Genomic DNA, 49569 nt, shown 5'->3' on the forward strand with positions numbered 1-49569 from the left:
GAGAATAATTTCAGGAAAGTTTTTGCTTCCCACAATTGCGGCTCAGCTGAACGCCAGCCCGCCGCGTGATCTGCCGCGCCTAGACCCGCCCCAACAGGTCGATGTCCTCGAGGAAGTCTTGGTGCACTTCTTCGCTGACGGTGGTCCGGGTCTCCCCGATAGCGTCGAGGTAGTCCTGCGTGGAGGGCCCCTTCCGGACCGCCTCGCGGACTGAAACGCTGCCTCCGGAAGCCGCCCCACCGTCGTCGTACACTGCCTTTTCCAGTGCACGCTGGGACGCGCTGCGGGCGGCGTACTCGATGTCCGCGGGGGAGAAGCCCTCGGTGCGCTCCACGAGGAGTTCCACATCGACGTCGTCCACCACGGCAGCCGGGATGAAGCGCTGCCACATGGCTTCACGGGCCTGGCGGTCCGGGAGGCCGATGGGGATGACATAGTCGAACCGGCCGTGCCTCAAGAAGGCGCTGTCCAGGGACTTGATGAAGTTCGTGGCGCAGACCAGCAGGCGGCCGGGCTGCTCGCGGAACGCAGGGATGATCTTCAGCAGCTCGTTGGTGACGCCCTGCAGCGGCGACGGCGGTTCGCCGGACCGCTGGGAGGCGATCTCCTCCACCTCGTCGATGAAGACCACACAGTGCTCCAGCTCGGCAATCTCCAGGAATGTCTCGCGCAGGGCACCGGCGAGTCCCTTGGGATCGGAGGCGAGCCGCGACGGGAATACCTCCACAAACGGCCACTCCAGCCGGGAGGCAATGGCTTTGGCGAACGTGGTTTTGCCGGTGCCGGGAGGTCCGAACAGCACTACGGCGCGCGGCGGCACCACGCCGTATTCATCGGCGAGGTCGGCCTCCGCCAATGGCAGGACCAGGCGCCGCTCCAGGAGCTCCTTCTCCTTGCGCATGCCGGCGACGTTTTCCCACAGGTCCCGGGCCAGAATCCGGCCGCCGAGCTGCCCGAGCGCACCGAGTTCCTGGCGCTGCACGGGGATGGTCCGCTCGAAGTACCGGAGGTTCTTCTTGAGCGCGAAGCCGCGGCTGAGGAACGCCTCCACCCGGGTTTCGGCTTCGGGCATTAAAGCGGAGAGTTTGTTCAGGCCATGAGGGGCCATCCGGTTTTCGACGGCGGCGAGCAGCGACGTGCCGATCCCCCGGCCGCGGTACTCCGGCAGCGTGGCAAGGAAAACAATCCAGCCCTGGTCGTGTGCCGCGCGTCCGACGGCGGCGCCCACCACCATGTCGCCCTGCACCGCCACCACGGCATGGTCCTTCTCGCAGGACGCCAAGACCTCGGAGAGGGCATAGACGGGCTCCACGTCAGAGGCCTTGAGGGTCTCCCACAGGTGCAGGATCCCGTCCAGGTCCGCTGAGTGGAAATCCCTGATGCGCCAGTTGGTCATGCCGTGTCTCCCGGGTGGTTCGTCGTTGAACTGCAGGTCGTAAAGTGCACAGTGCAGCGCGGTGAAGCGCTCTGCTGAGCATAGGCGATCTGCCCGCGACGGTGGGTTGCGGGAGCGTTGCATTACAAGAGGGGGCGCGGAAGTTCAGGCCGACGGCTTGATGTTCTGGTTGACGTGGAAGAGGTTATCCGGATCGTATTTCGCCTTGATGCTGGCCAGACGCTCGTAGTTACCGGCGTAGTTGTCCTTGATTCGGGACTGGTCATCGGCGTCCATGAAGTTGATGTAGGCCCCGCCTGCACTGTGTTCGTGCAGTGCGTTGCTGTACTCGCGCACCCAGCGCACGTTCGCTTCGTTGTGCGCAGGATTCTCCCACATACCGGCGATCACGGCGGCGATGTCGGCATCCCGGTATGGGAAGGCCGTGGCATCCTTTGGCACCCTCTGGACTGCACCGTTGATGGCATAGAAGTGGTTGGCCGTCTGCTGGCTGGGCACCCCTTCGCCGAAGTGCTTGGCCACCTTGATCACCTCGTCGCTCATGGTGGGCAGGAATTCAGCCTTCCAGTGCGCCTGAAGCCCCTTTGGTAAGGACTCGTCGAACAGCGTGTTGAGGACCGGGTAGGGGAGCGGACCCACAAACGAGCCCGCCACGGGCGCGACGTCCAGGAACGGCTGCCACTGCCGCGGTCCCTCGTCCTGCGGGCCTGTCCAGCCGCCCACGATGACCACTACGGGACGTCCGTGGTACTCCGCCTGCAGGAAGGGGACTTCGGGGCCCTGATGGACGCCGAGGAAAATACCGAGGTCCTCCGGTGCCGAAGCGAGTGTCTCCCGGTACAGCTGTCCCACGGCCTCGATGTGTTCGAGCAGATAGATGACGACTCCGCCGTACACGATATCCACCGGGTGCAGGTTGAATTCAAGGGAGGTGACAACACCAAAATTTCCGGTTCCGCCGCGGAGTGCCCAGAAAAGGTCCTCGTTTTCGGTGGCACTGGCTACCAGGAATTTTCCGTCTGCTGTGACCACGTCGGCGGATTTGAGGTTGTCACAGGACAGCCCGTATTTCCTCGAAAGGTAACCGATCCCGCCGCCCAGGGTCAGGCCGGCTACTCCGGTGGAGCCGATGATGCCCCCCGTGGTGGCAAGGCCGAACGCTTGGGTGGCGTGATTGAAATCGGCCCAGGTAGTGCCTGCTTCGGCGCGGGCAGTGGCCGAGGCCGGGTCCACGCGCACTCCCCGGCGATTAACGAAATCAATAACCAGTCCGTCGTCCCACGTGCCGAAGCCAGGGGCGCTATGGCCGCCACCGCGCACCGCGATGTCCATTCCCGCATCGCGGGCGAAGTTAACGGCCGAGATCACATCCGCTACCTGGGAAACCGGGAGTATGGCAGCGGGACGTTTATTGATCATGCCGTTGTATACGGCCCGGGCTGTGTCGTAGTCCGTGTGATCCGCGGTGATCAGGGTTCCGCGGACTTTTTCCTGTAATGACTGCAGGGAGCTGCTGTTCATGGTGAACTCCGAAGCTGTGTGGATGCTCAGGTGTTCAGGCACCACGCCCCGCCAGCTGGCCGTACCCGATGTGGAGTTGTGAGACCGATGCACCGCAGCAAATCGGTGCGGCCTGGCCGCACGCTCTGCCGAGGCGTGCTTTGTTACTGCGCGGCTGCGGAATGCAGCCAGGAGCCGGACCCTGCGATGGGTCCGGCTCTTCGTAAAGTACGCCCGCGGCAGGGCGCGGTCAATGCCTTTTACGTACGACGGCGGCACCTGGGTTCCGTGGAAACAGAACCCGGGTGCCGCCGTCGGGCGTTACCGGCGCCTTACTTTCTGAACGTGTCTGCAGGCGGGTTGGCAACCACCGGTGCCGTGCCGGTGAAGCCGTCGCGGGCTTCGGCGATTTCGCGGATGCGGGTTCGGCAGGCGTACCAGCCGAACACCATCAGGACGGAGGCGATGGCGGTGACGAGCATGGTGAGGGGGGATTCGATGAAGACCATGACGAGGACGCTGAGGAGGAAGAGGAGGGAGAGGTAGCCGGTGTAGGGGGCGCCGAACATGCGGAAGGAGGGGCGTTTGAGCCAGCCTTTGTCTGCCCAGCGTTTGAGTTGGATCTGGCAGAGCACGATGGTTGCCCAGGTCATGATGATGCCTACGGAGGCGACGTTGAGGACGATTTCGAAGGCTTGGGCGGGGACGAGGTAGTTCAGCGGGACGCCGAGGAGGGATACGCCGGCGGTGATGGCGATGCCGCCGTAGGGGACGCCTGCTTTGTTCATCCGGCCCGCGAACTTGGGGGCGGAGCCGTTTACGGACATGGAGCGCAGGATGCGGCCGGTGGAGTAGAGGCCGGCGTTGAGGGAGGAGAGTGCGGCGGTGAGGACCACGAGGTTCATGATGACGTCCACGCCCTGGATGCCGATGGAGCCGAAGAAGGTCACGAAGGGGCTGACGCCTTTTTCGTAGGAGGTGTAGGGCAGGAGGAGGGCGAGCAGGATGACGGAGCCGACGTAGAACACGGCGATGCGGAAGACCACGGAGTTGATGGCCTTGGGCATGATTTTTTCCGGGTTTTCGGTTTCGCCGGCGGCGGTGCCGACGAGTTCGATGGAGGCGTAGGCGAACAGGACGCCCTGCATCAGGATGATCATGGGGAGCAGGCCGTTGGGGAAGACGCCGCCGTTGTCCGAGAGGAGGCTCAGGCCCACCTGCTGGCCGTCCACGGGGGTGCCGAAGATGACGAAGTAGGTGCCCACGACGAGGAAGATGACGAGGGCGGCGACCTTGATCAGGGCGAACCAGAATTCCATCTCGCCGAAGACCTTGACGGAGACGAGGTTCAGGGCGAGGACCACCACGAGGGCGATCAGGGCCCAGGCCCACTGCGGGACGGCGGCCATCCAGGGGATGTAGTTGCCGAAGAAGTTCATGTAGAGGGCGGCGGCGGTGATGTCCACGATGGTGGTGGTGGCCCAGTTGATCCAGTAGAACCAGCCGGAGACGAACGCGGCTTTCTCGCCGAAGAATTCGCGGGCGTAGGAGACGAACGAGCCTGACGAGGGCCGGTGCAGGACCAGTTCGCCCAGGGCCCGGAGGATGAGGAAGGCGAAGAAGCCGCAGACTGCGTAGGCGATGACCAGCGAGGGTCCTGCGGCGTTGAGGCGGCCGCCGGCGCCGAGGAACAGGCCGGTGCCGATTGCGCCGCCGATGGCGATCATCTGGATCTGCCGGGGCTTGAGGTTCTTGTGGTAGCCCTTGTCCTCCGCGTGCAGGGCGGACTCGGTGGCGTGCGCCTGGGGCGGGACCGTGTGGTCCGTGATGGGGGAATTAGTCATGGGGATGTCCTTTGGGGAAGGTCCTGTGTGGTCAGCGGTTGGGGTTATTTGCTGAGGTTGGCGAGGCGTTCGGGGCTGAGGAGGTCCTGAAGCTGGCCGGCGGTGAGCAGGCCGTGCTCGAGGACGAGTTCCGCGACGCCCTTGCCGGTGGCGAGTGCTTCCTGGGCGATGGCCGTGGCGGTGGCGTAGCCCAGGTGGGGGTTCAGGGCGGTAACCAGGCCGATCGACTGCTCGACGGTGAGGCGGAGGTGCTCGGTGTTGGCGGTGATGCCCCGGACGCAGCGGGCCGTGAGGGTGCGGCAGGCGGCTTCCAGGTGGGAGATGCTCTTGTGGAGGCTGTGGACGATGATCGGTTCAAAGGCGTTGAGCTGGAGTTGCCCGGCCTCGGCGGCCATGGTGATGGTGACGTCGTTGCCGATGACCTCGTAGGCCACCTGGCTGACCACTTCCGGGATCACCGGGTTGATCTTGCCGGGCATGATGGAGGAGCCGGACTGGACGGCCGGGAGGTTGATCTCGCCGAAGCCCGCCCGCGGGCCGGAGGAGAGCAGGCGGAGGTCGTTGCAGATCTTGGAGAGCTTCACGGCCACCCGCTTGAGCACGCCGGACAGGTGCACAAAGGCGCCCACGTCCTGGGTGGCTTCGATGAGGTCGACGGCGGTGACCAGGGGAAGGCCGGTGACTTCGGCCAGGTGCCGGCAGGCGGTCTCGGCGTAGCCGGCGGGGGCGTTCAGCCCCGTCCCGATGGCCGTAGCGCCGAGGTTGATTTCGTGGATAAGCAGTTCGGCCTCTGCCAGGCGCAGGCGGTCCTCGCCGATGGTGATGGCGTAGGTGCCGAATTCCTGCCCCAGGGTCATGGGGACGGCGTCCTGGAGTTGGGTGCGTCCCATCTTCACCACGGTGCGGAATTCCAAGGCCTTGGACGCGAAGGCCTCTTCGAGTTCGGCCAGTGCGTCCAGCAGTTCCCTGCCGGCGAAGATGGTGCCCAGTTTCACGGCGGTGGGGTAGACGTCGTTGGTGGACTGGCTGAGGTTCACATGGTCGTTGGGGTGCAGGCGGGCGTAATCGCCTTTGGGGTGGCCGAGGATTTCGAGGGCGCGGTTCGCGATGACCTCGTTCGCGTTCATGTTCGACGACGTCCCGGCGCCGCCCTGGATCACGTCCACCACAAACTGGTCGCTGAGCTGGCCGTTCATCACGTCGGTGCACGCCTGCTCGATCGCCTGGCCGCGTTCGGCGTCAAGCAGTCCCAGTTCGCGGTTGGTGCGGGCGGCGGCAAGCTTCACGGCGGCCAGTCCCCGGACCAGGTGCATGTTGGAGGACAGCGGCTGTCCGGTGATGGGGAAATTTTCCACAGCGCGCAGGGTATGGACGCCCCAGTATGCGTTGAAGGGGACGTCCCGGTCGCCCAGGAGATCGTGCTCGGACCGGGTTTCCGGTGCGACATCAGTGGCAGAAATGGTGGTCAGGTTGGTCATGTGGTCCTCACGGGGCTTCGTTGACGGGTTTGGACAGGGTTTTCGCAGGCAGGAAATCCAGGGATTGCAGCAGGCCGACTTCGTGGCCGCCGCCCAGGACGGTGGCGGTGCCGATGCCGGCCAGGGGTGCAGTGTTCACGCCGAGCGACTCAAGCACATGGACGGTGGCGGGCATCCGGGCGCGGTCGCCGCCGTCAGAAATCTTGACGGCCACGGCGCGGCCGTCGGGCAGGCCCACGAGCTGCACACCCTCAAAACCATCCTTCGCCACGGCGCCGGGGAGCAGCCGCATCAGCTCGGTGACGTCCCGGCGCTCACCGGCCACCATGTCCGGGTGCTGCTGCATGGCAAGCCCGACGGCGGCTTCCGCGGCCAGCGGGGCGGTCCCGCCGTCGTCGGAGGTACTGGTGGAGGCTGCGGCGGCCGCGATGGTGCCGAACGCGCGGGCCATGCCGCGGAGGGTGAGGGCGAAGAGCGGGGTGCCGCAGCCATCCGTGCTGCGGGCCAGCGGCTCCTCGCCGGTCAGGTCGGCGACGGTGGCCGCGACGACCTGCTGCAGCGGGTGCGACGGGTCCAGGTAGCCCTTGACCGTCCAGCCGTTGATGACGCAGGTCGCGGCCATGGCGGCGTGCTTGCCGGAGCAGTTCTGCGTCACCTGGGTGGCATGGAGTCCCGACCGCAGCCAACTTTCGCGCTCGTTGGTGCCGTAGGGGAGGTCCGTGCTGTTCTCAAGGTCGCTGGCCGCGAGGCCGTGCATGGCGAGGATGCGCTGGGTGCCGCCGCGGTGCTCGGCTCCGCCGGAGTGGCTCGCGGCGGCCAGGGCGAGGAGGCCAGCGGGCAGTTCCAGCCCGGCGCGGAGCATCGCCACGGCCTGCAACGGCTTGAGCGAGGAGCGCGGGTAGAAGGGCGCTAAGGGGTCGCCGGCCGACGCCAGAATGCAACCGTCCGCGGCGGTGGCGATGGCGGAACCGTAGTGGATGCTTTCCACGAGGCCGCCGCGGGTGGCCACCACAAGGGGTGCGTGCTGCGGGAGGTCTCCGGCGTCGATTCCGGGCCGGAATCCGCGTGCGGCCGTGCTGGATGCAACGGCGCCGGAGGCAGCGGTTTGGGCGGCAGGAATGGCAGGGGAAGGCATGGAGTCCTAGGGGTCTGGTTCAGGGATTAGTTGTTGAGGATGGAATCGAGGGCAACGCCCACGGCCCGCAGATGTTCGGCCATCGCGCTGCTGGCTTGGTCCGCTGAGCCGGCTTCGATGGCTTCGAGGATCCGCTGGTGTTCGGTGTCCGAGGCGTGCTGGCGGTCGGCCACCATGTTCAGCGTCTCGGACTGGAAGGCCAGTGCGCCCCGGATATCCGCGACCACGCTGGCGAACACCTTGTTGCCGCTGGCCCGGGCGATGGCGGCGTGGAAGCTGGAGTCCAGGGCTACCCACGATTCGGGGTCGGTTTCCGTGGTCATCGCGGCGACGATGTGCCGCATCGTCTCAAGTTCTTCGTTGGTCCGGCGCTGGGCGGCCAGCCCGGCTGCCGGGACCTCGATGTGGGGCCGGGCTTCGGTGAGGTCCCGGGCGGAGTACTGCCCCAGCGTGAGGTCGTTCGCTACTTTGTCGGCCACCACAAAGGTGCCCTTTCCGGTCTTCGTGACGGTCAGGCCCAACGCCGTGCAGGAACGCAGGGCTTCGCGGATGACCGAGCGGCTGACACCGTACTGCTGCGAGAGGGAAGCCTCGGAACTGAGCTTCCCGCCCACTGCCACCTTGCCGGACTCGATGTCCGCGCGGACCGCATTGAAAACCGCTTCGGCGGCGCTGAGCCGGACGAGGGGCTGGGCTTCGGGGCTCGGGCCGAGGGTCGTAGCAGGCTGTCCTGCTGTCCGGCTGTCTGACAGGTTCACGCTTCAAATATGGCACGGGTCACAGGGTGTGTCAATGTCGGAGCCCCGCAAGGCCTTGACCGGCGACCCCAGGGATCAGGACCGCGAAGCCCTGCGGCGCTGGGCCTTCAGCAGCCGCAACCCGCTGGACAGCACACCCACGTGGCTGAAGGCTTGCGGGAAGTTGCCGAGGAACTCCCCGGTGTCCGGATGGATCTGTTCGGGGAGCAGGCCCAAGGGGTGTGGGCGCCGTTGGGGAACCTGCTCAGCTCACGCGGGCACTGTCCTCAATAGTCCGGAGGATGCGGAACAGTTTCACTACGCTCGTCGCCGAAGAGAATGTCCGGGCCCGATGTTCGACCGGTCCTGGGGGCAGCTTGATCAGGCGTAGCTTTCGACGGTTGAAGCGACCAGTTCGCGAACCGCAGGGCGTTCATGAAATGTCGGCAGGCCTTCCACTGCGCCATCTCCGATAAATCTCAAGACCTCGTCAGCTGTAAAAAGACCGACGCCGCGCGGAGACCATCTCTCGGGTCCTATGGAAGCGGTTCCGGAAACAACGGCAATGATGGGGACAACATTTACGCCGCGGCCCAGAGCTGCGCGGTAGCGGTCTGCGGCATCCGCGATTTTGGTATGACGGTGACCATCGTCGCCCTTGGAAGAGGCCGCCAGCCCTTTCCTGTTCGGGTGCCAGCCGTATTTGGTGGGTAGGTCCAGCCATGAGTCGATCAAATAGACACTGTTTCCGTGAGTTACAACATGCTCCACATCGATCCTCTTGGCTCCGGGCGACTTCAGCCCATGGAATACGTAGATACCGGGAATCCTGACGAGTCTATTCAAAAGCAGACCCATCACCCATATGCCGCTGCGACTGGAATCACCGGAACCTCGACCCCATTCTGACGGTTGTGAACCGTAAACGTACTGGCCGGGGGTAACTGCAATTTCATTCCGTCTAAAGAGCGGCGCTCCGTACCAAGCCAGCGCAAATGCGGCAGCGAGGGCGAAGAGCCCAATCACGCCCTCAGCGTTGGTGCCGGTGCCGGCGCCGACCAGCCGCGACAGTGAGCCAATCGCAAACAGACCCGATACCGCTGCCCCGAGGATGACGGATGTCCTTCTCCTGCTCCAGACCATGAGCGCCGCTATCAGCATCACAAGGCAGCGCAACACGTTGATATAAACGTCATCATCAACCAGTAGGTTGGAAAGGAGAATCGGTACCAGGAACACAAATGCCACGAACGCTGCAAGAAAGCTGATTGCTTTGCCGGACATAGGAGTCTTTTTAGTCACGGCGTTTCCCGCGGCTGATCTGGATGATGCGCCTTCATATCCGCTGAAGTCGGTGCTTAGCCATGTCCCCTGCGTGATTCTGATGCCCCGTTTATGAAGTTCCGACTCCGCTTCCGTCTGCGCGTCTTCCACGAGTTATTCCACCTAGGGTTCGTTGAGTGCCTTTCTACTTTGTATCACTCAACGGAGGATCCACCTCGGTGGCAGCGCTCCGGATGCTGGTTGTCCAACGGGCTCCGGCACGATCGTGCCGGTTGGCGCCTGTTCGTGTGTCCTTATCCGGCGTAGACTCCCCAATAAAAGGAAAACGGCACGATCGTACCTATTGGAGCGCCATGACCGAACCCATCACCACCGTGTTGGCAGCTGAGGTGCGCTCCCGCCGGGGAGATCTGGGCCTCACCCAGCAGGACCTTGCCGACATGGCAGGGGTCTCCGAGCGTTTTGTCCGTTTCGTTGAGCAGGGCAAGCCGAGTGTGCAGCTGGATTCTCTGACCGCCGTGCTGGAAACCTTGGGTCTCGAACTCCGCATCGCTACCCGGACCAGCGAAGCCGCCCGCACTCTCGGCAGTCCGGCGGGTGCACCTCCCAGCACTCGGGACATCAAGCCATGAAGCACCGCATCGCCGACATCTACAAGGCGGGCATTCTGGCCGCACGGCTTGAACGGCACGACGGCGGCACCCGGTTCAGCTACCTGCCGGCCTACCTCACGTCCGGGGGACCCGCCGTCGCCAGTTCCCTTCCGCTCACCAGCGAGCCGGTGCTTTCAGCGGCCGGGGCGGCGCCACCGTATTTCACCGGGCTGCTGCCGGAGGGCCGCCGGCTCAACGCGCTGCGGCGCTCCATCAAAACCAGCGCCGATGACGACCTGTCCCTGCTCATCGCCGCCGGCGGGAACCCGGTGGGCGACGTCCAGATCGTGGGCCACGGCGAGCCGCTGGACCCGGACGAGCACGCCGTCGAGCTGGACCCCAAGCTGCCCATGGATTTCGACCAGTTGCTGGGAGACCCGGACCTGATCGACCCCGTGGCCCTCGCGGGTGTGCAGGACAAGTTGTCCGCCGGGATGATCTCCCTCCCCGTCGCCAGTGCCGGCAAGCGATACATCCTCAAACTCAACGCGCCGGAGTTTCCGCACGTGGTCGAGAACGAGCTGGTGATGTTCAGTTACGCTGCCAAACTGCGCATTCCCGTGAGCCCGGTGCAGCTGATCCGGGACGTCGCGGGCCGGCCGGGCCTGCTCGTGGAGCGGTTCGACCGGATCCCCGTTCCCGGCGGCGGGCCCAACGAGGTCCAGCGGTTGGCAGTGGAGGACGGCGCCCAGGTGCTGAGACTGTACCCTGCGGACAAATACAACGTGAGCTTCGGGACGGTGTGCCATGCGCTGGCGGACTACTGCTCGGCGCCGCTGCCGGCCCTGCGCAACCTCGCTATCCAGGGTGCCTTTGCCTGGCTGAGCGGCAACGGGGACCTGCACGCCAAGAACGTCTCCATGGTCAAGCAGCCGCATGGCGAGTGGACCATCGCGCCCGTCTACGACATCCCCTCCACAGTGGTCTACGGCGACAAGACCCTGGCCCTGACCCTCAGCGGGAAGCGGAGCGGCATCTCGCGGCGGCACTTCCTGGGCTGGGCCAAGGACCTTGGACTAACCGACCGAACTGCCACCCAGGTGGTTGAGTTGGCCCTGAAGGCATCAGGTCCGCTGATCGCCGACCTGGAAGCCGGCGCGGCGTTCGCCGTTGTGAATAGTCCGGGCAGGAACGACGACGGCGGCTCGCCATTTCCGGACATGGTCACCCGGGCATGGGTCAAGGAGCTGAAGCACCGGCGGAGGCTGCTGGAAGGCTAAGCAGGGTGGAGTTCAAGACTTCACGAACCGTCGAACCACTTGATGACGCGCAGGGCACGGAGGGTGTTCCACCGGCTTGGTTGCCCGTCGCCGTCTTCCAGGGCGAAGTGGACCTTACCCGGGTGGGTGTTCTCCAGCAGCCAGGTGCCGTCGGACTGCTGCTTGGACCGCACCACCTCCGCTGCTTCCCGCATGTGTTCGTCCGGACTGCAGCCGGTGGCGCGGAAGTAGTCCAGGCCGCGGAGTACGTCGTAGAACCATCGGGTGGGGTAGGAGAACCTGAGCCAGTCCGGGCTGATCACTTCGCCGGAGGACTTTCGCCGCAGCAAGGCGCGTTCCAGGAGGTATTCCTCTCCCCGCTCCCGCGCCTGCCTCGATTGGGAGGTCCCGCCGGTGGAACGCTCGTGCTCGAGGAGACCCTCAAGGACGCAGATGGTGGTGTGGAAAGAGGAGTGCGTTGAGCCACTTTCTGCCTCGCAGTTCCAGCCGCCGTCGGCGAGCCGCTCCCGGCCCAGCCTCTCCACCACGGAGTCCACCTTTTCGCCGAAGTACGCCCCGAGTGCCACGGTCATGCCGTTGATGCAGGGTTCGGTTTCACCCTCGAAGAAAAGCTGGTTGCCTTCCTCCCAACGGCTGTTGTCCCGCACCAGGGTGATCGCATGCCGGGCCTCCCGGCTGGCTGGGTCCAGCCCGAAGTCGCGGAGCAGCAGCAAGCTGTAGGTGGTGGCCGTCCAGGGCTGGCTGTCCGGATCGTCGTCATGCGCCGGCCAATAGGTGCCGCCGTCCCATTGCCCGCCGGCGCCCTGGAGTTGAAGCAGCCGGGCGCCCCAGCCGTGGGTGGCAACGAGGTTCCGCTCGGCCTGAACCGCGTCAGCTGGAGTGCCGATGAGGTCTCTCATAACCTGCCAGCGGATGGCGGGATCGGAGTCGAGAAGCCAGTCGAGCACGTCCATTCGCCCAACCTAGCACCGCGGCGGGCGGCGCCACAGAGGGGAGTCCCGCCGTCGTGCGGTCCAGTGAGGTTACAGGTGCTGGATGCCCGCCCGCTGCATGGCGTCCTTGTAGACCTCCACGCTCTTGGCCAGGAGGTCCTCCTGCTTGGCTTCGGAAACAGCAAAGGCCCGCCCGCCGAGCGCGCTGGCCTTGTAGATCTTGATGCCGCTGTTCTTCAGCGAAGAGTGGTAGGTCTTCTCGAAGAGGGTGAGGAAGGTGGACGCATCCGTGCCGTGGGCGATGACTGCGGAGACGCGGCGGTTGATCTTCAGGAACTGCCGGAACGGCCGCAGTCCATCGGTCTTTTCCTGGACGTTCAGGGCCGACGGCAGTTCCGGATCCCGGACCCACGGGTAGGCGTTCCACGGCATCACGTAACGCGGCTCGAGTTCCGCGAGCTCGTAGATTTGGGTGGCGCGGCGGGCAGCTTCGTCATCGTTGAAATGGGAGACGAACCCCGATTCAGTGCCCTTGCCGGGGCTCACGTGGAGGCTGACGATCCGGCATTCGTCCTCGTCATGCACGGGGTCGATGTACGGGACGACAGACCCTGGCTTCTTTTCCATCAGTTCATCGCAGAGCTGCGTTACAGCTGCGATGTTTGGTTCCTGTAGCAGGGCCTTTTTTTCGTCCCAGTCAATCGTCACGATCTCTCCCTCAGCAGCACGGCGTCCAGAATCAGGCGTCTTATGCCACTCTACGCTTTTGGAGGTTTGGGTGCGCAGTGCTGATTCGCGCACCGGACCAGCGCCGGGCCGGGTAACGTCGTCAGGATGAACAGGAAAACGCTCAAGTCTGACGGCTTTGTTGGCTTCAGGCCGTTCGACAGCCTGGAGATCATCAGGGTTCCGCAGGGCCCCGGCTTGTTCGCCGTCCTGCGGCCTAACGAGTTCGAACCCCACTTCCTGAAAAGAAGCACCGCCGGCGTTTTCAAAAAGAAGATCCCTACCCTGCCGGCGGACGCCATCTGGGCGGAGTGGGTGGACGGGGCCGACATTCTCTACATCGGCAAGGCAGGGTCCGGGAGCAAGGGCAATCGCGGCCTCCGCATCCAGATCAAGGAGTTCCTGGACTTCGGGAGGGGCCTGCCGCCAGGCCACTGGGACAGCCGGCTGATCTGGCAGCTGACCCACACAGACGAACTGATCCTGTCGTGGAGAGAGCTTCCTGCGGAGGAAGTGAGCCAGGCTGAGGCTTCGTATCACGCAGCCTTCCTCGCGGACCACGGCAAGCTGCCGTTCGCCAACGTCGTGCAGGCCAAACCAAAAAACTAGCCTGAACTACGAGCCCTTAAGCCGTTCCATTTCCCGCCGGTCCTTCTTGGTGGGCCGACCCGCACCACGGTCCCGCTGGGGGAGCCCCAGCGCCGGCGCGACGGGCCGGGGCGGAGTGTGGTCGGTAAAGCAGTGTGACGCCGCCTCCGCACCAACGCGTTTGGCGATCAGGCGGCGGACTTCAAGGATGCGTTCGAAGCCGGACATGCGAATAGTCACTGTCTCGCCGGTGACGAGCGTGGCCGAAGCCTTGGCAGGGCTGCCGTTAAGCCGCACGTGGCCGGCCCGGCACGCGGCAGTAGCGGCGGAGCGGGTTTTGTAGGCGCGGATCGCCCACAGCCACGCATCGAGGCGGACGCTGGCGGGGGAGGAGGGAAGGCTGGTCATGGCTGGCACCGAGTATACGGCGTCGGGCTTTGGCTGGGCGGCGACTAAGGCCCGCCCGCCTACGCCACGAGGTTCGCCGCAGCGGTGTCCATGTGCTCCCGGATGGTGTTCCGGGCCAATGTGGCATCGCCGGTCTCGATCGCGGCGACGATGTCGTAGTGGCGGTCCACGCTCATGTTCATCACGCCCTTGTCCTGGCCGGCGAACATGATGGACATCCGGATGGATCCCTCCAGCGATTCCCACGAGTGCAGCAGGGTTTCGTTGCCGGTGAGCCGGCACAGGGTCCGGTGGAATTCCAGGTCCGACTCGACCCGGTCCTGCAGGCTGGCCTTCTCGGCGGCGGCCATGGCTTCAATGGCGGACTTCAGCGAGCTGATGACGTGCTGGCGGTCGGGGAGTTCGCAGAGGGTGCGGGCGGCCAGCGATTCCAGCGCCGCCCGCACGGAGTAGATGTCGCGGATTTCCTTGGCATCCAGGTGCCGGACGGAGAGGCGGCCGCGGGGTCCGGCGGAAAGCAGGCCTTCCTGTTCCAGCTGGCGCAGGGCTTCCCGGAGGGTGCCGCGGCTGATCTGGAGCATGTCGGACAGTTCGGTTTCCACCAGATGCCTGCCTGGTTCCAGTTCCCCGCTGGTGATGGCGGCGCGCAATGCGGCAAGTGCCTGCTCGCGCAGGCTCTTCTTCTGCAGTCCCAGCAGCGGTGCTGTTGCTCCGGCCATCGTGATACTTCCTCAATGTCAGTGGTCGACTGTTTACAGTCGATCTGTTAACAGTCGATGGTACGGCAGAAGCGCGGCGCCGGGTGGTTTCGGCGCCGCGCTTCTGACCGGATCGGTCCTACTTCAGTTCGGCGAGCACCTTCGCCATGATCTTCTGGACGGTGAGTCCGTAGCGGTCGTGGAGGGTGGGGAGTGCGCCGGCGTCGAGGAACTGGTCCGGCAGGGCTACGGGCACTACGCGTTTGCCGAGTCCGGCCGTGACGACGGCGGAGGCGACGGTTTCGAAGAGGCCGCCGATCACGCTGTGGTTTTCCAGGGTGACCGCGAGCCGGTCGGTGTTGATTTCGGCCAGGACCGTGGCGGCGTCGAACGGTTTGATGGTGGGGGTGTGGACGACGGCGACGTCCACGTTGTGTTCGGCGAGGGCCTTGGCTGCCTGGAGGGCCCGCATGGTCATGAGCCCGGAGGAGATGAAGACAACGTCGTTGCCGCCGCGCAGGACCTTGGCTTTGCCGAGTTCGAAGGTGTAGCCGTACTCGTCCAGGACGGTGGGCACGTTGCCGCGGAGCAGCCGGAGGTAGGTGGGGCCCTCGGAGGCTGCCAGCTGCGGGACGGCCTGTTCGATGTCGATCGAGTCGCAGGGGTCCACGATGGTCAGGTTGGGCATGCCGCGGAAGATCGCCATGTCCTCGGTGGCCTGGTGGCTGGGGCCGTAGCCGGTGGTCAGGCCGGGCAGCCCGCCCACGATGTTCACGTTCAGGTTCGGTTCGGCCGAATCGAGGCAGAGGAAGTCGTAGGCGCGGCGGGCGGCGAACACGGAGTAGGTGGACGCGAACGGGATGAGCCCGGTTTCGGCCAGGCCGGCGGCGGCGCCGAAGAGGAGCTGTTCGGCCATGCCCATCTGGAAGAACCGCTCCGGGAAGGCCTGGGCGAAGATGTGCATATCGGTGTACTTGCCCAGGTCCGCGGTGAGCCCAACGATTTTGTCGTTCTCCTGGGCGGCCTTGACCAGGGCGTGGCCGAACGGTGCGGGCGCCGTTTTCTGGCCGGGGTCCGCGAAGGAAGCGATCATGGCCGAGGTCTTCAGCTTGGGCTTGGGAACCGCCGCTGTTGCTGTGGTGCTCATGCTGAAGCCTTTCCTTCGTATCCTGCGGTGAGTTGTTCGCGGCAGGTCTGCCATTCGTGTTCTTCGATGCGCATGAAGTGCGCCTTCTCGCGCTCCTCCAGCAGCGTCACGCCGCGGCCCACCTTCGTGTCGCAGAGGATCACGGAGGGACGTCCGACGGCGGCGGCCTGGGCGGCTGCGTTGTCGAACGCTGCGAGCAGCGCGCCGACGTCGTTCCCGTCCACGCGCTGGGTGTACCAGCCGAAGGATTCCCATTTTTCGGTGACGGGTTCGGTGCGGAGCACGGTGTCGGTTTTGCCGTCGGCCTGCAGGGCATTGATGTCCACCATGGCGGTGAGGTTGCCGAGCTGGTGGTGGTGGGCGCCCATGGCCGCTTCCCAAGTGGAGCCTTCGTCGAGTTCGCCGTCGGAGAGGAAGTTGTAGATCCTCGCGTCGGAGCCCTGGTAGCGCAGGCCCAAGGCCATGCCCACGGCGATGGTGAGGCCGTGGCCCAGGGAGCCGCCGGAGATTTCCATGCCGGGGGTGTAGGTGGACATGCCGGACATCGGGAGGCGGGAGTCATCCGAGCCGTACGTCTCGAGCTCGGAGATGGGGACGATGCCGGCTTCGGCGAGGGCGGCGTAGTGGCCGATGGCGTAGTGGCCGGTGGAGAGCAGGAACCGGTCCCGGGCCTCCCACTCAGGGTCCTCGGCACGGTAGTTGAGCTGATCGGAGTACACGGTGGCCAGCATGTCAGCAGCACCGAGGGCCTGGCCCACGTAGCCCTGGCCCTGCACCTCGCCCATGTTCAGGGCGTGGTGCCGGATCCGGTACGCCGCGGCTGAAACACTGCCGACGCGTTCGTTTGTGGGAGCGGAAGGGGTTTCCAGGGTGGCAGTCAATTGGGCTTCTTTTGTGGTGGTCATCAGACGTTCACCGACTGGGGGGTGCTTTTGGTGGCCTCATCGGCCAGCTGGCGTTCGCGCTTGCCCCAGGTTTCCCGGGTGACGAGGGCGGCCCAGAGGCCGATCGCTGCGTAGAAGCTGAAGAGGAGGGCGGGGCCCATCCAGCCGAGGGCTACGAACAGCAGGGTGGTGATGAAGGGAGTGAAGCCGGAGACCATGGCGGAGATCTGGTAGGCCAGTGAGGCTCCGGAGGAGCGGGTCTTGGCCTGGAACAGTTCGGGGAACCATGGACCCTGGGCGCCGGCCAGCGAGTTCTGGCACACGGCGTAGGAGATGACGATGGTGGCGATGACGAAGATGAACATTCCGGTGTTCACCAGCAGGAACATGGGGATGCCGAAGAGCAGGGCGAAGGCTGTGGACCAGATGTACAGCGGCCGGCGGCCGATCCTGTCCGTGAGCCGGGCCCAGGCCATGGTGGCGAAGATGCCGATTGCTGAGGCGATGCAGAGGGCCACGAGGGTCTGGGTCTTGTCCGCGAGCTGCTGGGTGTGCAGGTAGGAAATCATGTAGGTGATGGAGACGGCGTAGCCGGCGGTCTCGGCGATGCGCAGGCCGATGCCGCGGACGATGCTGCGCCAGTCGGTCTTGATGACCTCCATGATGGGGTTCTTGACGATCGAGCCGCTGTCCTTGACCTCGTCGAATACAGGGGACTCCGGGACCTTCGAGCGGATGATCAGGCCGACGGCCACCAGCACGATGCTGGCGAGGAACGGGACGCGCCAGGCGAGTTCGCCGCCGAGGTTCACGCTGACCAGGAAGACGAGGTTGGCCAGGAGCAGGCCTACGGGGAAGCCGGCCTGGACGATGCCGGTGTACTTGCCCTTGGACTTCCAGGGTGCGTGCTCGTAGCTCATCAGGATGGCGCCGCCCCATTCAGCGCCGAACGCCAGGCCCTGGACCACGCGGACGAAGACCAGCAGCGCGGGAGCCAGCAGGCCAACCTGCTCGTAGGTGGGCAGGAGGCCAATAAGGAACGTGGCCACACCCATGAGGATCAAAGAAGCTACCAGGACGGGCTTGCGGCCCACCTTGTCGCCAAGGTGGCCACCGATGATGCCGCCGATGGGGCGGGCGGCGAAGCCGACGCCGAGGGTGGCGAAGGCGGCGAGCGTGCCCGTCACCGGATCGCCGGTGGGGAAGAAGGCCGTGCCGAAGTACAGGGCCGCGGCGGTGCCGAATCCGATGAAGTCGTACGTCTCGATGACGGCGCCAACACCGGAACCGATCGCGACTCGTTTTGCGTCCTTGGTGCCATGCACGTGGCCGCGCATTTTCAGAGCTTCATTGCTCATAGCTGTTTCCCTTTCGAAGAGCGAGGAACGCTTCCGCACCGCCGCTGTCGACTGTTAACAAATGATATGCCCAAGTGTGACCCGCATCATTATCCAATGTCAACAGTCAATGTTTGAGGTTGACTGTCAACAATGAATTGACCTACAGTGATTCACATCACCACCCGCTCATCCAGAGGATCAACGACGATGTTCAATTCCCGACTCGGCTGCTCATCCATCAGCTTCAGGCATCAGGACCTGCCAGCCGCCCTGCGGACCATCAGCGGCCTGGGCTTCGAAGAAATCGATCTCGGCGCCCTCCCGGGAGTGTGCGACCACGTTCCGTATAACCTGGATGCAGCTGCCGTCACCGCGGTGACAGCGGAGGTTGCTGCTTCCGGTCTGCGGGTCCGTTCAGTTAACGGGGACATCGGCGATCTCAACGCAGTGCTCGACGCCGGGCAGCAGGCGGCCCGCGAACGGCACCTCGAGGCGCTGCTCACGCTTGCCGCCAATACCGGGGCGAAGGCGCTGGTCCTTCCGTGCGGGGCGCTCAGCCACGAACCGGTAAGGAGCCTCGAGGAGGACCTGGACCTGATTGCCGCCCAGCTCACCCACGCCGGGCAGCGGGCGGCGGAGTTCGGCGTCGGGCTCTGGACCGAGTCCCTGCACTTCCTCCGTTTCTGCTGGAACCTCGAGCGCGCGGAACTGCTGGCGCAGCGGCTGGCGGGTACCGGCGTCGGAATTGTTATGGACTTCAGCCATATTGTCGCCGCCGGCGAAGAGCCGCTGGAGTACCTCAAACGCCATCAGGGCCGGATCTCCCACGTCCACCTCCGCGATGCTGTGCCGGGGAACATCAACCTCAGCATCGGCAACGGCCAGGCAGACTTCGCCGCCGGACTCAGCGGCCTCGCGGCGGGCGGCTACACCGGCCACTTCTCCCTCGAACTCGAAACCCGGGACGTTACCCACCAAGAGCGCCCGGCCGCCGCAGCCAAAGCGGCAAGCTTCATCACCGACCTTCTCTGACCATCGATTGCTCCGTAATTGTCCTTTTGACCCCTCAAAACGGCACTTGTGGAGCAATCGATTCCAAAAAGACACCACAAGTAACCCAAGGAGCATCATGACCACCATCCAGCGCACCGCCGTCCTCACCGGAGCCACCTCGGACCGGGGCATCGGCATCACCACCGCCCGCCGCTACGCCAGCCAGGGCTGGGGTGTGGTGATCCTGGACCTCGACGGCGAGAAGTCCGCCAAGGTCGCCGCCGAAATCGGCAACGAGTTCAACGTGCCGGCGTTCGGCCACGAGATCGACGTCGCCAACGAAAGCTCCGTTAACACCGCCTACGCAGCCGTCAAGAAGGAAATCGACGCGGGCATCCTGCCGGCGGTGGGTGCCCTGGCCAACATCGCCGGCATCACTTCCCCCGTCCCGTTCCTGGAAACCACCCTGGACCTCTGGCACAAGGTGATGGACGTCAACGCCACTGGCACCTACCTGGTCACCAAGGCGTTCCTGCCGGACATGATCGAGAACGGCTGGGGCCGGATCGTGAACATGTCCTCGGTCTCCGCCCAGCGCGGCGGCGGCGTGTTCGGCAAGGTCCCCTACTCCGCAGCCAAGGCCGCGATCCTCGGCCTGACCAAGGCGCTGGCCCGCGAAATCGGAGCCACCGGCGTCACGGTCAATGCCATCACCCCCGGCGCCGTGGACACCAACATCCGCGTGGGCAGCACCGAGGAGCAGGAAGCGGCCATCAACGCCGGCATCCCGCTGGGCCGCAACGCCACCACCGAAGAAATCGCCGCCGTCATCACGTTCCTGTCCTCCGAGGAATCCGCGTACCTCACCGGAACCACCATCGACATCAACGGCGGAAGCCACATCCACTAACAGCCCGCCCCGAAGACCACGTCCACGTCAGAGAGCCCATCATGACCAAGATTTTCAACGATCCGTCCGAGTTCGCGGAAGAAGCCCTTGCCGGATTCTGCGACATCCATTCCGGGCTGGTGCGCCAGGTCCCCGGCGGCGCCGTGCGGCGCCACCGTCCGGCCAAACCCAAAGTGGCGGTCCTGGCCGGCGGCGGGTCCGGGCACTACCCGGCTTTCGCCGGGCTGATCGGCACCGGACTGGCCGACGGCGCCGTGGTGGGAAACATCTTCACCTCGCCCTCTGCGCAGCAGGCCTACGCCGTGGCCAAGGCCGCGGATTCGGGCGCCGGCGTGGTGTTCACCTACGGCAACTACGCCGGTGACGTGATGAACTTCGGCATGGCCAGCGAACGCCTCGCTGCCGAAGGGATCGAGGTTGAAAAGGTCCTGGTAACAGACGACATCGCCAGCGCGCCGCCGTCGGAAGCTGAAAAGCGCCGCGGCATCGCGGGTGACTTCACAGTCTTCAAGATCATGGGCGCGGCCGCCGAAGCGGGCGCTGACCTGGCCGACGTGGTCCGTCTGGGCCGGAAGGCCAACAGCCTGACGAGGACCATCGGCAGCGCGTTCCACGGCTGCACGTTCCCCGGCGCGGACGCCCCGCTGTTCGCGCTCAAGGACAAACAGATGGGACTCGGACTGGGAATCCACGGTGAACCCGGCCTGTTCGACACCGATCTGCCGTCCGCCAAGGAACTCGGCCAGGAGTTCGTCACCCGGCTGCTGGCGGAAACGCCGCCCGGGGCCGGTGACAGGCTCGCTGTGATCCTGAACGGCCTCGGCTCCACCAAGCACGAGGAACTCTTTGTCCTGTGGCTGACTGTGGCCCCGCTGCTCAGGGACGCCGGCTACACGCTGGTTATGCCCGAGGTTGGCGAGCTGGTCACCAGCCTGGACATGTCCGGGGTTTCCCTCACCATCACCTGGCTGGACGACGAACTGGAACCGCTGTGGACGGCGCCGGCGGAGACGCCTGCCTACCGCCGGGGAATCGCCGCCGTCCAGTCGGGCGCCGTGTCCGGCGAGGAAACGTCCGACGGCGCCGCCGCGCCTGCCGCTTTTGAGGCAACCCAGGACTCGCGCGAGTACGCCGCCAACTGCGTGGCGGCCCTGGACGCCGCCCGTGACTGCCTGCACACGGCAGAATCCCGGCTAGGGGACATGGACGCCATTGCCGGGGACGGCGACCACGGCCGCGGAATGGTCCGCGGGATCGACGCCGCAACTTCCGCCGCTGCTGCCGCGGCCGGCCAGGGTGCCGGGGCAGGTTCGGTCCTGATCGCCGCGGGTGATGCCTGGGCGGACAAAGCCGGCGGCACCTCCGGCGTCCTCTGGGGCGCAGGATTGCGGGCATTCGGCGAGTCGCTGGGGGACCAGGGGAGCCCTGACGCCGAGGAACTGGCCGCCGGGGTGCGCGCATTTTCGGACAGAATCGCCGGGCTCGGCAAAGCAGAGCCGGGCGATAAGACCATGGTGGATGCCCTGGTGCCCTTCACGGAAACCTTCACCCGACTGGCAGTGGAAGGCGCAGAGCCGCGCCAGGCATGGGAAGCATCGGCGCTTCAAGCAACGTCGGCGGCCGAGGCCACTGCGTCGCTGCGCCCGTTGAAGGGACGGGCACGGCCCCTCGCCGAAAAGAGCGTGGGCACACCGGATCCAGGGGCCACGTCCCTGGCCATGCTCTTCACCGTGATGGGCCCGTTCCTGGCCGGGTCCGGCCAGCAAGCGCCTGTGACCGCCAACGACAGCCAGCCGGCAGGAGCACTCTCATGACCACGGAACCAGCAACCACCATGCCGGGAAGCACCAAACCGGGAAGCCCGGGGCTACGCCTGGTGCTTGGCGCCGATGAAGCCGGCGTCGACTACAAAAACCGCATCCTGGCCGACCTGCAGGCTGATCCCCGGATCAGCGAAATCATCGACATCGGGGTCAACCGGAGCGACGCCCCGGAGGACTTCGTCAGGCCCTACCCCTACGTTGGCATCGCCGCCGGTGAGCTGATCCGCGACGGGCTTGCCGACCGCGCCATCCTGTTCTGCGGCACCGGCATCGGGGTGGCGATCGCCGCCAACAAGGTGGACGGCATCCGCGCCACCACGGCCCACGATTCCTTCTCCGTTGAGCGCTCGGTCTTGTCCAACGACTGCCAGGTGCTCACGATGGGACAGCGGGTTATCGGCGTGGAACTGGCCAGCAGGCTGGCCAGGGAATGGATCGGCTACACCTTTGATCCCACATCGGCCTCGGCGGACAAGGTCAAGGTGCTCACCACCTTCGAAGGCTGCTGACGCCGTGACTTCGAGGCAGGGAGGCTACTCCACTGTGACGCTGACCCGCTGAGCCACGTTGTTGCCCATCCCCTGGTAGTTCCAGTTCTGGGCCAGGGGCTGGGTGGCTCCGGTGCTGTCGGTGGCACGGCAGGAGAGTTCGTGTTCGCCCGGATCCGCCACCCACGGCAGCGTCCATTTGCACCAGGCGAACGGCCCGGCCGGTTTTTCCAGGTGCGCCGTAACCCACTGGCCGTCGATCCCCACCTCAACTGCGGTCACCGCGCCCTCACCGGACCAGGCCCTGCCCTGCAGCATCACCGGCCCGTGCGGCAGCACCCGCTTGCGGTAGAAGAAGTCCGGGATGCCCGGCGGGACCATCAGCGAACGGATCCGGATCCGCGAAACCGGCACACCGGCGTCGTCCGCGTTGTCCTGGTATTTGTACGCCACCTTCTGCTGGAACCCTTCAAAGGGAACTGTCACCACGTCGATGGACTGCAGCCACTTGACGCTGGCCATGCCGTACCAGCCCGGAACCACCAGCCGGAGCGGATAGCCATGCTGCGGGGGCAGGTCGCTGCCGTTCATCTTGTAGGCAAGCACGACGTCGGGACGCAGCGCCTCGCGGATAGGCAGGCTGCGGGCATACTGTTGCCGGACGCCGCCCTGGATCCCGGCGTCGGCCCCGGTGAAGACCACTTCCACGGCCCCGGGCAGCACCCGCGCCTTCGCCAGCAAATAGGCCAGCGGCACACCGGTCCATTCCGCGGTCCCCACCCCTTCGAGAACCCACGGCTGGCTCAGCGGCCGGGGCTTGAGCAGGGAACGGCCGTTGCCCGCACACTCAAGGGTGACCGGCACCGTGATGGCCGGGTCCCGCTTCAGCGCGGCGAGATTGAGCTCCAGAGACCGCTCCACCGCGCCCTTGACTTGAAGATGCCAAGGCGCCGCGTCGGTGTCCGGGATGTCGAAGTGCGTGAGCACGTAGTGCAGTCCAGGGGGAGTGAGGTCCCGGCGGAGTGCCTCGAGCGGCATTGAGTGGTTGCGGACCGCCAACTGCAGTTCCTCCGCGGTCAGCGGACCCGTGGTGGGTTCGCCGGGATGCGGTGCCAGGCGGGCGGACTGTCGGTGCTTGTAGATCTGCTTCATGGCGGGTGCGATTCTGCTCGATGCGGCCAGGCGTTCCCCCTCTTCACAGGTTTACGCCCGGCCACCCGCCGGGTCAACGGCCGGGACGCATCCCGGCCGTTGAACCTCCGCCCGCTACAGCTGCGGCTGCTGCAGGAACGCCGCAAAGCTGAGCGGCTCGTGGCCGGTCAGCGTCCGCACATCCGGTGACAGCCCGGCCAGTTCGCCCGCGGCGATCGCCGTATAGGTGCTCACCCACGCGTCCAGCTGCCACTGCGGTGCGCCGTACGATGCCCGGGACGCATACGCTTCCTCAACGGTTTCCGGGTGGTACGTGATGCTCCGACCGGTTTCCACCGTGAGGATGTCCGCGGCGGCCGGCAGGGTCAGCTCCTCCGGTCCGGTGAGGTTGTAGGTGGTCCCCACATGGAGTGCGGGATCCCGCAGTACTGTCACGGCTGAGCGGGCAACGTCCTCGCGGGAAACGGCGGAGACCACGCCATCCCCTGCGGGTCCGCGGATCACCCCGTCCTCACCCGCCAGGAGCGGCAGGAAGTCCAGGTAGAAGTTGTCCCGAAGGAACGTGAAATCCATCCCGGACGCCCTGATCCTCGCCTCGGTGGCGTAGTGGTCCCTTGCCAGCGTGAACGTGGCGTCCGGGGCCGCTCCGTAGAACGACGTATACACCACGTGCTGCACGCCGGCAGCAGCAGCGATATCGATGAAGGCGTAATGCTGCTGCAGCCGGTCCTCGGCTTCCGCCGCGGACACCATAAACAGGACCTTGACCCCCTCCAGAGCCTGACCCGCCAGGGCAGTGTCCGCATAGCTGAACACCAGCGGGACCGCGTCTTCGAGTTCCGGGGCGCGCCCGGCGTCGCGGACCAGCAGCCGCTGGGCGGTTCCGGCGTCGGCGAGTTGCCGGGCCACCATTCCGCCCAGGCCTCCGGTGGAGCCGGTGATGGCCAGGTCTGGAAGGGAAGTCAAGGAAACTCCTAGCCGTCGCGGGTGGCGGGGGACTTGGTTTGGGCCGGATCGCGTTCCGCCAGCGAACCGATGGCGTCGTCGATCTTCTTCATCGTCTCGGGCTCAAGCGTCACACCCGCGGCCGCCACGGTGTCCGCGAGCTGCTCCGGACGGGAGGCGCCCACGATGGCCGAGGCGATGTTCGGGTTCTGCAGCACCCAGGCTATGGCCAGCTGCGGCATGGAGAGCCCGGCTTCCGCGGCTACCGGCTTGAGGTCCTGGACGCCGGCGAGGACATCGTCACGCATCCAGCGCTCGATCATCTTCGCGCCGCCCTTGTCATCGGTGGCCCGGCTGCCTGCGGGGGCGGGCTGGCCGGGCAGGTACTTTCCGCTCAGCACACCCTGCGCCATGGGCGACCAGACGATCTGGGACACGCCCAGTTCCTCCGACGCCGGCACAACCTCGGCTTCGATGACCCGCCACAGCATGGAGTACTGCGGCTGGTTGGAGACCAGCTGGAAGCCCAGCTCCTTGGAGAGGGCATGGCCGGCCTTGATCTGCTCCGCTGTCCACTCACTTACGCCGATGTACAGCGCCTTACCCTGCCGGACGATGTCCGCAAACGCCTGCATGGTCTCTTCCAGCGGCGTTTCGTAGTCGTAGCGGTGGGCCTGGTAGAGGTCCACATAATCCGTCTGAAGCCGGCTGAGGGAGCCGTTGATCGACTCCATGATGTGCTTGCGGGACAGGCCACGATCGTTCTTGCCCCGCGGGCCGGTAGGCCAGTAAACCTTGGTGAAAATCTCCAGGGACTCGCGGCGTTCGCCTTTCAGCGCCTCGCCGAGGACTGTTTCCGCGGCCGTGTTGGCGTAGACGTCCGCCGTGTCAAAGGTGCTGATGCCGGCGTCGAGCGCTGCCCGCACGCACTGGGCGGCGACGTCGTTCTCCACCTGTGAGCCGTGCGTCAGCCAGTTGCCGAACGTGATTTCCGAGACTTTGAGGCCGCTGTTTCCGAGATATCTAAATTCCATGGGTTCCACGCTAACGGAGATGGTTGCTCAGGGTAAGGGCTTGGCCGGGTGCGGGTTTGGGAACGTACGTCGGCGTTGTGCCGGGTTCCGCGCTTAACGGCGGCGGAGCTCCGCGTACTCCAGGGACGGCACCACGGCGCCGGCATCGCGTTCCACGAAATTAGTCCCGGGCGGCACGAGTTCATCGATCGCATCCAGCACCGGCTCGCTCAGCAGCGTGTCCGCCGCCTTGAGGTAGGCCTGGAGGTGGGCTTCGGTGCGGGGGCCGATAATCACGCTGCTCACTGCAGGGTGGTTCAGGGCGAATCCGATCGAGAGCTCCACCAGGGAGATCTCCAGCTTGTCGGCCAGCCGGGCCAGCGAATCCGCGGCCAGGAGCTTCCGTTCGCTGGTAGGCCCGGAGATGTCGTACCGCCCCGGCAGTGAATGAACGCGGGTTGGCGGCTTGCCGGCGTCCAGGACAAACTCGCCGGACAGCCAGCCTCCCGCCAACGGACCGTAGGCCAGCACGCCCAGGCCGTACTGCTGGGCAATGGGAAGGACGTCGCGCTCGTTGCCGCGCACAAGCATCGAATAGGGCACCTGGTTGGCCACGGGCGGGATCAGGTGGTTGGTGGTGGCAAGCCACTGGGCCTCCACCAGTTGGGCGGGCGTGAAAACGGACGTGCCGTAGTAGAGGATCTTGCCCTGCCGGATGAGATCGTTCAGGGCGGTGATGGTCTCCAGCACGTCCGTGTTGTAGTCCGGACGGTGTGCCTGGTAAAGGTCGATGCGGTCCGTCTGCAGCCGGCGGAGGCTGCCCTCGACGGCCTGCATGATCCAGCGCCGGGAGTTGCCGGCGTGGGCCGGGTTCGGGCTCATCTGCCCGTGGAATTTGGTGGCCAGGAAGACGTCGTCGCGGCGGCCGCGGAGCGCCCGGCCCACCACCTGTTCGGACTCGCCCTGCGAGTAGACGTCGGCTGTGTCCACTGCGGTGATGCCGGCGTCCAGCGCCGACTGGATGATGCGGATGCTTTCGTCGGCGCCGGTGGGCGCGCCGCCTGCGGCGCCGCCGGGGCCTTCGCCGAAGTTCATGGTGCCCATGGTGAGCGGGCTGATGGGCGTGCCCGACCGGCCGAATACCCGAAGTTCGCTGAGGCTCATCCCCGGCTCCTCACGATCGATTCCCCACGCGGATTGCTGTGGATCGTCATGACGCTACACAAATTCGGCGCAGCGGAAACGATTCGCGCCTTAGTACTTCGCTTTTCGTAGCGGGGCGTAACCCGGCCGGGGGCCATGACGATTTGTGAAGGTTGCGGGCGCCGGTGCCATCAGTTGCGGTCTGCAGGCAGCTTGGCTTTGAGAGCCTTCGCATGTCCGGAAAGCGACACCAGGGAGCCGGTGTCCAACAGCGACATTGGCGTGGGGGCTGGTGGCTTCGTAAAGGACCGGGCCGCCCCGCCGCCATCACGCCCAGGATTGGCGTGCTCAGGAATATCCCGGTGCAGGGCCGACTCCACCAGCGGAGCCACCGCCTCCACCTTTGCCGCGGGGACGGAAGGTGCGGGAAGCTCGCGGACTGACACCTTGATCTCCGGGGTGGAGGCACGGGCGCGCGCCACGGCACGGGCGTCGGCTTCCGCGACGGCGGCTGCCCAGTCTTCGGCGAGCACCGGCGGCTCACGGCGGGCTGCGGTGAGCAGGGGGTGGTGCTCCACGGCTTCGTGGAACCGTGGCCGGAGTTCGGATGGTTTCAGGAGGCTCCGGCCGTTGGCCAGGGCTGCGCGGGTCTTGGTCCGGAGCGCGCTGCCTTTCGCACGGAGCACCCCGGCGCGGGGCGGTTTGGCGGGGGAGTGGGCGGCAGCGGCGCCGTCGTGCGTTGCAACGTACGGCGGCGTCCCCGCCTCCCCGGAAAGGCTGACCAAGGGGAGGGTTTCGTTCTTGGGGAGGCGCCCAAAAAGGGCCAGTACGGTCAGCACCAGGAGCCGTCCAACGCCGGCGAGCACCAGGGTGAGGACCACCAGCAGGAACAGGCCCAGGAACATCAGGAATGCGAGGCCGAGCGTGCCGAAAAACGTCAGGTTGAGAGCGATTGTCGTTGAATCTCCCACGTCATCTCTCCAATCTGCCAGCGGCGGTGCCCGTACCGGAACCCATCACCACGGGCGCCAAGCCCCTCCACTACCTTACGGACTATTTTTTGGCCCTGCCCCCGCCCGCGGGGGTGAATCCGAGGTTGTTTCGAAGCTGTTACCGGAAATGACAAACCGCCGTGCCGCCTATAGTCGGTAGAGACCATCAGGCCGCCGTGGGGCGGTCCGAACACCCCCAAAGGAGCACCATTGCCCGAGAACCCCGGCGCAGCTGCCAACTGCGTTTGCCTCTCCGGTGAGGCCTATGCGGACTGCTGCGGGCGGTTCCACAGCGGCGGCGCCGACGCCGCCACGGCGGAGCAGCTCATGCGCTCCCGCTACAGCGCCTTCGTGCTGCTGAACGCCGAATATCTCCGGAAAACCTGGCATCCGGACACCGTGCCGGCGGACCTGGAACTTGACCCGGCCATGGAATGGCGCCGCCTGGACATCCTCTCCACGAACCGGGGCGGACCGCTGGATACGGAAGGGACCGTGGAATTCAAGGCGCACTACCGGCACGACGGCGAACGCGGAGTCCACCACGAAACGAGCCGCTTCGTGCGCGAACACCGGCGCTGGTACTACGTGGATGCCGTGCGGCTCGCCTAGCCTTCGCTGTAGGTTTCGTCCGGGGTAAAACCGGCCCGGTCCACCTTGCGGTGGAAGCGCATGCCCGCCAGGCCGCCGAGCACTGCCCCCACCAGCGCAACCAGAGCCACCACTACGGCGGCAATGATGCTGGTGGTGGTCAGTTCGCCTTCGTTGAGGGGAATCCGCGGGAAGCTGTTGAGATTGGCCAGGACGTTGAACTGCTGCCCGGCGATGAGGCCCAGCAGTGCCACCACAACGGCGGCGATCAGGGCCCAGGCCCACACCATCATTCCCTGCCGGGCACCGTTGAACCGCGCCATCCGGCCGGCCACGTAACCGCCGGAATAGTAGGAGACGAAGAGGATCACCAGCAGCACGACGATGCCCACCACACCCACCGTGCCGTTGTTCGTCACCTGGTTCACGGCCTCATTGACGTCCGTGTCGCTGGCCAGCCCCACCGCGGTGCCCGCCGCGGCCACGAAAGCAGTCAGGAGGACCGCCATGCCGGTGGCGGCCAGCCACCCGAAGAACGCGGAACCCACTTTGACGCCGCCGAACTGTTCCTTTTCACGGGCGACGGCGGTCTGCCTGTCGGTAAGGCGAGGGTCCGTCAGGCTCGGGTCAATCGCCGGTGCCGGTTCTACAGCGTACTGCTCCGTCGGCGCTGGTTCAGCGGCGTACGGTTCCGCCGGGTAGGCCCGCTCAGCGTACGGCTGCCCGACGTTGGGCTGTGCATCGCCAGGCGGCAGGGGCTGATCGAGGGCGCGGGTTGGCTCACCACCGGCGAAGGCCGCGTCACGAGCAGTTTCGCTCCGCAGATTGTCATTCCGGGCCCGCCGCGGAAGTCCGTCCCCTGGTTCCATTTGGTTGCTCATGGGTCAACTCAACCACTGGTGGACAGTGATAACAAGGATGCTTACTATCTGCTAGCGGTAGTCCCGGTGCAGGTTTTGCTTCGTGGAGGCACCCGGCGTCGCGTCCGCGATCCACGGCCCTGTCCCCTCCGACTGGTCCAGCACGCCGGCCTCCAGCCAGGTGTAGTCCCCGGCCAAAACCTTTCGTGACAGTTCCTGGTCGCCGTCGTCCGTGTTGCGCCAGAGCTGGTCGAAGTACTCGTCCACCCGGACCCTGGCCTGCTCGCAGAATGCCTCCGCCAATTCATAGGCGCTGGCGGCATGTTCCGGCGCCGTCCGCAGGATCATCTCTGCGCGTGAACAGCACGCGGCCATGGCAAAGAGCTCGGCGCCGATGTCCACCACCCGGCCCAGGAAGGCCTGCTTGTACGCCAGGTTGGCCTGCCAGCGGCCCATGCCATAGAAGGTCTGGCGGGCAAGCCGCCGCGAAGACCTCTCCACAAAGCGCAGCTGCTTGGCCAGCCTTCCGAACTCACCGTAAGAGCGCGGGTCCATGCCGGCGCCGGCCACCAGCTTGGGCAGCCACTTCGCATAAAAACCGGAAGCCCCGACGGCGGCCTTCGCCTTGTCCTGCAGGCTCGCCGTGACGGATGCGAGATCGCCCGCCGCGGCCAGGTGGGCATCCACCGCTTCGCGAGCGATGAGTAGTTTCATGATCTCCGAGGATCCCTCGAAGATCCGGTTAATCCGGAGGTCGCGCAGCTGCTGCTCGGCCGGGACGGCCCGCTCGCCCCGGGCTTCCAGGGAATCGGCGGTCTCAAACCCGCGGCCGCCGCGGATCTGCACCAGTTCATCAGCGATGCGGTAGCTGATCTCGGTGGACCACAGCTTGGCCAGGGCTGCCTCGATCCGCACGTCCTTCTGCCCGGCGTCGGCCATTTCGGCGCACAGCTCGAACACAGCGTCGAGGGCGAACGCCGTAGCTGCGATGAAGGCGATCTTCTTGCTGACGGCTTCATGCATGCCCACCGGCTGCCCCCACTGGACGCGGGCGCCTGACCATTCGCGGGCGATCTTCAGGCTCCAGCGGCCGGAGGCAACGCACAGGGCCGGAATGGAAAGCCGTCCGGTGTTCAGCGTGCTCAAGGCAATCTTCAGGCCCTGGCCCTCACGTCCCAGCCTGTTTGCCGCCGGCACGCGCACCTGATGGAACCGGGTCACGCCGTTTTCGATGCCGCGCAGCCCCATAAAGGCATTGCGGTTCTCCACGGTGATGCCGGGGGAGTCCATCTCCACCACAAAAGCGCTGATGCCGCCCTTGTGGGCGGTGCCGTCCGCATCGGTGTGCGCCGGCACCACCGCCATCACCACGACCAGTTCGGCGATCACACCGTTGGTGGTCCAAAGTTTCACGCCGTCCAGAATGTAAGCCTCGCCGTCGTCCGTGGGCACTGCCGTGCTGCCCATCCGCGCCGGATCGCTGCCCACGTCAGGTTCGGTCAGGAGGTAGGCGGTGATTGCTCCGGCGGCGCACCGCGGCAGGTATTCACGTTTCTGATCCTCAGTGCCGAAAACCTTGACCGGTTCGGGGACTCCGATGGACTGGTGCGCGGAAAGCAGGGCGCCGATGCTGGGGTGGACGCTGCCCAGGAGCGCCAGGGCGCGTCCGTAGTAGACCAGGGACAGGCCCAGGCCGCCGTACTCCTGGGGGATCTTCATGCCAAACGCGCCAAGTTCTGCCAGGCCACGGAGGTATTCGTCCGGGATTTTGGCGTCACGTTCGATCACCCGTCCGGACATGGTGCGGGCGTAAGCGGTGAGCCGCTCCATAAACGCCTCGCCGCGTTCCACGTCATCAGCCTTCGCCTTCGGCCAGGGATGGACGAGGCCCAGGTCGAAGTTCCCCAGGTACAGTCCCTTGGCAAAGCTGGGCCGGTCCCAGCCAGTTTCGCGGGATGCCTCCGCAAGCGCTCGGGCGTCCTCGGCGGTGACCTCGGGGCCGAGGTTGTCCGCAGCGATGGGGACGTCTGAGGCCGGGGCATCCTTGGGCGGAACTTTGGTGCCAGCTTTGGTTGCGGAACTGTCAGTGGCGGAGCTCATGGGGTATCTCCTCTGCCCGGGATGGCCGGTTCAAGCCATGGATCCGCCGGGTTGGAGAACCCTTCAGCTGTCTCTCAACATTACCCGCGGGTAGCTTCCGGTGCTAGGGGAGGGCTGCCCTTGAAAGTCGCCGGGGATTTCCACTGTTGCGGCGTGGCGCACCAGCCGGTCCCAGCCCTGGTTGATGCCATGCACAACTGCCAGCAGCGACGTGGACGCGAGGACCCAGGCCAGCTTGCCGACGCCCACCAGAATCAGGGCAAGGAACCCCGCGGTCAGGACGAAGGCCACAAGGACCAGGGCAAACACCAGTGTTCCGATGAACACCATGGTGGCCGTTTCCACTGCACTTAAGTCGAACTGCATTGTTCCCCCTGCTGCGCCATTGCCTCGGTTGAATCAGTAGGACCGAGCGTAGGGGCTGCCGGCCGTCCCCAACCAGACGCGCCGCGCCCGGAGGGCGGGTTGATATGGGATCGCAATGCTACCCGGAGGTAGGTCACGGGGCGGTCGCGGAACGCTCACACACTCCCACCCAACGCGGGGTCACTTCGCGCCCAATGTTGCTCCCGGATCGGGCACTAAGTGACCCCGCGTTGGCTGGAAGGGGCTCTGCGTTAACCTTGTAGTTGGCAGTTTTCTGCCCAACCATCCCCCCAACAGCTGAAGGAGAGTGCGTGCCCCGCTCCGCCAGGTCATCCGCTGACGTGATCAGCGCCCGGCTCCGGGACCTCGAACTCCTCACCAAAGGACCGGCATGGGCGCTCACGCGCTCCGCACCGTGGGTCATCGCCGTGCTGCAGGCATCCTTTACCCGCACCCGTCCGCAGCTTCCGCTCGAGGAGTTCCATGCCGACGTCGACTCCTTCCTTGAGCAGCTCCGGCGCCAGGAGCCGGGGATAGGCGGCGCCGCGCACGGCACGTCCTCCGGCAGGAACTACGCGGATGAGTGGACACGCAAGAACTTCCTGACCCGCCGCAACCAGTCGGGGCAGATCGTGTACGAAGTCACCGAGCCTGCTGCCCGTGTGCTCGCGTTCCTGGACAGCCTTTCCAGCGAGCGGTCCACGCTGAACGGTTCCCGGCTGGGAACGCTCCTGGGCGACGTGGAGAAGCTGGCCAACGAGACCAACCCGGACCAGAGCGCCCGGCTGGAATCCCTCGGCGAGGAGATCGAGGAGAGGCGGCAGCTGATCCAGGACATCAGCTCCGGCGACTTCGATGGCCTGCTGGATGACGACGAAGCCGTGGAGGCTGCCGGCAACATCCTGGACCTGGCCGCGAGCCTGCCCGCCGACTACAAGAAGATGCGCGACCGCATCGAGGAACTGGTGGGCGCGCTGCGCAACCAGATCATCGAAGAGTCGCTGAGCAAGGGTGCCACCATGGCCCAGGTGCTGGAGGCTGACAAGCGGCTCCGGCAGAGCCCCGAAGGCAGGACTTTCCGTTCCTTCACTGCGTTCCTGGAGGACCCGCAACAGCAGCTGCGGTTCCGGTCGGCGATCGGCGAGGTCCTGAGCCGGCAGTTCGCCGATGACCTCTCGCCGGAGGACCGCGAGACCCTGAAGAACCTGGTGGCCGAGCTTCGCCACCAGCATGGCCAGATCCAGCGCATTTACGGCAAGCTCAGCGAAAGCCTGAACACCTACGTCCAAAGCGACGACTTCCGGCAGTCCGTCCGGCTCCGGCAGGTCCTGCGCGAGGCCGAGCAGGCCATCAGATCGCTGCCCTATGAACGGGAGCGGTCCGGCCTGGTCCGTGGCCCGGTACTGTTCAACGCCGGCTTCGAATCGCTGGCCATGGTCAAGCTCTACGACCCGGACGAGTTCGCCGTCCCGCCCAAGCTTGCAGATCCCATAGCCTTCAGCGACTCTGACCGCGTGCGCTCGCCGAGGACAGGCAAGGCGAGCCCCGACGCCATCCGTGCGGCTGTTGCGGGCGCTTCCACCCTGGCCGAAGCCTGGGAACAGCTGCCGGCCGAGGACCAGCACATCAACTCCATCCGGGCCCTCCTCGCCCACGCCCTCCAGGAAGGCGCGGCCTTCGACCGCGCAACCTGGGACGGGCTGGACTTCGAACAAATAGACGGCACCACCCGCAAGGCGTACCTGCCCGTGGTCACGCTCAAAAGGATTCATGATGACTGAAGAAACAACGACGGCGGCAGCCCCGGTGGGGAGCGAGACCCAGAACGCTCCGGTGGTGGAGCTTGTCGAGGCCCAGGAGATTTCGACAAGCTCAATCAGCAGAGGCGCCGGGGTTACGCCCCGCGACACCTTCGTGGACGGCGCGGCCTTGTTCCCCGGTGACACAGGCGTGCTCTCGATGAAGGTTCGCCAGGCGCTGGTGAAGTTGCTGAAGGGCCCGTATGTCGACGGCGGCCGGGACGAGAAGCTGTGGACCACGCTGCTGGACAACCAGCTGATCCTGCGCAGCCGCCTGTCCGAAGTCTTCCTGACGTTGCAGCTGGACCACGAGCGCAAGGTTGCGGTCCTGCGCCCGGTGGACCCGGAGGCCATCGGCGGCAGCACCCGTTCCAGCATCCTGCGCCAGCAGCGCGCCCTGAGCCGGGTCGAAACCATCGTGCTGCTCCGCCTGCGCCTGCTGCTGGATCGCCACGTCACGGCCCAGACTGATCCCACCATCGCCCGCGAAGAAATCGCGGACCTCGTGGCCCACTACCAGCCAGCCGGCCAGCAGGATGCCCTGCGCGATTCGGACGTAGTCAACCGCGCCATCACCAAGCTCCTGGCCCGCCAACTGCTCCTCCCCACCGGCCTGGACGACGTCTACACCATCTCCAACGCCCTCCCCCTGGCACTCCCGTTCGAAAACATCGGCGACATCCCAGCCCAAATCGAAGCCCTGGTAGCAGCCACAACAGACCCCGCCGGCACCGAACCCCTGCTGGAGCTCGACGCGGACTCAGGTGCGGAGGACGCTGGGGACGACGACGGCGACGCCGATGGCGCCCCCGCCCCTCCGCCGGGCGGCTCTGCTGCAAGCACCGAGCCACCCGGCTCCGATAGGCCCGATGCCACTCCCTGGGCGGCAACGGCGTCGTCGTCCGTGGGTGCACACGGAACCATCGAGGGGGCAGAAGCATGAGCATCGCATCCATGCTGCCGATGGGCGAACTCACGAACCCAGGCCAGATGCGCCTGGCGTTGGTGCAGGTGGTCAACTGGGGCACGTTCCACGGTGCGCACACGATGCACGTGGACCGCAACGGAACGCTCCTGACAGGCAACTCGGGCGTGGGCAAGTCCACGCTGTTTGATGCCATGCTCCGGGTGTTCGACGCCCGGCCGCGTTCCAATGAAGCCGCGGCCCAGCGCTCCGGCGGGGCGGTGGAGGATAAGAGGACCACATTCACGTACATGCGCGGCAAGGTGGGCGACAAGGCGGTGGGTGAAGGCTCGGCCAGCGCGTTCCAGCGCCCGGGGGCCACGTGGTCCGCCGTCGCGCTGACATACGATAACGCCGCGGGCACCCGCATTACCGTGTCGGCATTGTTCGATGTGCCCAAGAACGGCACGGAATCCAGTGTTGGGCGTTTCTACCTGATCGACAGCAAGCCGCTGGACCTCCCGGCCATCGAGGATATCGCGGAGAAGCGCTTCACCAAGGCCGCGCTGGAGACGATCTTCCCGGACGCCCAGGTTTTCGACGTCCACAAAGCCTTCGCCGAGCGCTTCCGCCGGCTGCTGGGCATCAGCTCGGACCAGGCGCTGCCGCTGCTCCGCGTGATCCAGGCCGGCAAAGGCCTGGGCGGCAGCGTCAACACCTTCTTCCGCGACCAGGTGCTGGACGCCCCGGCCACACTCGCCGCGGCCGATGACGTGGTCGAGGAATTCAGCAACCTGATGTCCATCCGGCAGCGGCTGGAGGATGTGCGTCAGCAGCGGGACCAGCTGGCACCCGTGCCCGGCCTGAACAAGGAGTACGCGCAGTCCCTGCTGGACGCGAACCGGCTCCGGGAGCTGGCGGGTGAGGAATTTGAGGCCTATAAGCAGCAGCTCGCCGTCACGGTGCACCAGAAAACCCTGGCCCGGTTCAAGGAGAGGGCTCAGGCCAAGGCCAAGGAACTCGGCGCCGAGCGAGGCATCCGTGACGGGCTGGCGAAGGAATTGCGCCAGCTCGAGACTGACTACAACAACCAGGGCGGCAACGCGATTTCCGCGATCGAACAGTCGCTGGAAAACGCGCGTGTGGGGCTGAGGCTCCGCGAGCAGGTGGAGGAGGCGGCCCGCAAGGCCTTGACCGACGCCGGCCTGCAGCTCGAATGGACCGCCGAGGGCTGGGAACAGGCCCACGAGCAGGCCGCCGCCAGGTCTGCCGAGCTGAAGGACGATTCCCAGGCCCTGCAGGAACTCCGCTTCGAAGCTTTCGATGGCCACGCCACGAAAAAACGCGAGCTCGCGGCTGCCCAGCAGGAGCTTGTCTCGCTGCAGACGCGCAAGTCCCTGCTGCCGCCGTCGAGCATTGAAAACCGTGCGGCCATCGCCGCGGCAACTGGTGTTCCCGAGGACCGGATGCCGTTCGGGGGCGAGCTGATGGACCTCGCCGAGGGCGAAGAGCAATGGCGGCCGGCCGCGGAGCGTGCGCTCCGTAATCTGGCCACCACCCTGCTGGTTCCCGGCGAACACTTCGCCGCGGTGACCCGTTACCTGAACGACCACAAGGTGCGCGGAGCCCTGCGCGCCGTGGACGTGTCCAAGCCGCTCGCGGGCGCCGCCCTCGCCGTGGAGGACGTGCGCGACGGCGATTTGCTGACCAAGCTGGACATCCTTGCCAGCGGCGCGGTGACTGACGCCGGGGAATGGATCCGCGAGCGGATCGCCCTCGATTTCGCCTTTCCGTGTGTGGAGCACCCGGACGAGCTGGCGAAGCTGGACAAGGGCCTGAGCCTGGGCGGTGTGGTCAAGCGCAACCGCCACACGGTGGAGAAGGACGACCGTTTCACCAGCCGCCAGGACTACGTGCTGGGGTTCGACAACGCCGCCAAGCTGGAGCTCGTCGCTGCCCAGGTGGAGGACCTGCAGCAGGAACTGTCGAAGGCAGCTGAGCTGGCCCAGAGCCGCGAAGAGTCCCACCAGGGCATGAGCAGGCAGCTCGACGCGCTCCGGCGCATCGCCGAGGACCACCGTTCCTGGGAGCAGGTATCGGCTGCGGTAGCCGCCGAGGAACTCACCAGGATTGAACAGCGGCTCAGGGATGCCCTCGCGGCCCAGGCGGACCTGGAACCGCTGCGGGCCAGCATCGAAGCGGCGCGGCAGAAACACCAGGCCAGTACCGAGGCCGCGGCCGTCCTGCAAAGCGAATACAAGGCACTCGACCGGCAGCTGAGCGCCGCCGATTCATTGCTGGAAGGCGCACGTGCCCGCCTGACTGAGGCGCCGCCGTCGGACGTTACCGTCACCGCGCTGGAACCGTACTTTACGGACTTTGGCGACGTCAGCGAGATGCATGAGTTGGACAACCTGGCCAACCGCGTACGGACTGCCCTGCTCGGGGAATTGCACACCGCCGAGTCGCGCGGGCAGGCCACCTCCGAGCGGCTCACCCGGATCTTCGAGGGCTTTGTGCGCGAGTGGGGCTCCGCGATCTCGGCGGACCACGGCACTTCCATCGGCGCAGCCGGGGAGTTTGAGTCCCGCTACCACGCCATCGTCAGCGACGGGCTGCCCGCGCAGGAGACTGAGTTCCGGCAGTTCTTCAACCAGCGCACCCACGAATCATTCAGCACCCTGCTGCACCTGCTGGACGAGGAGCGGCGCTCCATCACCAGCCGCATCCTGCCGCTGAACGGCATCCTGTCCGAGGTGAACTTCCACGAGGGCAGCTTCCTGGAGCTGGACATCAAACAGACGCTCCCCGCGACAGCAAAACAGTTCAAGGACGCCATCCAGACTGCGCTGAAGGCGCGGCACACGCGGCCGGCCCGCGGTGCTGCGGACGCCGGCGGGGACGACGACGCCGAGCTCACCGCGCGTTACAAGACCCTGGAAACGCTCGTGAAGCGCCTGGGATCGCCGACGCCCGAGGACCGGCGCTGGCGCGCCGAGGTGCTGGATGTCCGCGGCCACCTGTTCATCCAGTGCAAGGAGCACCGGGAAAACGGCAAGCGGACTGACGTTTACATGCATGCCGATACCGGCTCCATGTCCGGCGGCGAGCGGCAGCGCTTCACGGCGTTCATCATGGCCGCGGCGCTGAGCTACCAGCTGGGCATCGCCGAGCAGGGCTTCACCACCTACGGCACCGTGATGATGGATGAGGCGTTTGTCCTGGCTTCCGAGGAGTTTGCCGGCGCGGGCATCAAGGCGCTGCACGAATTCGGGTTCCAGCTGCTGCTGGCCGCGCCGGAAAACGTGATCGACCTGTCCCGGCACCTGGGCTCCGTGACCGAGATCCTGCGGGACAAGCGCACCAACCGCTCGGGTGTCCTCACAGCGCCGGTGATCCGCCCCAGGCCCGGGTCCGAGGGCGCTTGGCGGTCCGAGGCGAACCCTGTGGACATCATCCTCCGCTAGGCCAGATGCTCTCACTTTCCTGCGTTAAGAGATAGAGCGTTCTAAGGGGCGGCGGTGCAGGCGTCGATCTGGGCCTGCACGATTGCTCCGTAGTGGGCCACCAGTTCGTCGAAATTCCAGCCGGCGAAGAGGTCCAGCGTGCGGACGGTCTCCCCGAAGCCGGTCATCAGTGCGGTCACCGTGGAGGCGAAACGGCGGTCCGGTGTGGTATCCCCGATCAGCTGGGCGATGGCGGCCACGTAGCGTTCGCGGATGTCCGCCCGCGCGGCTTCCGGGTCGGGGGAGTCCAGCACGGCGAACGGAATCATGGCCCACGGCTCCTGTACGCCGCGTTCCCGGCGCATCAGCACCCGGAACACAAGCGCCCTGCCGAGTTCCGAAGCCGGGACCTCCAACTCGGCGAGCAGCGACTCGTCTGGCTGCACGGCGGCGTAAAGCTTTTCTTTAGACAGGAACAGTTTCATGACCAGGGCGGCGGAAACACCGGCGTCCGCCGCGACGTCCCGAACGGTCACGGCCCGGTATCCGCGTTCCCCGAACAGGCGCCCGGCGGACTGGAGGATGGCGTCGTGGCTGGGGCTGCTCACGCTCCCACCCGCTCGCCCGAGGTTTCCTCCACGGGTGGAGCGGCGAAATCCAGCGCCACCGAACGGTTGTCGACAGCGAGCTTCCGCGCCACGGCCTGAAGCGTCACGGGATGAAGCATCGTCACCACGTAGCGTCCGGCGAGGGGCAGTGGAAAGGCGTACGTCCCGTCGTCGTCCGTCCGGGTGGTGGCCAGATGCTCGCCGCTGGCTTCCAGGAGCGTCACCATGGCGCCGGCCACCGGCCTGCCGCCAGCTGTGACGGAGCCGCCGAGCTCCAGGCGTTCCCGCAGCATGAAGTTCTGCTTGAGCGTGCGGCCGTCGAAGTCGAAAACTTCCGCCATGGGTGCCCAGCCGGCCGCATTGGCCACCATGAGGTACTTCCCGGCGCCGGGCAGAGCCACGGAGTAGTTGCCCTCCGTGTCCACGCGGCTCCAGTCCACCGGATCCCCGTCGGTTTGGAGCACGGTGACGACGGCGGGTGTGAGGGGGCGGTGGTCCGGTGCCAGGACGCGTCCCTGCACCACGAGTTCGGCGGCGCCGGCAGCGGTTGCCGGCGGGCGGCGGACACCGGCGGCGCGGGGGATAAAGACGGCGGCAAGCATCGATGCTGCTGAAGCCGCAGCCGCCAGCCAGAAAATATCCCTGAACGCGTCGAATGAGGGGAGCCTGGTGTCGCCGACAGACATGGTGACGGAGGTGAAAACGGCGGCGATTGCCGCGCTGGAGGTGGAGGTGCCGATGGCGCGGACCAGGCTGTTCAGGCCATTTGCAGAGGCTGTCTCGGTGATGGGCACAGCACCCATGATCAGCGTGGGCATCGCAGCGTAGGCGATGGCGGTGCCCACGCTCACCACAGTTGAACCGATGATCACCCAGGCGATGGAGTCGTAGAAGAAGACGCGGCCCACATAGCCCACAATCATTACCAGCGCCCCGGCCATCAATGCCGTCTTGCCGCCGAAGATCCGGATGATGCGTCCGGACAGCGGTGCGAACACCACCATGGCCAGCCCGGAAGGGACCATGCACAGGCCCGCGGTGATCACGCTGAGTTCAAAACCGTAGCCGGTGACGGCGGGAAGCTGGAGCTGCTGCGTCGTGAGGAGCATGTTGGCGAACATGGAAAAGCCAATGAGCAGCGAGGCCAGGTTGGTCATCAGTACGGGGCGGCGGGCGGAGGTCCGCAGGTCAACCATCGGCTGCCTGACCTTCAGTTCATACGGGACCCAGGCGGCCAGCAATATGGCCGCGGTGAGGAACAGCAGCAGGACCGGCTCGGACCCCCAACCCCAGGAGCCGCCCTTGGAGATGGCCAGCAGCAGGGCAGCCAACGCTCCGGACAGCACGAGGGCCCCTGCGTAGTCGAAGCTTCCGGGCGTGCGGACCTTGGACTCCGGGACCACCAGCACCACGGCAAGGAGCAACAGGGCGCCGGCGGCAGCGGAGACCCAGAAGATCGAGGCCCACCCCAGGCTTTCGTACAGCACTCCTGCCAGCGGCAGGCCCAGGGCGCTGCCGATGCCCAGGGTGGCGCTCATCAGGGCAACAGCGGAGCCCATCTTCTCCTTGGGCAGTTCATCGCGCATGATGCTGATGCCCACCGGGATCAGTGCCGAGGAGAAACCCTGGAGTGCCCGGCCGATGATCAGCCACACGAAGGCCCCGCCAACGGCAGCCATGACCGATCCCGCCACCATGATGGCCAGGCACACCACCATCATCTTGCGCTTCCCGTACATGTCCGCGCTGCGTGAAACGATCGGCGTCGCCACGGCGCTGGAGAGGAGGGTGGCGGTCACCAGCCAGGAGGCGTCGTCGGCCGTCACGCCCAGGATCCCGGGGAAATCGGGCAGGAGGGGGACCACCAGTGTCTGCATCAGGGCAACCAGTGTGCCGCTGAGGGCCAGGACTGCGGTGATGGCGGACGGGGACGGGCGCCGTCGCGATTCGGGGGCTGGGGGGCGCGGCATCGGCTGCTTTCAGGTGTGACATCAGGTGAAAATAGGGGGTGAACGCACGTTTACCCTCATCCAGTGAACCACCGTTCACCCCGCGCCGGCAATGGCGCCTGGCTGTTTATTGCGTCACAGGACCAATTACGCAAGGCAAAGCTTTCTTAATAGGGCGCAGGCTAGGCTACCCTTACTTGAGTTCGCATCATTCACTTAAGGAGTTCCGTGACTTCCCCCCTCTTCCCCGGCCCCAGCGCCACCCGCCGCGCGCTGTTCAAATCAGCCGGCAAGGCGACTGCGGTTCTGGCCGCAGCGGCGCTCACCCTGTCCGCCTGCTCCACCGGGCCCGCAGCCAGCACGTCGGACGCCAGCGCCTCCAGCTCAAGCAGCTCGCAGTTCCCCGTCACCATCAAGCACGCCTTCGGTGAGACCACCATCAAGGAACAGCCAAAGCGCGTTGTCACCATCTCCTGGGCCAGCGACGACATCGCCATCGCCCTCGGCGTAGTGCCGGTGGGCGTCCCCAAGGTCGACTGGGGCGGAAACGACAAGGGCTCCACGCCGTGGAAGGACGAAGCCCTGGAGAAGCTCGGCGCAGGCTTCGGCAGCGAGAAGGCTCCCGTCCAGTTCTCCGAAGCAGACGGCATCAACTTCACGGAGATCGCCAAGCTCAACCCGGACGTTATCCTGGGCACCTTCTCCGGCCTTGAAGAGGCCGACTACAAGAAGCTCACCGAAATCGCCCCCGTGGTGGCGTACTCGGAAGTTGCCTTCGGCACGCCGTGGCAGGAAAGCACCACCGTCATCGGCAAGGCCCTCGGCAAGGAAGCCGAAGCCACGAAGCTGATTGCCGATACCGAGGCCACCATCAAGGACAAAGCAGGCAAATACCCGCAGATCGCCGGCAAGACCTTCATTTACGGCAACGTCGATCCGGCCACACCTGACTACAACGGCGTCTACACCGCCTATGACAGCCGGCCCCGTCTCCTCTCCCTGCTCGGCATGAAGCTCGCCCCCGTGGTGGAGAAGGCCTCCGCCGGTTCCAAGGAATTCTTCATCCCGTGGTCCGCTGAAAAGTCCAACGAGCTCGAAGCTGACGTTTTCGTGACCTGGGTCGCCGACCCGGCTACCGCCACCGCCATCAAGGCTGACCCGCTCCTGGGCCAGATCCCGGCCATCAAGAACGGCTCGTTCGTTACCGACTCGGACAAATCCCTGTCGCTTGCCGTCTCCGCGTCCACGCCGCTGAGCCTGCCGTGGGCCCTGGACACGGTCCTGCCGCAGCTGGGCAAGGCCGCGGACGCAGTCAGCAAGTAACTGCTATGAAAATGAGTACGACGACGGCGGCTTCCGCAGGGCGGGCTGGCGGCACCAAGGTGCCGGGCAGCCAGCGGGGCGCTGGCCCTCGGAGCGGCCGCGCCGGTGGGGGAACCGGAGCACACGCAGCAGGCATGCGTGCCGCGTGGCTGCTGGCCGCCGTCGTTGTACTCGCAGCAGTGTGCGCCGCCTCACTGGCGATCGGCGCACGCGGGCTTCCGCTGGCCACCATCTGGGATGCCCTCACCAACTTCAACCCGGCAGACGGTAACCACGCCGTGGTCATCGCCCGGATTCCCCGCACAGTGCTTGGCCTGCTGGCAGGCGCCGCGCTGGGCCTGGCCGGGGCGTCGATGCAGGGCGTTGCCCGCAACCCCCTGGCCGATCCCGGCATCCTGGGCCTCAACGCCGGTGCGGCACTCGCAGTGGTCACCGCCATCTATGTTTTTGGAATCACTTCCCTGACCGGCTACATCTGGTTCGCGTTTTTCGGCGCCGCGGCCGCCGCCGTCGTTGTCTATGGCATTGCCTCGATGGGCCGCGACGGCGCGACGCCTGTCAAGCTCGCCCTGGCCGGCGCGGCTCTCAGCGCCGGCCTGTTCTCGCTCCTGAACGTCGTCCTGGTCTCAAGCCAGGACACCCTGGACCGGTTCCGCTTCTGGCAGGTGGGCAGCACCGGCGGACGCGACTGGTCCGTCCTCCTGCCCGCGCTGCCCTTTCTGGCCGTGGGCGCCCTGATTGTCCTGGCCGGCGGCCGCATCCTCAACAGCCTGGCCCTGGGCGACGACATTGCCCGCGGCCTCGGCCAAAACGTCGCCCTGACCCGTGGCATTACCGGACTGGGCATCGTCCTGCTGTGCGGATCCGCCACCGCGGTGGCCGGCCCCATCGGCTTTGTTGGCCTGGTGGTTCCGCATGCTGTCCGGCTGCTGACTGGTCCGGACTACCGCTGGATCCTGCCGTTCTCCATGGTCCTTGCCCCCGTCCTGCTGATTACGGCCGACATCATTGGCCGCGTGATCCTGCTTCCCGGTGAGGTTCCGGCCGGCATCATGACGGCGCTCGTGGGCGCTCCGGTCTTCGTCTGGCTCATCCGCCGCGGCAAGGGGGCCGGCCTGTGACCATCCTCAAATCCCCCGCCGAGATTGCACCTGAGGGCAGCCGCACCCGCAACCATTGGCGTGGACTGCCAGCGCGCGTGCTGACGCCGACCTTCTTCCTGGGCTCCGCCGTGGTTGTTATGTTCGCCGTGTACGTGCTCCTGGGCAGCTACACCGTCACCATCCCCGACTTCTTCAAGATCGTCACCGCCCACCTGACCGGCGGCGAAAAGATCCCCGGCGCCAGCTTCATCGTGATGGAGCACAAACTGCCACGCGCGGCCGTGGGCACGCTGATCGGGGTGGCGTTCGGCCTGGCCGGTGCGCTCTTCCAGACCATGCTGCGTAATCCGCTGGCGAGCCCGGACATCATCGGGATCAGCTACGGGGCCAGTGCGGCAGCGGTGACCGCCATCGTCATCTTCGGCGCCGGCGGAGCGGTGGTCTCCTGGGCCGCACTGGGCGGAGCCCTCGGCGTGGCGGCCATCATCTATGCGATTTCGCGCGGCTCACGTTCCGGCGGGGGCAACCGCGGCAACGCTGCCGGCAACCGCCTCATCCTGGCCGGCGTGGGCATCGCCGCCGCACTCCATGCGGTGGTCAACTTCCTGATGACCCGCGCCGACATCCGGACGGCAGCGGAGGCCCTGGTGTGGCTCAACGGTTCACTGAACTCGGCCAACTGGGAGCGGACGGGCATCCTGGCCGCCTCCCTGCTGGTCCTGGTGCCGGCCGCCATGGCCCTGTCGAGCCCGCTGCGCATCCTGGAGCTCGGGGACGACACCGCCGCCGGGCTGGGCATCAAGGTCAACGCCGCGCGGCTGGGACTTGTGCTCACCGCCGTCGGACTGGCCGCCGTCGCCACCGCTGCCGCCGGACCCGTTGCCTTCGTAGCCTTCCTCGCCGGGCCCATTGCCCGGCGCCTCGTGCGCAAAGCCAGCCTCCCGGCGTCGGCATTTACGGGCGCGCTGATTGTCCTGGCCGCCGACTTCCTGGCAGCCAATATCGCCCCGCTGGTTCTTGGCGGAACCGTCCTTCCGGTCGGCGTCATTACCGGCGCCCTCGGTGCCCCGTTCCTGCTGTGGCTTTTGGTCACGGCCAACCGAAAGGATGCCTGACATGGCCGTTTTGAGCGCGCAGGACCTCACGTTGAAATACGACCAGCGCTGCGTTGTGGAGGGGCTCAACGCGGAGATCCCAGAGGGCAAGGTGACCATGATCGTGGGCGCCAATGCCTGCGGGAAGTCCACGCTGCTCCGAGGCCTTTCCCGCCTCCTCAAGCCGGCGGCCGGGGTGGTGACCCTGGACGGGAAGGACATCCACTCCCGCCCCGCGCGCGAACTGGCCAGGACCCTTGGCCTCCTCCCGCAGCACCCCACCGCCCCGGACGGCATCACGGTCCGCGATCTCGTGGGCCGGGGGCGCTACCCGCACCAGGGCTTCTTCCGCAGCTGGAGCCCGGACGACGACGCCGCGGTGCAGCGCGCGCTCGAAACCACCGAAACGCTGGAGCTCGCTGACCGGAATGTGGACGAACTGTCCGGCGGCCAGCGCCAGCGCGTCTGGATCGCCATGGCTCTGGCCCAGGAAACCGACGTGCTGCTGCTGGACGAACCCACAACTTACCTGGACCTCGCGCACCAGGTGGAAGTCCTGGACCTTGTCACGGACCTGAACCGCAAGCGCGGCACCACCGTGGCCATCGTCCTGCACGACCTGAACCTGGCCGCACGCTACGCGGACCACGTCATCGCCATGAAAGCCGGCGAGATTGTTGCCCTCGGCGCCCCCAAAAAAGTTGTCACCGAACAGCTGGTCCTGGATGTCTTCGGACTCGAGTCCCGGGTCATCCCGGACCCCATTTCGGGCACCCCGCTGATCATTCCCATCGGCCGCCACCACACCACCGCCAACGAACTGGAGCTCGTTTCATGAAGACCCGCGAAACTGCCGCCGCAAAGACGATGAACACCGAGCCCATGACCCTTGCTTTCGAGGTGACGGTTTCCTCGATCCTGGAGCTGAGCCCCAACTTCCGCCGCATCACGTTCGGTGGTTACTCGCTGCGCGACTTCGGCGTTTCCGGCGACACCCTGGACCTGCGGATCAAACTGATGATCCCGTCGCTCGACGGCGATGGGCAGCAGATCCCGCTGCCCACCTTCGACATGAACGCGTCCGGCTGGTACCGGGAATGGCTCGCGATGGACCCTGCCCTGCGCGGGTCCATGCGCACTTACACCCTTCGCAGCGAACGGCTGGACGGCGTGTACCCGGAAATCGACGTCGACTTCGTGATGCACTTCGACGCCGACGGCCACGGCGGGCCTGCCGCCAACTGGGCGCAGCACGCCAAACCCGGCGACGCCCTCACCATCATCGGACCCAACAACCGTGCCGCGCAGTGCCAAACCGCCGAAACGTACGGCGGCATCGAATGGCGTCCCGGCCTTGCCCAGCGTGTCCTGCTGGCAGGCGACGAAACCGCCGTTCCCGCCATCTCCGCCATCCTCGAGAGCCTGCCGTCCTACATGAGCGGCCACGCCTTCCTCGAAGTACCCGAGGCCGGTGACTTCCTGGACCTGAAGACCGATGCCAACGTCGAGATCACCTGGCTTGCCCGCGGCGCGGCCATCGGCCGCTCACGCCCGCATGGCGAGCTGCTGCAGCAGGCCGTGCGCAAGGCGGTGCCGGTGCCCGGCTGGGTTGGCCTCAAAGCGGCCGACGGCGGGGCAGGCCCGGAACCTGAGGACGTCAACGTGGACGTGGACATCCTCTGGGAGACTCCCGCGCGGATGGAGACAGCCGCGATCGAGGCCACCAAGAACCCCGAAATGCCCGCCGGCGCCATGCCCTTCTACGCCTGGATCGCCGGCGAAGCTGCCGTCATCAAGGACATGCGCCGCTACCTCGTGCGGGATGTCGGCATCGACCGGAAACAGGTTGCGTTCATGGGCTACTGGCGTAAAGGTAAGGCCGAGGGCTAAGCCTTCCCTTTCAACGCTCTCGCAGTTCCTGTTGCTCGATGTTCACCTTGGCTTTTCTTTAGGTAGCTAGGGTGGCCGGGTGGTTGGTGATCCTTTGTTGCCTCAGAGTGGGCGGCGTGTCTTTGTTGCCCTGGGGGATTCCTTTACCGAGGGCGTGGGGGACCGGGATGAGCGGCTGCCCAACGGCGTTCGGGGCTGGGCTGACCGGGTGGCCGAGAAACTGGCGAAGGCCGAGCCGGGGTGGGAGTACGCGAACCTGGCTATCCGGAGCAAGCGTCTGCGCCACGTCGTAAGCGAACAGCTGGAGCCGGCTCTGGCCATGAGTCCAGCGCTGATCACGCTGTATGCCGGCGGCAACGACATCCTGGACATCGGCACGGACATGGCCGTCCTGATGGAGGACTACGAAAAACTCGTGGCACGGCTGGCCGGGAGCGGGGCCACTGTGGTCCTGTTTACGGGCTTCGACGTGAAGGTCTCGGCGGTGCTTGAGCTGCTGAAGAAGCGGAACACCGTCTACAACCAGCGGGTGCGGGAAATCGCCGCCAAGTACGACGCCGTCCTGGTGGACTATTGGTGCCTGGATGCCTTCCATGACCGGCGGATGTGGGACTCGGACCGGCTCCACATGTCCAAGGCGGGCCACAAATACCTCGCCGGGCAGGTGCTGGACCAGCTGGGGGTGGCGCACAAAATCCAGCCCAAGGAATGGGACCCGCCCACGCGGCTCAGCCTGCGCGAGTGGGAGCAGCGGCAGCGGCGCTGGGTCAGCGACTGGGTTCTGCCACTTTTCGGCCGCAAGATCAGAGGCATCACCCTGGGGGATACGCTGGCGCCGCGCTGGCCCGAACCCGTAAGGGTACCGCGGAAGCGCGGGCTGAAGAAGCTGATGGAGAAACGCGAAAAGGCAAAAAAGACCTAGGTGTCCAGCAGGTTTTCGTAGCCTTCTGCCACGGTGGTGGCAGTGAATTCGATAACCTCGAACTCTGCCACGCCGTTGCTGTAGAACGGGTCCCTGGCCAATGCGGCATCAAGTGTGGCCCGGTCGGCCTTGGACAACAACACGCCGCCCACCGCCGGAACCAGGCGTCCGGACGCAAGGAACACGCCGTCGTCGAACGCCTGCTTGACCCACGCCATATGCGCGGGGCGGTGGTAATCAACGATGTCTTCGGGCACCTTGTAGGTCAGCGACACAACAAACATAGGGCCAGCCTACCGGTGCCTGGATGGGCCACTTGAACCGTCAAGGACTTTGTCTCCTAGACTGGACGCATGACCGAACCGCGCTGGCTCAACGCCGACGAACGCCGTGCCTGGCTGGCGATCCTGAGTATCAACACACTGCTTCCTGCCGCCCTGGACAGCCAGCTCCACAATGCCGGCAAGGTGTCCCTGTTCGACTACAACGTCATGGCCATGCTGTCCGAGGCTGAGGGGCACTTCCTGCCCATGAGCCAGCTGGCCGCCCGCACCAGTTCCTCGCTGTCCCGTCTTTCGCATGTGGTGTCCAAGCTGGAAAAACGCGGCTGGCTGGAGAGGCGCCCGCACCCACGCGATGCGCGTGTCACCACCGCCCACCTGTCCGATGTCGGAATGGCCACTTTGGTGGAGCTCGCACCGGGGCACGTGGAGGCAGTCCGGACCAAGTTCCTGGATGCCCTGACGGACCGCGATGTCAACGATTTGGCCCGCATCGGCGAAAAAATCGTCGCCCGCCTGGACGATGACCACTGGATCCTGCGCGAGACTGACAGCCGGCCGTAAGCCGTCGCCCTGACCGGCGCCGCCTTGGTTGCTCCCGGCAACAGATGAAAGACTGACGCCATGGACTTTTCGACCCGGTATGTAGCGCTCGGCGACTCTTTCACGGAAGGGGTCGGGGATGACGATCCCAACCGCCCCAACGGGCTCCGTGGCTGGGCGGACCGCGTGGCGGAGCAGTTGGGCGCGGCAGATCCGGCCTTCGGTTACGCCAATCTGGCCATCCGCGGCAGGAAGCTCCGCCAGATCATGGCAGAGCAGGTGGACGCCGCCGTCGAACTTAACCCCACCCTGGTGACCATTTACGCAGGTGCCAATGACATTCTGCGGCCCAGGATCGACATCGATGATCTGCTGACGGAGTACGACGCCGGCATCCGCAAGCTGGCCGCGACCGGCGCCACCGTGGTGATGTTCACCGGCTTCGACGCGCGGGGCTCCAAGGTTTTCAGCACTATGCGCGGACGCACTGCCATCTACAACGAGCTGGTCCGCGGCATTGCCGGTGACCACGGGGCGCTGCTGGTGGACTACTGGCGGTTCAGCGAGTATTACGACTGGGGAATGTGGGCCAAAGACAGGATGCATATGTCCGCGGCCGGGCACGCCAACATGGCCAAGCGCGTGCTCACGGTCCTGGAACATGACCATTCGATCGACGTTCCGCCCATGACGCCCGTTCCCGAACTCGGCCGCGCTGAAGCCATCCGCGCCAACGCCCGGTGGGTCCGCGAATTCGCCGGTCCGTGGGTGGTCCGCCGCGTGACCGGCAAGTCTTCCGGAGACGGCCTGTCGCCCAAGTACGCCCAGCTCACACGCCTCTGAAGGGCCGCCGCCTTATACACCGCCCGGCGGCGGATTGGTCTTTAATTGCGTGAACTCGTAGACTTGGTAGGCGCTAAGTGCGCGGAGCGTGCGCAATTGCTCCGGTGGCCCGGTAATTTTCTCCAGGGTAGCCGGTAGTTAGGGGCTCAAGTTGCGTGACTAACCGTTCACCCTGATCACTTTGGGTCGCACTTAGACGCATGATCCTGCAGCAGATATGCGGATCATTACTTTCAATTCTTGAGGAGAAGTCATGGCAGCACACTGCCAAGTGACCGGAGCCGAGCCGGGCTTTGGGCACAGCATTTCGCACTCGCACCGTCGCAACAAGCGCCGGTTCGATCCGAACATTCAGAAGAAGCGCTACTGGGTTCCGTCCCTGCGCCGTAACGTCACGCTGCAGGTCTCTGCTCGTGGCATCAAGACCATCGACGTACGCGGCATCGACGTAGTCGTCGCCGCAATCCTGGCTCGTGGGGTGAAGCTCTAGTGGCTAAGGACAAGGACGTACGTCCGATCATCAAGCTCAAGTCGACCGCGGGCACGGGTTACACCTACGTAACCCGTAAAAACCGTCGTAACGATCCGGACCGCATGGTTCTGAAGAAGTACGACCCCAAGATCCGCCAGCACGTCGAATTCCGAGAGGAGCGCTAAACCATGGCTAAGAAGTCCAAGATTGCTCGCAACGAGCAGCGCAAGGTCATCGTTGAGCGTTACGCTGCAAAGCGCCTCGAACTGAAGAAGACCCTCGTCGACGCCAACGCTACCGACGAAGCACGCGAAGCTGCACGCCTCGGCCTGCAGAAGCTGCCCCGCAACGCGTCCCCGATCCGTCTGCGTAACCGCGACATCATCGACGGCCGTCCCCGCGGTACCTTCCAGAAGTTCGGTATCTCCCGTGTTCGCTTCCGCGACATGGCTCACCGCGGTGAGCTCCCGGGCATCACCAAGTCTTCCTGGTAATCCAGCACCGCTGATTCCAGCTGCTTGAGAAGGGCCGGCAACCGTTTGGTTGCCGGCCCTTCTGCGTTTAAGCCCCCGGGCTTCATGTGGCGCCGGTTTCATGCGGCGCCGGCGACCGGGCTTGTCGAAATCCGCGGACGTTCACGGTTGTGCTGCAGCGCACAGGATCCGAGCACGACGTCGGCGCGAGACTTTGGCTGTTCGGCGGGCGTTGGGGCCCGGATTGGCGGGGCTACAGACCCCTTGGCGGGATGATTTGCGGTTGGGCGCCGGCGGGTGTATTGTTTTCTAAGTCGCCGCAGGGAGACAGCGTAAAGCTGGTAACCGCGGGCGGCCAAAACCCCCAAATTCAAGACCATATTCTGGTAGTTCTTTAGAGCGCTTCAGGATGGGTTGAGAATGAGTTTCTCGCTGATGCGGATCCTGAAAGATGGATTTGCATCGGAGCGAGAAACCGGGTAAGTTTGAAAAGTTGCTCCGGAGCGATCCATGACGGAATGTTGTTGTGGTGGTGCCGGGTGTGTCTGTTGTTTGAGAACTCAATAGTGTGCC

The 49569-nt window shown here is 65.8% G+C and carries 48 protein-coding genes; 22 read left to right on the forward strand and 26 right to left on the reverse strand.

What is annotated here, in order from left to right; all coding sequences use genetic code 11:
* Positions 1 to 79: 79 nt before the first annotated feature.
* From J2808_RS17665 to J2808_RS17700, 8 genes are all read right to left on the reverse strand, one after another.
* On the reverse strand, positions 80 to 1396 hold the full coding sequence (locus J2808_RS17665) for an ATP-binding protein (RefSeq protein ID WP_309819208.1): 1317 nt from the start codon (positions 1394 to 1396) through the stop codon (positions 80 to 82).
* A gap of 144 nt (positions 1397 to 1540) precedes the next feature.
* Entirely contained in the window at positions 1541 to 2917 is a 1377-nt protein-coding gene (locus J2808_RS17670; protein ID WP_309819210.1) for an FAD-binding oxidoreductase, read from the reverse strand.
* A 311-nt stretch (positions 2918 to 3228) separates the two neighbouring features.
* Positions 3229 to 4740, reverse strand: coding sequence for an amino acid permease (locus J2808_RS17675; protein ID WP_309819212.1), 1512 nt, complete (start codon positions 4738 to 4740; stop codon positions 3229 to 3231).
* A gap of 44 nt (positions 4741 to 4784) precedes the next feature.
* The gene (locus J2808_RS17680; RefSeq protein WP_309819214.1) at positions 4785 to 6218 is read right to left on the reverse strand and encodes an aspartate ammonia-lyase; all 1434 of its coding nucleotides are present in this window, start codon (positions 6216 to 6218) and stop codon (positions 4785 to 4787) included.
* A 7-nt stretch (positions 6219 to 6225) separates the two neighbouring features.
* Positions 6226 to 7353, reverse strand: coding sequence for an asparaginase (locus J2808_RS17685; protein WP_309819216.1), 1128 nt, complete (start codon positions 7351 to 7353; stop codon positions 6226 to 6228).
* 26 nt (positions 7354 to 7379) lie between these two features.
* Complete coding sequence (locus J2808_RS17690) at positions 7380 to 8111, reverse strand: FadR/GntR family transcriptional regulator (protein ID WP_309819218.1); 732 nt, start codon at positions 8109 to 8111, stop codon at positions 7380 to 7382.
* 75 nt (positions 8112 to 8186) lie between these two features.
* Positions 8187 to 8327, reverse strand: coding sequence for a glycoside hydrolase family 15 protein (locus J2808_RS17695; protein WP_309819221.1), 141 nt, complete (start codon positions 8325 to 8327; stop codon positions 8187 to 8189).
* Between the two features lie 144 nt (positions 8328 to 8471).
* Positions 8472 to 9374 carry a hypothetical protein gene (locus tag J2808_RS17700; RefSeq protein WP_309819223.1) on the reverse strand — a complete coding sequence of 301 codons (903 nt, stop codon included), beginning with the start codon at positions 9372 to 9374 and terminating at the stop codon, positions 8472 to 8474.
* A gap of 353 nt (positions 9375 to 9727) precedes the next feature.
* Here J2808_RS17700 and J2808_RS17705 point away from each other — a divergent pair, with 353 nt between their 5' ends.
* On the forward strand, positions 9728 to 10006 hold the full coding sequence (locus J2808_RS17705; protein ID WP_309819225.1) for a helix-turn-helix transcriptional regulator: 279 nt from the start codon (positions 9728 to 9730) through the stop codon (positions 10004 to 10006).
* Positions 10003 to 11247 (forward strand): type II toxin-antitoxin system HipA family toxin, encoded by a 1245-nt coding sequence (locus J2808_RS17710; RefSeq protein ID WP_309819227.1) that lies wholly within the window; start codon positions 10003 to 10005, stop codon positions 11245 to 11247. The genes J2808_RS17705 and J2808_RS17710 overlap by 4 nt, the downstream gene beginning before the upstream one ends.
* Before the next feature lie 20 nt (positions 11248 to 11267).
* Here J2808_RS17710 and J2808_RS17715 read toward each other — a convergent pair whose 3' ends face one another.
* Together J2808_RS17715 and J2808_RS17720 are read right to left on the reverse strand one after the other, a co-directional pair.
* Entirely contained in the window at positions 11268 to 12200 is a 933-nt protein-coding gene (locus J2808_RS17715) for a hypothetical protein (RefSeq protein ID WP_309819230.1), read from the reverse strand.
* A gap of 69 nt (positions 12201 to 12269) precedes the next feature.
* Positions 12270 to 12887, reverse strand: coding sequence for a uracil-DNA glycosylase family protein (locus J2808_RS17720; protein ID WP_309819231.1), 618 nt, complete (start codon positions 12885 to 12887; stop codon positions 12270 to 12272).
* A gap of 126 nt (positions 12888 to 13013) precedes the next feature.
* On the opposite strand from J2808_RS17720, the gene J2808_RS17725 reads away from it, so the two are divergent.
* The gene (locus tag J2808_RS17725) at positions 13014 to 13514 is read left to right on the forward strand and encodes a hypothetical protein (RefSeq protein ID WP_309819233.1); all 501 of its coding nucleotides are present in this window, start codon (positions 13014 to 13016) and stop codon (positions 13512 to 13514) included.
* 6 nt (positions 13515 to 13520) lie between these two features.
* On the opposite strand, the gene J2808_RS17730 is transcribed toward J2808_RS17725, so the two are convergent.
* From J2808_RS17730 to J2808_RS17750, 5 genes are all read right to left on the reverse strand, one after another.
* Positions 13521 to 13901 carry an RNA-binding S4 domain-containing protein gene (locus J2808_RS17730; protein WP_309819235.1) on the reverse strand — a complete coding sequence of 127 codons (381 nt, stop codon included), beginning with the start codon at positions 13899 to 13901 and terminating at the stop codon, positions 13521 to 13523.
* Positions 13902 to 13960: 59 nt separating this feature from the next.
* Positions 13961 to 14620, reverse strand: coding sequence for a GntR family transcriptional regulator (locus J2808_RS17735; RefSeq protein ID WP_309819237.1), 660 nt, complete (start codon positions 14618 to 14620; stop codon positions 13961 to 13963).
* Between the two features lie 118 nt (positions 14621 to 14738).
* The gene (locus J2808_RS17740) at positions 14739 to 15746 is read right to left on the reverse strand and encodes a transketolase family protein (protein WP_309819239.1); all 1008 of its coding nucleotides are present in this window, start codon (positions 15744 to 15746) and stop codon (positions 14739 to 14741) included.
* Positions 15743 to 16651, reverse strand: a complete 909-nt coding sequence (locus J2808_RS17745) for a transketolase (RefSeq protein WP_309819241.1) — start codon at positions 16649 to 16651, stop codon at positions 15743 to 15745. The genes J2808_RS17740 and J2808_RS17745 overlap by 4 nt, the downstream gene beginning before the upstream one ends.
* Positions 16651 to 17988, reverse strand: coding sequence for an MFS transporter (locus J2808_RS17750; protein WP_309819243.1), 1338 nt, complete (start codon positions 17986 to 17988; stop codon positions 16651 to 16653). Before J2808_RS17750 ends, J2808_RS17745 begins: the two co-directional genes overlap by 1 nt.
* Before the next feature lie 189 nt (positions 17989 to 18177).
* Here J2808_RS17750 and J2808_RS17755 point away from each other — a divergent pair, with 189 nt between their 5' ends.
* The 4 genes from J2808_RS17755 (at position 18178) to J2808_RS17770 (ending at position 22205) form a co-directional block, all read left to right on the forward strand.
* Positions 18178 to 19002, forward strand: coding sequence for a sugar phosphate isomerase/epimerase family protein (locus J2808_RS17755; protein WP_309819245.1), 825 nt, complete (start codon positions 18178 to 18180; stop codon positions 19000 to 19002).
* A 97-nt stretch (positions 19003 to 19099) separates the two neighbouring features.
* Positions 19100 to 19873: an SDR family NAD(P)-dependent oxidoreductase gene (locus tag J2808_RS17760; protein WP_309819247.1), complete on the forward strand. Its 774-nt coding sequence runs from the start codon at positions 19100 to 19102 to the stop codon at positions 19871 to 19873.
* 41 nt (positions 19874 to 19914) lie between these two features.
* The gene (locus J2808_RS17765) at positions 19915 to 21687 is read left to right on the forward strand and encodes a dihydroxyacetone kinase family protein (RefSeq protein WP_309819249.1); all 1773 of its coding nucleotides are present in this window, start codon (positions 19915 to 19917) and stop codon (positions 21685 to 21687) included.
* On the forward strand, positions 21684 to 22205 hold the full coding sequence (locus J2808_RS17770; RefSeq protein ID WP_309819251.1) for an RpiB/LacA/LacB family sugar-phosphate isomerase: 522 nt from the start codon (positions 21684 to 21686) through the stop codon (positions 22203 to 22205). The genes J2808_RS17765 and J2808_RS17770 overlap by 4 nt, the downstream gene beginning before the upstream one ends.
* Positions 22206 to 22229: 24 nt before the next feature.
* On the opposite strand, the gene J2808_RS17775 is transcribed toward J2808_RS17770, so the two are convergent.
* The 5 genes from J2808_RS17775 to J2808_RS17795 form a co-directional block, all read right to left on the reverse strand.
* On the reverse strand, positions 22230 to 23336 hold the full coding sequence (locus J2808_RS17775; RefSeq protein ID WP_309819253.1) for a sulfite oxidase: 1107 nt from the start codon (positions 23334 to 23336) through the stop codon (positions 22230 to 22232).
* Positions 23337 to 23450: 114 nt separating this feature from the next.
* Positions 23451 to 24302 (reverse strand): SDR family oxidoreductase, encoded by an 852-nt coding sequence (locus J2808_RS17780; RefSeq protein WP_309819255.1) that lies wholly within the window; start codon positions 24300 to 24302, stop codon positions 23451 to 23453.
* 8 nt (positions 24303 to 24310) lie between these two features.
* A complete protein-coding gene (locus J2808_RS17785) occupies positions 24311 to 25315 on the reverse strand; it encodes an aldo/keto reductase family protein (protein WP_309819257.1) in 1005 nt (334 codons plus the stop codon).
* A 93-nt stretch (positions 25316 to 25408) separates the two neighbouring features.
* Positions 25409 to 26458: an aldo/keto reductase gene (locus J2808_RS17790; protein ID WP_309819259.1), complete on the reverse strand. Its 1050-nt coding sequence runs from the start codon at positions 26456 to 26458 to the stop codon at positions 25409 to 25411.
* Positions 26459 to 26628: 170 nt separating this feature from the next.
* A complete protein-coding gene (locus J2808_RS17795) occupies positions 26629 to 27408 on the reverse strand; it encodes a hypothetical protein (protein ID WP_309819261.1) in 780 nt (259 codons plus the stop codon).
* Positions 27409 to 27639: 231 nt separating this feature from the next.
* On the opposite strand from J2808_RS17795, the gene J2808_RS17800 reads away from it, so the two are divergent.
* On the forward strand, positions 27640 to 28041 hold the full coding sequence (locus J2808_RS17800) for a YchJ family protein (protein ID WP_309819263.1): 402 nt from the start codon (positions 27640 to 27642) through the stop codon (positions 28039 to 28041).
* On the opposite strand, the gene J2808_RS17805 is transcribed toward J2808_RS17800, so the two are convergent.
* The 3 genes from J2808_RS17805 to J2808_RS17815 form a co-directional block, all read right to left on the reverse strand.
* Positions 28038 to 28901, reverse strand: a complete 864-nt coding sequence (locus J2808_RS17805; protein WP_309819265.1) for a hypothetical protein — start codon at positions 28899 to 28901, stop codon at positions 28038 to 28040. The two genes, J2808_RS17800 and J2808_RS17805, sit on opposite strands and share 4 nt — an antisense overlap.
* A 51-nt stretch (positions 28902 to 28952) precedes the next feature.
* Positions 28953 to 30980: an acyl-CoA dehydrogenase family protein gene (locus J2808_RS17810; RefSeq protein ID WP_309819267.1), complete on the reverse strand. Its 2028-nt coding sequence runs from the start codon at positions 30978 to 30980 to the stop codon at positions 28953 to 28955.
* A 63-nt stretch (positions 30981 to 31043) separates the two neighbouring features.
* Positions 31044 to 31346, reverse strand: coding sequence for a hypothetical protein (locus tag J2808_RS17815; protein WP_309819269.1), 303 nt, complete (start codon positions 31344 to 31346; stop codon positions 31044 to 31046).
* A gap of 311 nt (positions 31347 to 31657) precedes the next feature.
* Here J2808_RS17815 and J2808_RS17820 point away from each other — a divergent pair, with 311 nt between their 5' ends.
* The 3 genes from J2808_RS17820 to J2808_RS17830 are packed head-to-tail and all read left to right on the forward strand — an operon-like array spanning position 31658 to position 37516.
* Positions 31658 to 33127: a DUF3375 family protein gene (locus J2808_RS17820; RefSeq protein WP_309819271.1), complete on the forward strand. Its 1470-nt coding sequence runs from the start codon at positions 31658 to 31660 to the stop codon at positions 33125 to 33127.
* Positions 33120 to 34088 carry a DUF4194 domain-containing protein gene (locus J2808_RS17825; RefSeq protein ID WP_309819273.1) on the forward strand — a complete coding sequence of 323 codons (969 nt, stop codon included), beginning with the start codon at positions 33120 to 33122 and terminating at the stop codon, positions 34086 to 34088. Before J2808_RS17820 ends, J2808_RS17825 begins: the two co-directional genes overlap by 8 nt.
* Positions 34085 to 37516: an ATP-binding protein gene (locus tag J2808_RS17830; protein WP_309819275.1), complete on the forward strand. Its 3432-nt coding sequence runs from the start codon at positions 34085 to 34087 to the stop codon at positions 37514 to 37516. The genes J2808_RS17825 and J2808_RS17830 overlap by 4 nt, the downstream gene beginning before the upstream one ends.
* A gap of 41 nt (positions 37517 to 37557) precedes the next feature.
* Here J2808_RS17830 and J2808_RS17835 read toward each other — a convergent pair whose 3' ends face one another.
* Together J2808_RS17835 and J2808_RS17840 are read right to left on the reverse strand one after the other, a co-directional pair.
* Positions 37558 to 38103, reverse strand: a complete 546-nt coding sequence (locus tag J2808_RS17835) for a TetR/AcrR family transcriptional regulator (protein ID WP_309819277.1) — start codon at positions 38101 to 38103, stop codon at positions 37558 to 37560.
* A complete protein-coding gene (locus J2808_RS17840) occupies positions 38100 to 40073 on the reverse strand; it encodes an MFS transporter (RefSeq protein ID WP_309819279.1) in 1974 nt (657 codons plus the stop codon). Before J2808_RS17840 ends, J2808_RS17835 begins: the two co-directional genes overlap by 4 nt.
* 207 nt (positions 40074 to 40280) lie before the next feature.
* On the opposite strand from J2808_RS17840, the gene J2808_RS17845 reads away from it, so the two are divergent.
* The 6 genes from J2808_RS17845 (at position 40281) to J2808_RS17870 (ending at position 46384) form a co-directional block, all read left to right on the forward strand.
* Positions 40281 to 41375 carry an ABC transporter substrate-binding protein gene (locus tag J2808_RS17845; protein ID WP_309819281.1) on the forward strand — a complete coding sequence of 365 codons (1095 nt, stop codon included), beginning with the start codon at positions 40281 to 40283 and terminating at the stop codon, positions 41373 to 41375.
* Positions 41376 to 41380: 5 nt separating this feature from the next.
* Positions 41381 to 42496 carry a FecCD family ABC transporter permease gene (locus J2808_RS17850; protein ID WP_309819283.1) on the forward strand — a complete coding sequence of 372 codons (1116 nt, stop codon included), beginning with the start codon at positions 41381 to 41383 and terminating at the stop codon, positions 42494 to 42496.
* Positions 42497 to 42615: 119 nt separating this feature from the next.
* Positions 42616 to 43593 (forward strand): FecCD family ABC transporter permease, encoded by a 978-nt coding sequence (locus J2808_RS17855; protein WP_309819355.1) that lies wholly within the window; start codon positions 42616 to 42618, stop codon positions 43591 to 43593.
* A 1-nt stretch (position 43594) separates the two neighbouring features.
* A complete protein-coding gene (locus J2808_RS17860; protein ID WP_309819285.1) occupies positions 43595 to 44410 on the forward strand; it encodes an ABC transporter ATP-binding protein in 816 nt (271 codons plus the stop codon).
* The gene (locus tag J2808_RS17865) at positions 44407 to 45462 is read left to right on the forward strand and encodes a siderophore-interacting protein (protein WP_309819287.1); all 1056 of its coding nucleotides are present in this window, start codon (positions 44407 to 44409) and stop codon (positions 45460 to 45462) included. The genes J2808_RS17860 and J2808_RS17865 overlap by 4 nt, the downstream gene beginning before the upstream one ends.
* Before the next feature lie 79 nt (positions 45463 to 45541).
* Complete coding sequence (locus tag J2808_RS17870) at positions 45542 to 46384, forward strand: SGNH/GDSL hydrolase family protein (protein ID WP_309819289.1); 843 nt, start codon at positions 45542 to 45544, stop codon at positions 46382 to 46384.
* Here the strand turns inward: J2808_RS17870 and J2808_RS17875 are convergent.
* Positions 46381 to 46668: a YciI family protein gene (locus J2808_RS17875; protein WP_309819291.1), complete on the reverse strand. Its 288-nt coding sequence runs from the start codon at positions 46666 to 46668 to the stop codon at positions 46381 to 46383. The genes J2808_RS17870 and J2808_RS17875 overlap by 4 nt on opposite strands.
* 69 nt (positions 46669 to 46737) lie before the next feature.
* Between J2808_RS17875 and J2808_RS17880 the strand changes: the two genes are divergently transcribed.
* The 5 genes from J2808_RS17880 (at position 46738) to rpsN (ending at position 49017) form a co-directional block, all read left to right on the forward strand.
* Positions 46738 to 47229 carry a MarR family winged helix-turn-helix transcriptional regulator gene (locus J2808_RS17880; protein WP_309819292.1) on the forward strand — a complete coding sequence of 164 codons (492 nt, stop codon included), beginning with the start codon at positions 46738 to 46740 and terminating at the stop codon, positions 47227 to 47229.
* 60 nt (positions 47230 to 47289) lie between these two features.
* Positions 47290 to 48051, forward strand: a complete 762-nt coding sequence (locus J2808_RS17885) for an SGNH/GDSL hydrolase family protein (RefSeq protein WP_309819294.1) — start codon at positions 47290 to 47292, stop codon at positions 48049 to 48051.
* Between the two features lie 253 nt (positions 48052 to 48304).
* Positions 48305 to 48541 carry a 50S ribosomal protein L28 gene (gene rpmB, locus J2808_RS17890; RefSeq protein ID WP_011693744.1) on the forward strand — a complete coding sequence of 79 codons (237 nt, stop codon included), beginning with the start codon at positions 48305 to 48307 and terminating at the stop codon, positions 48539 to 48541.
* Positions 48541 to 48708: a 50S ribosomal protein L33 gene (gene rpmG / locus J2808_RS17895; RefSeq protein WP_013602737.1), complete on the forward strand. Its 168-nt coding sequence runs from the start codon at positions 48541 to 48543 to the stop codon at positions 48706 to 48708. The genes rpmB and rpmG overlap by 1 nt, the downstream gene beginning before the upstream one ends.
* Positions 48709 to 48711: 3 nt before the next feature.
* Positions 48712 to 49017, forward strand: coding sequence for a 30S ribosomal protein S14 (rpsN, locus tag J2808_RS17900; protein WP_050687445.1), 306 nt, complete (start codon positions 48712 to 48714; stop codon positions 49015 to 49017).
* The last annotated feature ends 552 nt before the right edge of the window (positions 49018 to 49569 follow it).

It is taken from the genome of Pseudarthrobacter sulfonivorans (genome assembly GCF_031454915.1).
Classification (GTDB): Bacteria; Actinomycetota; Actinomycetes; order Actinomycetales; family Micrococcaceae; genus Arthrobacter; species Arthrobacter sulfonivorans_C.

What these genes read in the sequence shown, in the direction of transcription:
- J2808_RS17665 (WP_309819208.1), bottom strand. Translation starts at nt 1,396, where the DNA reads ATGACCAACTGGCGCATCAGGGATTTCCACTCAGCGGACCTGGACGGG.
- J2808_RS17670 (WP_309819210.1), bottom strand. Translation starts at nt 2,917, where the DNA reads ATGAACAGCAGCTCCCTGCAGTCATTACAGGAAAAAGTCCGCGGAACC.
- J2808_RS17675 (WP_309819212.1), bottom strand. Translation starts at nt 4,740, where the DNA reads ATGACTAATTCCCCCATCACGGACCACACGGTCCCGCCCCAGGCGCAC.
- J2808_RS17680 (WP_309819214.1), bottom strand. Translation starts at nt 6,218, where the DNA reads ATGACCAACCTGACCACCATTTCTGCCACTGATGTCGCACCGGAAACC.
- J2808_RS17685 (WP_309819216.1), bottom strand. Translation starts at nt 7,353, where the DNA reads ATGCCTTCCCCTGCCATTCCTGCCGCCCAAACCGCTGCCTCCGGCGCC.
- J2808_RS17700 (WP_309819223.1), bottom strand. Translation starts at nt 9,374, where the DNA reads ATGTCCGGCAAAGCAATCAGCTTTCTTGCAGCGTTCGTGGCATTTGTG.
- J2808_RS17705 (WP_309819225.1), top strand. Translation starts at nt 9,728, where the DNA reads ATGACCGAACCCATCACCACCGTGTTGGCAGCTGAGGTGCGCTCCCGC.
- J2808_RS17710 (WP_309819227.1), top strand. Translation starts at nt 10,003, where the DNA reads ATGAAGCACCGCATCGCCGACATCTACAAGGCGGGCATTCTGGCCGCA.
- J2808_RS17715 (WP_309819230.1), bottom strand. Translation starts at nt 12,200, where the DNA reads ATGGACGTGCTCGACTGGCTTCTCGACTCCGATCCCGCCATCCGCTGG.
- J2808_RS17725 (WP_309819233.1), top strand. Translation starts at nt 13,014, where the DNA reads ATGAACAGGAAAACGCTCAAGTCTGACGGCTTTGTTGGCTTCAGGCCG.
- J2808_RS17730 (WP_309819235.1), bottom strand. Translation starts at nt 13,901, where the DNA reads ATGACCAGCCTTCCCTCCTCCCCCGCCAGCGTCCGCCTCGATGCGTGG.
- J2808_RS17735 (WP_309819237.1), bottom strand. Translation starts at nt 14,620, where the DNA reads ATGGCCGGAGCAACAGCACCGCTGCTGGGACTGCAGAAGAAGAGCCTG.
- J2808_RS17740 (WP_309819239.1), bottom strand. Translation starts at nt 15,746, where the DNA reads ATGAGCACCACAGCAACAGCGGCGGTTCCCAAGCCCAAGCTGAAGACC.
- J2808_RS17745 (WP_309819241.1), bottom strand. Translation starts at nt 16,651, where the DNA reads ATGACCACCACAAAAGAAGCCCAATTGACTGCCACCCTGGAAACCCCT.
- J2808_RS17750 (WP_309819243.1), bottom strand. Translation starts at nt 17,988, where the DNA reads ATGAGCAATGAAGCTCTGAAAATGCGCGGCCACGTGCATGGCACCAAG.
- J2808_RS17755 (WP_309819245.1), top strand. Translation starts at nt 18,178, where the DNA reads ATGTTCAATTCCCGACTCGGCTGCTCATCCATCAGCTTCAGGCATCAG.
- J2808_RS17760 (WP_309819247.1), top strand. Translation starts at nt 19,100, where the DNA reads ATGACCACCATCCAGCGCACCGCCGTCCTCACCGGAGCCACCTCGGAC.
- J2808_RS17765 (WP_309819249.1), top strand. Translation starts at nt 19,915, where the DNA reads ATGACCAAGATTTTCAACGATCCGTCCGAGTTCGCGGAAGAAGCCCTT.
- J2808_RS17770 (WP_309819251.1), top strand. Translation starts at nt 21,684, where the DNA reads ATGACCACGGAACCAGCAACCACCATGCCGGGAAGCACCAAACCGGGA.
- J2808_RS17775 (WP_309819253.1), bottom strand. Translation starts at nt 23,336, where the DNA reads ATGAAGCAGATCTACAAGCACCGACAGTCCGCCCGCCTGGCACCGCAT.
- J2808_RS17785 (WP_309819257.1), bottom strand. Translation starts at nt 25,315, where the DNA reads ATGGAATTTAGATATCTCGGAAACAGCGGCCTCAAAGTCTCGGAAATC.
- J2808_RS17790 (WP_309819259.1), bottom strand. Translation starts at nt 26,458, where the DNA reads ATGAGCCTCAGCGAACTTCGGGTATTCGGCCGGTCGGGCACGCCCATC.
- J2808_RS17805 (WP_309819265.1), bottom strand. Translation starts at nt 28,901, where the DNA reads ATGAGCAACCAAATGGAACCAGGGGACGGACTTCCGCGGCGGGCCCGG.
- J2808_RS17810 (WP_309819267.1), bottom strand. Translation starts at nt 30,980, where the DNA reads ATGAGCTCCGCCACTGACAGTTCCGCAACCAAAGCTGGCACCAAAGTT.
- J2808_RS17815 (WP_309819269.1), bottom strand. Translation starts at nt 31,346, where the DNA reads ATGCAGTTCGACTTAAGTGCAGTGGAAACGGCCACCATGGTGTTCATC.
- J2808_RS17825 (WP_309819273.1), top strand. Translation starts at nt 33,120, where the DNA reads ATGACTGAAGAAACAACGACGGCGGCAGCCCCGGTGGGGAGCGAGACC.
- J2808_RS17830 (WP_309819275.1), top strand. Translation starts at nt 34,085, where the DNA reads ATGAGCATCGCATCCATGCTGCCGATGGGCGAACTCACGAACCCAGGC.
- J2808_RS17840 (WP_309819279.1), bottom strand. Translation starts at nt 40,073, where the DNA reads ATGCCGCGCCCCCCAGCCCCCGAATCGCGACGGCGCCCGTCCCCGTCC.
- J2808_RS17850 (WP_309819283.1), top strand. Translation starts at nt 41,381, where the DNA reads ATGAAAATGAGTACGACGACGGCGGCTTCCGCAGGGCGGGCTGGCGGC.
- J2808_RS17855 (WP_309819355.1), top strand. Translation starts at nt 42,616, where the DNA reads ATGTTCGCCGTGTACGTGCTCCTGGGCAGCTACACCGTCACCATCCCC.
- J2808_RS17860 (WP_309819285.1), top strand. Translation starts at nt 43,595, where the DNA reads ATGGCCGTTTTGAGCGCGCAGGACCTCACGTTGAAATACGACCAGCGC.
- J2808_RS17865 (WP_309819287.1), top strand. Translation starts at nt 44,407, where the DNA reads ATGAAGACCCGCGAAACTGCCGCCGCAAAGACGATGAACACCGAGCCC.
- J2808_RS17875 (WP_309819291.1), bottom strand. Translation starts at nt 46,668, where the DNA reads ATGTTTGTTGTGTCGCTGACCTACAAGGTGCCCGAAGACATCGTTGAT.
- J2808_RS17880 (WP_309819292.1), top strand. Translation starts at nt 46,738, where the DNA reads ATGACCGAACCGCGCTGGCTCAACGCCGACGAACGCCGTGCCTGGCTG.
- J2808_RS17885 (WP_309819294.1), top strand. Translation starts at nt 47,290, where the DNA reads ATGGACTTTTCGACCCGGTATGTAGCGCTCGGCGACTCTTTCACGGAA.
- rpmB (WP_011693744.1), top strand. Translation starts at nt 48,305, where the DNA reads ATGGCAGCACACTGCCAAGTGACCGGAGCCGAGCCGGGCTTTGGGCAC.
- rpsN (WP_050687445.1), top strand. Translation starts at nt 48,712, where the DNA reads ATGGCTAAGAAGTCCAAGATTGCTCGCAACGAGCAGCGCAAGGTCATC.